Annotated in this window: 48 protein-coding genes and 1 rRNA gene (1 of these 49 cut by a window edge); 20 read left to right on the top strand and 29 right to left on the bottom strand. The window is 39.3% G+C overall.

The window, feature by feature from the left end; genetic code table 11:
• Positions 1–112: 112 nt before the first annotated feature.
• Positions 113–227 (top strand): 5S ribosomal RNA (rrf, locus tag AC5YD2_RS05765).
• 656 nt (positions 228–883) lie between these two features.
• Here rrf and AC5YD2_RS05760 read toward each other — a convergent pair.
• From AC5YD2_RS05760 to tssH, 6 genes are read right to left on the bottom strand one after another with little or no spacing between them, the layout of a single operon-like run.
• The gene (locus AC5YD2_RS05760) at positions 884–1,792 is read right to left on the bottom strand and encodes a M15 family metallopeptidase (protein WP_496125408.1); all 909 of its coding nucleotides are present in this window, start codon (positions 1,790–1,792) and stop codon (positions 884–886) included.
• A gap of 59 nt (positions 1,793–1,851) precedes the next feature.
• Positions 1,852–2,511 carry a hypothetical protein gene (locus tag AC5YD2_RS05755; RefSeq protein ID WP_496125405.1) on the bottom strand — a complete coding sequence of 220 codons (660 nt, stop codon included), beginning with the start codon at positions 2,509–2,511 and terminating at the stop codon, positions 1,852–1,854.
• Between the two features lie 12 nt (positions 2,512–2,523).
• Entirely contained in the window at positions 2,524–3,327 is an 804-nt protein-coding gene (gene icmH, locus AC5YD2_RS05750; protein ID WP_496125404.1) for a type IVB secretion system protein IcmH/DotU, read from the bottom strand.
• A gap of 14 nt (positions 3,328–3,341) precedes the next feature.
• A complete protein-coding gene (tssK, locus tag AC5YD2_RS05745; RefSeq protein ID WP_496125403.1) occupies positions 3,342–4,706 on the bottom strand; it encodes a type VI secretion system baseplate subunit TssK in 1,365 nt (454 codons plus the stop codon).
• Between the two features lie 6 nt (positions 4,707–4,712).
• On the bottom strand, positions 4,713–5,825 hold the full coding sequence (tssA, locus tag AC5YD2_RS05740; protein ID WP_496125402.1) for a type VI secretion system protein TssA: 1,113 nt from the start codon (positions 5,823–5,825) through the stop codon (positions 4,713–4,715).
• A 26-nt stretch (positions 5,826–5,851) separates the two neighbouring features.
• A complete protein-coding gene (tssH, locus tag AC5YD2_RS05735) occupies positions 5,852–8,539 on the bottom strand; it encodes a type VI secretion system ATPase TssH (protein ID WP_496125401.1) in 2,688 nt (895 codons plus the stop codon).
• A gap of 428 nt (positions 8,540–8,967) precedes the next feature.
• On the opposite strand from tssH, the gene AC5YD2_RS05730 reads away from it, so the two are divergent.
• The 13 genes from AC5YD2_RS05730 to AC5YD2_RS05670 all read left to right on the top strand — a co-directional run bounded on the left by AC5YD2_RS05730 (position 8,968) and on the right by AC5YD2_RS05670 (position 24,378).
• Positions 8,968–9,609 carry a hypothetical protein gene (locus AC5YD2_RS05730; RefSeq protein WP_496125400.1) on the top strand — a complete coding sequence of 214 codons (642 nt, stop codon included), beginning with the start codon at positions 8,968–8,970 and terminating at the stop codon, positions 9,607–9,609.
• 25 nt (positions 9,610–9,634) lie between these two features.
• Positions 9,635–10,147: a type VI secretion system contractile sheath small subunit gene (gene tssB, locus AC5YD2_RS05725; RefSeq protein ID WP_496125399.1), complete on the top strand. Its 513-nt coding sequence runs from the start codon at positions 9,635–9,637 to the stop codon at positions 10,145–10,147.
• Positions 10,140–11,621 (top strand): type VI secretion system contractile sheath large subunit, encoded by a 1,482-nt coding sequence (gene tssC, locus AC5YD2_RS05720; protein ID WP_496125398.1) that lies wholly within the window; start codon positions 10,140–10,142, stop codon positions 11,619–11,621. The genes tssB and tssC overlap by 8 nt, the downstream gene beginning before the upstream one ends.
• A 45-nt stretch (positions 11,622–11,666) precedes the next feature.
• Positions 11,667–12,176, top strand: coding sequence for an Hcp family type VI secretion system effector (locus AC5YD2_RS05715; protein WP_496125397.1), 510 nt, complete (start codon positions 11,667–11,669; stop codon positions 12,174–12,176).
• Positions 12,177–12,250: 74 nt separating this feature from the next.
• Positions 12,251–12,724: a type VI secretion system baseplate subunit TssE gene (tssE, locus tag AC5YD2_RS05710; protein ID WP_496125396.1), complete on the top strand. Its 474-nt coding sequence runs from the start codon at positions 12,251–12,253 to the stop codon at positions 12,722–12,724.
• Positions 12,725–12,737: 13 nt separating this feature from the next.
• On the top strand, positions 12,738–14,546 hold the full coding sequence (gene tssF / locus AC5YD2_RS05705) for a type VI secretion system baseplate subunit TssF (RefSeq protein WP_496125395.1): 1,809 nt from the start codon (positions 12,738–12,740) through the stop codon (positions 14,544–14,546).
• Entirely contained in the window at positions 14,510–15,502 is a 993-nt protein-coding gene (gene tssG / locus AC5YD2_RS05700) for a type VI secretion system baseplate subunit TssG (RefSeq protein ID WP_496125394.1), read from the top strand. Before tssF ends, tssG begins: the two co-directional genes overlap by 37 nt.
• Complete coding sequence (locus AC5YD2_RS05695) at positions 15,502–16,923, top strand: hypothetical protein (RefSeq protein WP_496125393.1); 1,422 nt, start codon at positions 15,502–15,504, stop codon at positions 16,921–16,923. The genes tssG and AC5YD2_RS05695 overlap by 1 nt, the downstream gene beginning before the upstream one ends.
• A 63-nt stretch (positions 16,924–16,986) precedes the next feature.
• The gene (gene tssM, locus AC5YD2_RS05690; protein ID WP_496125392.1) at positions 16,987–20,859 is read left to right on the top strand and encodes a type VI secretion system membrane subunit TssM; all 3,873 of its coding nucleotides are present in this window, start codon (positions 16,987–16,989) and stop codon (positions 20,857–20,859) included.
• A 34-nt stretch (positions 20,860–20,893) separates the two neighbouring features.
• Positions 20,894–21,853 (top strand): type VI secretion system-associated protein TagF, encoded by a 960-nt coding sequence (gene tagF / locus AC5YD2_RS05685; protein WP_496125391.1) that lies wholly within the window; start codon positions 20,894–20,896, stop codon positions 21,851–21,853.
• Between the two features lie 2 nt (positions 21,854–21,855).
• Positions 21,856–22,626 carry an OmpA family protein gene (locus AC5YD2_RS05680; protein WP_496125390.1) on the top strand — a complete coding sequence of 257 codons (771 nt, stop codon included), beginning with the start codon at positions 21,856–21,858 and terminating at the stop codon, positions 22,624–22,626.
• 33 nt (positions 22,627–22,659) lie between these two features.
• On the top strand, positions 22,660–22,926 hold the full coding sequence (locus AC5YD2_RS05675; protein ID WP_496125389.1) for a PAAR domain-containing protein: 267 nt from the start codon (positions 22,660–22,662) through the stop codon (positions 22,924–22,926).
• Between the two features lie 153 nt (positions 22,927–23,079).
• Positions 23,080–24,378, top strand: coding sequence for a M20/M25/M40 family metallo-hydrolase (locus AC5YD2_RS05670; RefSeq protein WP_496125388.1), 1,299 nt, complete (start codon positions 23,080–23,082; stop codon positions 24,376–24,378).
• Between the two features lie 300 nt (positions 24,379–24,678).
• On the opposite strand, the gene AC5YD2_RS05665 is transcribed toward AC5YD2_RS05670, so the two are convergent.
• The 5 genes from AC5YD2_RS05665 to ribF form a co-directional block, all read right to left on the bottom strand.
• Positions 24,679–25,221, bottom strand: a complete 543-nt coding sequence (locus AC5YD2_RS05665; protein WP_496125387.1) for an NADPH-dependent FMN reductase — start codon at positions 25,219–25,221, stop codon at positions 24,679–24,681.
• Between the two features lie 146 nt (positions 25,222–25,367).
• Positions 25,368–25,850: an FKBP-type peptidyl-prolyl cis-trans isomerase gene (locus AC5YD2_RS05660; protein WP_496125386.1), complete on the bottom strand. Its 483-nt coding sequence runs from the start codon at positions 25,848–25,850 to the stop codon at positions 25,368–25,370.
• The gene (lspA, locus tag AC5YD2_RS05655) at positions 25,843–26,385 is read right to left on the bottom strand and encodes a signal peptidase II (protein WP_496125385.1); all 543 of its coding nucleotides are present in this window, start codon (positions 26,383–26,385) and stop codon (positions 25,843–25,845) included. The genes AC5YD2_RS05660 and lspA overlap by 8 nt, the downstream gene beginning before the upstream one ends.
• Positions 26,378–29,224, bottom strand: a complete 2,847-nt coding sequence (gene ileS / locus AC5YD2_RS05650) for an isoleucine--tRNA ligase (RefSeq protein WP_496125384.1) — start codon at positions 29,222–29,224, stop codon at positions 26,378–26,380. Before ileS ends, lspA begins: the two co-directional genes overlap by 8 nt.
• 63 nt (positions 29,225–29,287) lie before the next feature.
• Positions 29,288–30,289 carry a riboflavin biosynthesis protein RibF gene (ribF, locus tag AC5YD2_RS05645; RefSeq protein ID WP_496125383.1) on the bottom strand — a complete coding sequence of 334 codons (1,002 nt, stop codon included), beginning with the start codon at positions 30,287–30,289 and terminating at the stop codon, positions 29,288–29,290.
• Between the two features lie 218 nt (positions 30,290–30,507).
• Here ribF and AC5YD2_RS05640 point away from each other — a divergent pair, with 218 nt between their 5' ends.
• Positions 30,508–31,068 carry a 5'-methylthioadenosine/S-adenosylhomocysteine nucleosidase family protein gene (locus tag AC5YD2_RS05640; RefSeq protein WP_496125382.1) on the top strand — a complete coding sequence of 187 codons (561 nt, stop codon included), beginning with the start codon at positions 30,508–30,510 and terminating at the stop codon, positions 31,066–31,068.
• A gap of 147 nt (positions 31,069–31,215) precedes the next feature.
• Here the strand turns inward: AC5YD2_RS05640 and AC5YD2_RS05635 are convergent, their stop codons facing one another.
• The 10 genes from AC5YD2_RS05635 to AC5YD2_RS05590 all read right to left on the bottom strand — a co-directional run bounded on the left by AC5YD2_RS05635 (position 31,216) and on the right by AC5YD2_RS05590 (position 40,514).
• Positions 31,216–31,836 (bottom strand): TetR/AcrR family transcriptional regulator, encoded by a 621-nt coding sequence (locus AC5YD2_RS05635; protein WP_496125407.1) that lies wholly within the window; start codon positions 31,834–31,836, stop codon positions 31,216–31,218.
• A 335-nt stretch (positions 31,837–32,171) separates the two neighbouring features.
• Complete coding sequence (locus AC5YD2_RS05630) at positions 32,172–33,020, bottom strand: ABC transporter ATP-binding protein (RefSeq protein ID WP_496125381.1); 849 nt, start codon at positions 33,018–33,020, stop codon at positions 32,172–32,174.
• Between the two features lie 9 nt (positions 33,021–33,029).
• Positions 33,030–33,884 (bottom strand): aliphatic sulfonate ABC transporter permease SsuC, encoded by an 855-nt coding sequence (gene ssuC, locus AC5YD2_RS05625; RefSeq protein ID WP_496125380.1) that lies wholly within the window; start codon positions 33,882–33,884, stop codon positions 33,030–33,032.
• The gene (ssuD, locus tag AC5YD2_RS05620) at positions 33,881–35,056 is read right to left on the bottom strand and encodes an FMNH2-dependent alkanesulfonate monooxygenase (protein ID WP_496125379.1); all 1,176 of its coding nucleotides are present in this window, start codon (positions 35,054–35,056) and stop codon (positions 33,881–33,883) included. Before ssuD ends, ssuC begins: the two co-directional genes overlap by 4 nt.
• A gap of 59 nt (positions 35,057–35,115) precedes the next feature.
• Complete coding sequence (locus AC5YD2_RS05615) at positions 35,116–36,114, bottom strand: aliphatic sulfonate ABC transporter substrate-binding protein (RefSeq protein WP_496125378.1); 999 nt, start codon at positions 36,112–36,114, stop codon at positions 35,116–35,118.
• Positions 36,115–36,128: 14 nt separating this feature from the next.
• Positions 36,129–37,103, bottom strand: a complete 975-nt coding sequence (locus AC5YD2_RS05610; protein WP_496125377.1) for a sulfonate ABC transporter substrate-binding protein — start codon at positions 37,101–37,103, stop codon at positions 36,129–36,131.
• A gap of 386 nt (positions 37,104–37,489) precedes the next feature.
• Positions 37,490–38,842, bottom strand: coding sequence for an amino-acid N-acetyltransferase (gene argA / locus AC5YD2_RS05605; protein WP_496125376.1), 1,353 nt, complete (start codon positions 38,840–38,842; stop codon positions 37,490–37,492).
• Positions 38,843–38,997: 155 nt separating this feature from the next.
• On the bottom strand, positions 38,998–39,375 hold the full coding sequence (locus tag AC5YD2_RS05600; protein ID WP_496125375.1) for an RcnB family protein: 378 nt from the start codon (positions 39,373–39,375) through the stop codon (positions 38,998–39,000).
• A 230-nt stretch (positions 39,376–39,605) separates the two neighbouring features.
• The gene (locus AC5YD2_RS05595) at positions 39,606–40,001 is read right to left on the bottom strand and encodes an RcnB family protein (RefSeq protein WP_496125374.1); all 396 of its coding nucleotides are present in this window, start codon (positions 39,999–40,001) and stop codon (positions 39,606–39,608) included.
• Between the two features lie 357 nt (positions 40,002–40,358).
• Positions 40,359–40,514 (bottom strand): hypothetical protein, encoded by a 156-nt coding sequence (locus tag AC5YD2_RS05590; protein WP_496125373.1) that lies wholly within the window; start codon positions 40,512–40,514, stop codon positions 40,359–40,361.
• Between the two features lie 236 nt (positions 40,515–40,750).
• On the opposite strand from AC5YD2_RS05590, the gene dapB reads away from it, so the two are divergent.
• Both dapB and AC5YD2_RS05580 read left to right on the top strand, forming a co-directional pair.
• A complete protein-coding gene (gene dapB / locus AC5YD2_RS05585) occupies positions 40,751–41,572 on the top strand; it encodes a 4-hydroxy-tetrahydrodipicolinate reductase (protein ID WP_496125372.1) in 822 nt (273 codons plus the stop codon).
• A gap of 115 nt (positions 41,573–41,687) precedes the next feature.
• Positions 41,688–42,368 (top strand): START domain-containing protein, encoded by a 681-nt coding sequence (locus tag AC5YD2_RS05580; RefSeq protein ID WP_496125370.1) that lies wholly within the window; start codon positions 41,688–41,690, stop codon positions 42,366–42,368.
• Between the two features lie 78 nt (positions 42,369–42,446).
• Here the strand turns inward: AC5YD2_RS05580 and AC5YD2_RS05575 are convergent, their stop codons facing one another.
• The gene (locus tag AC5YD2_RS05575) at positions 42,447–42,893 is read right to left on the bottom strand and encodes a hypothetical protein (protein WP_496125369.1); all 447 of its coding nucleotides are present in this window, start codon (positions 42,891–42,893) and stop codon (positions 42,447–42,449) included.
• 107 nt (positions 42,894–43,000) lie between these two features.
• On the opposite strand from AC5YD2_RS05575, the gene AC5YD2_RS05570 reads away from it, so the two are divergent.
• A complete protein-coding gene (locus tag AC5YD2_RS05570) occupies positions 43,001–44,449 on the top strand; it encodes an aminotransferase-like domain-containing protein (RefSeq protein ID WP_496125368.1) in 1,449 nt (482 codons plus the stop codon).
• Positions 44,450–44,486: 37 nt separating this feature from the next.
• On the opposite strand, the gene AC5YD2_RS05565 is transcribed toward AC5YD2_RS05570, so the two are convergent.
• The 7 genes from AC5YD2_RS05565 to AC5YD2_RS05535 form a co-directional block, all read right to left on the bottom strand.
• The gene (locus tag AC5YD2_RS05565) at positions 44,487–45,050 is read right to left on the bottom strand and encodes a DNA-3-methyladenine glycosylase I (RefSeq protein WP_496125367.1); all 564 of its coding nucleotides are present in this window, start codon (positions 45,048–45,050) and stop codon (positions 44,487–44,489) included.
• 61 nt (positions 45,051–45,111) lie between these two features.
• On the bottom strand, positions 45,112–45,357 hold the full coding sequence (locus AC5YD2_RS05560) for a hypothetical protein (protein ID WP_496125366.1): 246 nt from the start codon (positions 45,355–45,357) through the stop codon (positions 45,112–45,114).
• Positions 45,358–45,390: 33 nt separating this feature from the next.
• Entirely contained in the window at positions 45,391–45,921 is a 531-nt protein-coding gene (locus tag AC5YD2_RS05555; RefSeq protein WP_496125365.1) for a M23 family metallopeptidase, read from the bottom strand.
• Between the two features lie 55 nt (positions 45,922–45,976).
• A complete protein-coding gene (gene mutY / locus AC5YD2_RS05550) occupies positions 45,977–47,014 on the bottom strand; it encodes an A/G-specific adenine glycosylase (protein ID WP_496125364.1) in 1,038 nt (345 codons plus the stop codon).
• A gap of 122 nt (positions 47,015–47,136) precedes the next feature.
• Positions 47,137–47,502, bottom strand: a complete 366-nt coding sequence (locus tag AC5YD2_RS05545) for an HIT family protein (RefSeq protein ID WP_496125363.1) — start codon at positions 47,500–47,502, stop codon at positions 47,137–47,139.
• An 80-nt stretch (positions 47,503–47,582) separates the two neighbouring features.
• Positions 47,583–48,320 carry a dienelactone hydrolase family protein gene (locus AC5YD2_RS05540; protein ID WP_496125362.1) on the bottom strand — a complete coding sequence of 246 codons (738 nt, stop codon included), beginning with the start codon at positions 48,318–48,320 and terminating at the stop codon, positions 47,583–47,585.
• Positions 48,321–48,503: 183 nt separating this feature from the next.
• A complete protein-coding gene (locus AC5YD2_RS05535) occupies positions 48,504–48,662 on the bottom strand; it encodes a DUF1328 domain-containing protein (protein WP_496125361.1) in 159 nt (52 codons plus the stop codon).
• Positions 48,663–48,857: 195 nt separating this feature from the next.
• Between AC5YD2_RS05535 and AC5YD2_RS05530 the strand changes: the two genes are divergently transcribed.
• Positions 48,858–49,310 (top strand): YcgN family cysteine cluster protein, encoded by a 453-nt coding sequence (locus AC5YD2_RS05530; protein WP_496125360.1) that lies wholly within the window; start codon positions 48,858–48,860, stop codon positions 49,308–49,310.
• Positions 49,311–49,530: 220 nt separating this feature from the next.
• Positions 49,531–49,698 carry the beginning of a replication-associated recombination protein A gene (locus AC5YD2_RS05525; protein ID WP_496125359.1) on the top strand. 1,107 nt of this gene lie beyond the right edge of the window, so 168 of the gene's 1,275 nt are visible here — the first part of the coding sequence; the start codon lies at positions 49,531–49,533; its stop codon lies beyond the right edge, outside the window.

Genomic DNA, 49,698 nt, shown 5'->3' with positions numbered 1-49,698 from the left:
CCGTTAGTATCACAATATTCAACTCAGATATATCTGTTAATAACTTCTTTGACCAAGCAACGGCATACATCAAACGATGTGAATAAGACCCAAGCAAAGTCACAACAGTTGTGCTGGCGACAATAGCAAGAGTGAACCACCTGATCCCTTCCCGAACTCAGAAGTGAAACCTCTTTGCGCTGATGGTAGTGTGGGGTTACCCATGTGAGAGTAAGTCATCGCCAGCTCATTATTCCTAAAAACACCCCCTTCAAACGAAGGGGGTGTTTTTTTATGTTTAAAGCATTCTAAAAATTATGTGAAGTAACACTCAGAGCTGAAAGGTACTAAAAAGCTGTTTATAATATAATCAAAATTCATTATGTTTATATCTTTATTGAAGAATTTTTTTTATAAATCATTATTTACTGAGCTGATAGTTTGAGATTTCCATGGTTAACTTGAATCTTTAATTTTGCCTGTGCTATTTCAATGATCCTCAGCAGAGTTTTAAATCTTTAATGGCAAGCTAATACATAGAAAATTCCGAATTTATGTTTCTATTAAAAAGCATCAAGGCCTTAGAAAAAAGATTTACTAGATTACATTTTATAATTCTTGATCATTTTAATTTTCAAACTTATACAAACATCGATATTAACGAATTTCTTCGGTGATTTGTTCTCTATTATTTCTGAAGGCAGTACTTAAAGATTCAAAACTATTAGCTAAACCAGAGGCAATATACAGGTTCGTAAGAGAATACTTTTATCATTGTTGGGACATTGGATTAATTATTTTGATTCTAATTAATGGTAGTGCATGAATATGACGTGATAAGAATAATAAGTTATTGATATTAAAATATATAAATGTATTATTACACGTTGGTTTTTAGCACTACCTAATTAATATTGTTTGCCATTAAACCTTGATTCTGCGCTTCTGCAATCAATCGTTCAGCAGTTTCTCTAGATTTTTTTAAGCCTGGCATACGGAATTCTGTATGACCATAGTCATGAATACGTGTCCATCGTCCCCCCCAAGTCAATCCAACCTCTTCAGCAGTTACACCGTATAGTTGATATCCTTTCATTGCCCAAGGATCACGTTCACTAATTACTACTTTACCATCACGTTTGAAGGCTACATCTGCTGCAAGACCGAATTGATGATAGCTTTGATATGCTCTTGCCAGTGTGGTTGCTTTATTGCCAGATAAACGTGTTTGACGTTCTGGACTACGATATCCTTCAAGTAGAATCAATTCATAACCATGACGTTCTTTCATCAGCTTAAAGACCATCAACAAACGCTGTTTGTAACTAGGATGCATTTTATCCCATTTACGATCTATTTTTGTTGGCTCGTAAGCATGGCTCTTACCATCATTTTCCTCACCATTATACGTACCAGGGATTGGACTACTTTGAATTGTAGGTGATGCAATTTGATCTGCAAGTATCGCGGCTTCTACCAAGGCTTCTTCCACGGGAGGAGGAGGAGATAGTATGTCTCCATTCAAGAGATTGTAAATTTGTGGATCATTTGATTTCAAGTAATTTGCTTCTACTACTTTGGTTGGGTCAACTTGGGAAGTAAAAGCAAACATTAAAATGCTGGATAGCAAAAAAAAGCCAGCAATTAAAATCCACCACTGTTGTAAATGCCAATGTGATTGGGTTTGTTCGGCAGCAGCAGCGTAATTCATTTCTTGAGCAAAATTTTTAGCTGAAACCCATTTTTTTCTACTCTGAGGAATTAACCCTTTAAGTCTATCTATTGCTTTAGTTCTGAGTTCATATGACATCATCAATGTGAGGGCAATCGTCAGAACAATAAAACTAAGAACAATAAATATAATCACGGCAATTATTCTTTAACTGAGCGTGTAACTGATATCTGTACTGTAGCTTTAGGTAAATCTACGTCATTTTCATTTTGAACGCCCTTAGCTTTAGCTGGTAGCGCTTCTGACTTAGCTTGAATTTTAGGTTCTACTTTTTGAGGAGTAACTTTGTCAGACACTGGTTTTGCTTTAACTGTAGTTGCTACCACGATAGGTTTTTTCACAACAGTTTTTTCAGAGCTTAGTACCGGTTTAGTCGCTTCTTTTTGGCTTGTAGCATTGGCAAATGGATTGCGATTGGTTTGATCTGTGGTAATTTGTTTTTCTTGTTTAAAAGCATTCGGGATGTCTTTCAATTTGGTTTGTGGCTGATCATAATCATCCATACTATTGTGATCAAGTTCTTCCTTTTGATCATTTGCTACTGCCACTGTCGGACGAGATTTGCTTGAAACTATATTAGTTTGATCATGAGAAGAAGGTTGCTCATTCACTGTAGTATTATTATTTTGAGCAACGATCTGATTATTGTTAGACTCATCACCCAATACTGAAAAAATTAAAACAGAAGTTACAGCAATACCGAATGTCACACCCGCTATACCGTAGTATATCGGTGATAGATTCTTCTTTTTCTGTGAGGGTTTTAGTACCCGAATTACTTTTTGTTTTTCTTGAGTCATTTTTCTAATTCTTTAAGGTAAATGAATTGTAATATGCGCTTGTTCTGCTGGAGCACTGATCACATTCTGATACTTTGCCATCGCGGTATCTTCGTGTTTACCCAACATATAACGCAAACCTGAAAAAGCGAGTAGTGCGAAAAGGAGGAGGAAAAGAAGAATCCATGTGAATGGAAGTTCTTTATGAATAATATTTTTGATTTGATCTGGTAACCCTGCAAAAGGCGAAAATGCTGCTTTTTTACCTTTTAGATAATCAATTTCATCACCCACACGAGCAACAAGGTGATTGAGACTCTCGATAGATTCAATACGGTACTTACCCTGGAAACCCAGTAATAAACAATAATGGAAAACTTCAAGTGCAGACAGACGATCTTTACCACGTGCACGAATGTGTTCCAAAATATCAAAGAATCGATATCCTGCCAGTTGTGAACCAAATAAGCTGAGTTGTAATGGGCTAATGAGCCATGAGTTTTGAAGATTAAAAAAGCTCGGATCTTGCTGAGTCACAATAGTTTCATCAAGCAAAGCACAATAAGCATATTTTGCATCATGAATATCTTCGGCAGAAAATTGTAGTTTTTTGGCTTGATGTTCAAAACGGTTTAACTGATCCATGATTTTTTCACGGAACTGTTCTGCATTTTGTGGGACATATTGGTTTTTAATCATGAATACAATATAAAAACCATCATGCATCAAATCCACCAAGTTGGTGGTTTGAGTCATTTTATTTGCATGATTTGGTGTTGAGCCTACACCAATTTGACCATCATCGAAGAGGGAAGGAGCACCATTTGGATTATTCATTATTATTTTCCTTATTATCCATTCATCACAGCAATCAATTCAATCGTAATATCTTGGAAACCAGCAGGAACATAAATACAGATGGTTTCTGAGTCAAGCATACGTTGATAGAGTTCATGATGCGGCTCAACTTCAAAATAATTCACACCTGAACGTACAGGAATTGCCGTTGGAACTTGCATCAGATGATGAATTGGAATCACTGGTAATGCAGAAACTACGCGTTGTTCTACATCAACGGTTGTACCGACTTTGAATCGTAGAGGTACAATCTGAACTAGTTCATGCGTTTGCATCATTGTGCTAGAAACAGCGATGTATAAACGTGAATCACGTGTGATCTTGTCAGATTCAAGACTGCCGACCCAATAAGATGGGCGAATTTCTTTTAAGCCAATATTGATATAACGACTCGAAATAATAGTGTCGAGTAAATCACGCAAAATCACATCGAGCTGAGCAAAGCTTTCTTGGAGATTGTGATGTTTATATTGTGGTAAATGTTCAACTTCGTAAGCGGTTGAGAATGTAAGTAATGAACCCGTTAAACGCAATAATTCAAAGAATAAACGCTCTGGGTGAATTTGTGGATTGAGCATCAAGTGGCTTAAAGTTGCATGCGCTGTATTTAAAGCATTGACCAACCAAAATGAAACGATATCACCAGAGCGGAATTCGATGAGTTTTTGTTCATTTTCACGGTTGTTGGTTTGAATGGTTTTAATTTTTGCCTTAATGACATTCAATGTTCGTTTCAAATTACTGATTAAAGAATCACATGATTCAATATGTAAAATAGGCGGAATGAATTTATAATCAAGTTCGAAATTACCTGCACTATGTCGTTTGATCTTGCCGATGGGCAGATATAAAAAACCATCCATATCGTGGTTTGGATCGATTTGCGATTCCAATAGTTTTATTTCAGCACGTTTACGGACTAATGTAATTTCAGCAGGAACTGCATCCGTATAAAGATCATGTGTTTCATTGAGATACGAATGATAACGACTCGGCTGTTTGGCATCATCTAAGGCAACATTCTTTTTATTGGGTTGCAATATAGAGAGCGCAAGGAAAATCGTCATTTCACCGCGGAAGTTGAGATCATCCAACTGTACAGGCTCAGGCAATAAATCACGAGAGGGTGCAGAATAGATTTCACCATCTTGCCACATCATATCTACGCTTTCTAAAGCAAGGACATGTGTTCCAAGCTGAGTTTCATCGAATCGAATCGACTGAACACCATAAGCATAAGGAATCGTTGAACGAATGGTCTGATTTAACCTTTGCTCATGGTAGGTATCTTGGACCTGAAAGTGTTGAGGTCTTAAAAATAAACCTTCACCCCAAAGTATTTTTTCCGCTTTAAACATTAATTATTACCATTCATTCGATTCATGATTATTGTTGACGCCCAGTAATTCTTGAACAGCTTCAAGAGGGCTTTCAGTTTTAATAACTTGTGCTAACCATTCGTGTAAAGGCATCTGGCTCCACTTTATGGTCTTCTGCAACATATAGCTCACAGGACTATGCGGTTCATTGGTTTGGAAATAGTCAGCAATTTCTTGGAGCACCTTCATCGCTTGTTCACGGTTTTGTAAGTGACTTTGAGGTTGCGGTTGAAATGATTGGGTATTTTGGTTGTTCTGCATCATTTCAATGGATTGTGTTAGGTGTTCTGTAGGCTGACTAGTCGATGTTTCTGCAACTAAAGACTGAACTTGGTTGGTATTATGAAAAGCATCCGCCTTATATAATTTTCTAAGGGTCTTATTAATGGAGTCCAATTGCGAGTCGATACTTGCAAAGCTTGGTGCATCGAGCTCCATCAATTGATCAAGCACTTGTTTTAGCGTATTCCAATGATTCAGAATGTCTGTAAAGTGTTGATAATTCTGAATCTGAAAACTTTTAGATGTATTAAATAGCGCTTGTTCAAAACGATCGAATTCATCCGAAGCATTCACTTCATTTGAGTCATCGGGTTTTTTCAGTCGGTTATTTTGATCATGCAAAATTTTTTCATAATCAAATAAAGAATAAAAAGGCTGTCCTGTCACCAAAGGTATTTTCTTAATGATAGCAGGTACTTGAGTGGTTAAACCTTGAAGTAAACCCAAACGTTGGTCGAGATCATCGTCTTCAATTTCAGGATGAATATGTAACCAATACTCTTCCAAAATACGATGCGATAGCTCTAAACTTTTTGCTAGACCTTCAAGGCCGTATAAGTTACCCCAAGCTTCACTGAGCCAAGTCAGCAAGCGAATATCCTTGGTTTTATGCGTCAACAGCTCAATGGACTTATTACTCACAAAATTCCAATCAGCCTGTTTAGGCTCGGCAACCCATTCGCCTAATGCGAGTAGTGGGTCATCTTCTGTTTTCGCTTTTTTGATTTCATGGAAATCATTCGAAAATGACTGGTCATCGCCACATAAACGCTCTGCAGAGATGGGTTGTAATAATGCTTCGAGATCTAAATTCATTGTATTGTCTGTCTCTTATTTATTGCCTAAGCTTCGGTCGCTTTGGCTTTTTTAGGCGTACGCTTTTTAACGGGTTTTTCAACAGGATCTAAAAGATACTCAATTTCATTCTCTTTGCTGTCAATTTTGATCAGCTTAGGCAAGTTTTGATCTGCCAGTGCCATCAATATTTGAGTCGCCAATTCTGGAAGTACAGAAGAATTTAAAATGTTATCGACATTTCGAGCACCACTGTCTACTTCTGTACAACGACTGAGTAATAATTCAACCAAGTCGTCGGTATATTCAACACGAGTTTGATATTGTTTTTCAATACGTGCCGTAATCTTACCAATCTTATGATGAATGATACGAACCAATAAATCATCATGTAATGGGAAGTATGGAACAATACGCATACGACCTAAGAATGCAGGTTTAAACTGTTTATATAAACTTGGTTTAAGTTGATCCAGTAATTCTTCAGCCGTTGGCCATTCTTCAACTGGATGTGGTAAACACGCTTGCATAATTGCACTCGAGCCTGCATTTGAAGTCAGTAATATCGTAGTATTTTTAAAGTCGATGACACGACCTTCACCATCTTCAAGCGTACCTTTATCAAAGACTTGATAAAATAATTCTTGTACATCTGAATGGGCTTTTTCAATTTCATCTAACAGTACGACACTATAGGGATTACGACGTACAGCCTCAGTTAATACGCCACCTTGACCATATCCGACATAACCTGGAGGTGCACCTTTTAAAGAGGAAACCGTATGTGCTTCTTGGTATTCAGACATATTGATGGTGATTAAATGTGATTCACCACCATACAATTCATTGGCAAGTGCCAAGGCTGTTTCTGTTTTACCTACACCACTTGGTCCAACCAACATAAACACACCTTGTGGTTTATTTGGGTCTTCAAGCTTCGCTTTGGATGTTTTAATACCTTGAACCAGTTGATGAAGGGCATAATCTTGTCCCATCACGCGCTGTTCGAGTTTTTCTTCTAAACTTAAAATCTGCTTAATTTCATCATTGACCATCTTACCGACAGGGATTCCAGTCCAATCTGAAATGATTTCATTAATGATTTGTGCATTAACGCGTTCAAAAACCAGTGGAAATTGCCCTTGGAATTGAGTTAATTCATCACGAACTTTGGCAATGGCATCTGCTTCGAGTGCTTCACCATTCTCAGCTTTAATTTCAAGTTCTTTAAGCTGTTGAACCAGTTTCAGTTCATGTTGCCATCTTTGTTCTGTTTGTAGAATATCAGCTTCAAGCACTGTAATGGCATTTTTCAAATTTGCTAAGCGTTCTTGATGAATTGGAAAATGCTGATGTTCGTTTTCTAAAATTTTTAGTTCTAAATTGAGATTGTGTTGTTGAGCTTTGAGTTGATCTAGTTTAACGGGTTGCGCATTTTGAGTCAGTGCAACACGTGCAGCAGCAGTGTCTAAAACACTAATTGCTTTATCTGGAAGTTGGCGACCGGTAATATAACGATGTGATGAATGGACTGCTGTCACAATCGCTTCGTCATCAATTTTTAAATTGAAGTGATTTGCCATGACTGGAATCATCGCACGAAGCATATCAATAGCAACTTCCTCAGTAGGTTCTTCAACTTTAACCACTTGGAAGCGGCGACTTAATGCTGCATCCTTTTCGAAGTATTGCTTATATTCAGCCCAAGTTGTTGCTGCAATCGTGCGTAACTCACCACGAGCCAAAGCCGGTTTAAGTAAGTTAGCAGCATCATTTTGACCCGCTTGACCACCTGCACCGATCAAGGTATGTGCTTCATCAATAAAGATAATAATCGGATGTGCCGAACTTTGAACTTCTTTAATCACTTGCTTTAAGCGATTTTCAAACTCACCTTTTACACTTGCACCCGCTTGCAATAAACCCATATCCAATACATGTAAGTGCACATTCTTAAGTGCATCAGGTACTTCATTGTTGGCAATTTTAAGTGCTAAACCTTCAACAACTGCGGTTTTACCTACACCGGGTTCACCCGTCAAAATAGGGTTGTTCTGACGACGACGCATCAAAATATCCAGCATGAGACGGATTTCAAACTCACGACCAATCACTGGATCAATCCCGCCTTTAAGTGCTTTTTCAGTCAAATTGATTGTGTACTGATCTAATGCAGGCGTTTTTGGCGTAGCCGTTTCTGAATGATCATTAGACAATGACTGTTCATTATTTTGAGATTCAGTGTGGTCAGATTCAGATTGTTGTTCAGCACTTTTCACACAAATATCAAGAAACTTGTGTTTCATCGTGTCAATCGGGAATAGATCAAATAAACTTGAAGCACGAATAGCAATTTGATAAAGATCCGGTGCTGTAAGCAACGCAACAAGCAAATGCCCACTACGGATAACAGGATTCTTTTCAGCAGAAGCCAGTAGCCAAGCTTGCTCTAATAATCGTACGATTGATTTAGCAAAAATAGGCGTACGTGAATTGCCCTTTGGCAATTGAGAAATGGTTTCTTTAATATCGTCCAGTAAGCCATCTTTAGAAATTTTGTATTTTTCTAAGAGGATAATCAGATCATTTTTCTGATCTTGATTGAGCAATTCATACAATAAATGTTCAATTTCAATTTCGTAATTTTGTTGTGTAATACAAAAATTGGCAGACTTTTCTAAAGCTGTTCTTGTTGTTGTAGATAGTTTTGTAATTAAAATTTTCAAATTATTCATTTGAGGTCTCTGTGAAATTATAAATTTTTTAGATCAATTTTGCCTGTAAAATAGACAACAACATTTATGTTTAAATCTGTGTAAATGTATAAAAAACAACAAATTTTTGATACATATTTAATGGTTCTACTCGTTATTGTACATAATTTTTAATGAGATAAAAACATTATTTAGGTATCAAACTATATCGCAACTATATTGTTTTGTAACCAAAAATTGATAACTAATTCACTTTTATGGCACGATTGTTCTTGACGAGCACATAGTTTTTCTAGTTAAATTTCATACGGTTTAATAAAAAAGTCAAAACCTTACCAACAATAAAATTTATTTTAAATAAACTTTTAATAAACAATGGGGTCGTTAGAGCATGAGCAAAGTTGTACAAATTAAAACCTAAGAATTTAATACAGTGGCAGAGGTATATTTTGAAAAATGCAATATTATTTACAACGCTTTTAGTGGGTTCGTTGCTAACCAGTCCAGCATTTGCGAATGAGCTTAAAAGAGGTTGTTTAAAGGATAATCCTTTGGCTGTGGGTGAAACGGACCCAACATTGTTGCAAATTTATGCTCAAGCATGTGATAAGAAAAATAAAGATAATCTAAATGGATACCTTGCCCAAGCAGCGCAAAGATTTCAACAAATGGGTAAAAACTACAAAGCGCTTCAATTGGTGAATGAGCTTAATGCTAAACAAGTTCAGCATTCATCTTTAACGGATGTGAAATTTTTAGCGGGTGTTGCAATCGCGAATGAAGCTTTAACTCAGATTCGAGACAAAGAAGTGCGTTATCTTTCGGATGAGGGTTATGCGCCAGCAGTGGCTTTTTCAGAAGCAGTGAGAAGAGCAAAGCCTTTGGCTGTGATTGAAGATAAGAAGGAAGTGGCAGTATCTGAGTCCCGTCCTAGAATGCAATCTCCACGTACACAAAGTCGTCCTAAAGTACAGCCTAAGCGTACAACGACTCGGAAAGCACCGACTCAAGCTCCTGCGAAAGTAGCACCTAAATCTAAATCAACTGCACCTGCAAAAGCGTCAGGAAGTAGTCCATTTGCAAATTTATAAGATTCAATTATTAGGATAAAAAATTATGGCTAAGCGTGAAAGTGTACAAAAAAAATTACAACGCATTCGACCACCGCGTGTCCAGTTAACGTATGACGTTGAAGTCGGTGATGGTAAAGAAATTAAAGAATTGCCTTTTGTTGTTGGGGTGATGGGGGATTTTTCAGCGGCATCTGAACTCGAGAAAACCAAATTAAAAGACAAAAAGTTCATCAATGTTGATTTGGAAAATATCGATGAAGTGATGGAGTCCTTGGCTCCTCGAGCGGCTTTCCAAGTTGAAAATACGTTGACTGAAGAAGGTGGGCGTATGAACGTTGATCTAACGTTTAACTCAATGGAAGACTTCCGTCCTGAAAATGTCGTTCAAAAAGTTGATCCTTTGAAAAAGCTGGTTGAAGCGCGTGAGCGTTTGACAGATCTGCGTAATAAAATTTCAAATAGTGAGCGTTTAGAAGATCTTCTGGATGATGTATTGAAGAATACAGATCAAATTCGCAAGATGAGTGCTGAAGCTGGAGCAGATGATCATGAGTAATTTACAAGCTGCTCAAGCAAACAGTCAAACGACAGAAGATGTGGGTTTATTAGATTCAATCGTTGAACAAAGCCGTATCGCACGTAATGATGAAGAGCATGTGCGTGCAAAAAGCTTACTTGGTGACTTAGCAAAAGAAGTGATGGCTGGAACAATTACAGTTTCAGACAATATGACGCTTTCGATTGATAAGCGTATTGCTGAGATTGATGCCTTAATTTCAGCTCAGCTCAGTAAAATTATGCACAATGAACACTTTCAAAAAATTGAGTCGACGTGGCGTGGACTTTATTACTTCTGTCAGGAAACACCATCAAATCCTTTGATTAAAATTCGTATGTTGAATACGACGAAAAAAGAGTTGGTCAAGGATTTTCAAAGTGCGACAGATTTTGATCAAAGCACATTGTTTAAAAAAGTCTATGAAGAAGAGTATGGTTCATTCGGTGGTGCGCCTTATGCAACACTCATTGGTGATTTCGAGTTTGATCGTACACCTTCTGATATGTATCTTCTTGAGCAGATTTCTCATGTTGCCGCAGCGGCACATGCGCCGTTTATTTCAGCAGCGAGCCCATCGATTTTAGGTTTAGAATCATTTACAGAGATTGATCGTCCACGTGATGTATCAAAAGTATTTGAAACTGCTGAATATGTACAGTGGCGTTCATTCCGTGAAAGTGATGACTCACGTTATGTTGCACTGACTATGCCACGTGTCCTTGGTCGTTTACCTTACGATCCTAAAGAAGGTTGGGCAACTGAAGGCTTCAACTTCGTGGAAGATGTAAATGGTGATAACCATGACCAATACCTATGGATGAATGCTGCCTATGGTTTTGGTACTCGTTTAACCAATGCGTTTGACCAGCATGGTTGGTGTGCTGCTATTCGTGGTGTTGAAGGTGGTGGTCTGGTTGAAGGTTTGCCTGTTCACACGTTTAAAACAAATGATGGGGAAGTGGTCTTCAAATGTCCAACAGAAGTGGCAATTACAGATCGTCGTGAAAAAGAGCTCAGTGATCTAGGCTTTATTCCGCTGGTACATTGTAAAAATACCGATTACGCGGCGTTCTTTGGTGCTCAATCGACGCAAAAACCGAAGAAGTATGACAGTGATACAGCCAACGCAAACTCTGCGTTATCCAGCCAAATTCAATACATCATGGCAGTGTCTCGTATCGCCCACTATTTGAAAGCGATGATGCGTGACAAAATCGGAAGTTTCGCATCCGCAGGTAACGTGGAAGCTTTCTTAAATGAATGGTTGGCGCAATATATTTTATTAGATGATGGTGCTTCTCAAGAAGCGAAAGCACAGTACCCGCTTCGTGAAGCATCTGTAAAGGTTGTAGAAGATCCAGCAAATCCGGGTCACTACAAGTCGGTCGTTTTCTTAAGACCACACTTCCAGTTGGATGAGTTGTCAGTTTCTCTGCGACTTGTCACTGAGTTACCTCAGTCCTCTAACTAAAATAGGGCAACTTTATAATAATGTTAATATAATAGGAAATCTTCAATGAAAGATATATATCTTCAATTTCGAGGAAAATACAAGATTGATGGCGAATCGCGTGACAATGAGCACAAGAAATGGCTAGAAGTTAATTCTTGGTCTCATAACATTCGTCAGCCTAAATCAGCAACGTCTTCAAGCGTAGGTGGTCATACTGCTGAACGTGTTGAACACTCTGATATGCTTTTTGTTAAAGATTTGGATGCTACAAGTCCAAAACTTTGGGAAGCAAGTTCAGCGGGTTATACATTTGATGAAGTACAAATCGATTTTTACCGTGCAAATGGTGACAAGCGTATCAAGTACTTACAAATCAAATTAAAACACGTTTTGATTTCAAGTGTATCTCCAAGCGTAAGCGAAGAAGGTGTGCCACACGAATCATTTGGTCTTAAGTATGCTGCGGTTGAGTGGACTTATAACCAACAAGATATCTCTGGCGCTCAGCAAGGTGCGATTACTGGTAAGTGGTCACTTGCGAATAACGTTGCGCAATACACTGCTGCAAACTAATTGTAATTTAAGTGTTAAGACAAGGATCAATACTCTATTGGTCCTTGTTTCTCCCTTAAACATAGATATATAGAATGAAACTCGATCATTTATATCCTTTTGGATTTAGGTCAACATTGTTTGATCGTTTAATACCAGAACAAGAAGAACAACTCAGAGGTTTAACGATTAAGGAGTTGCGGGAATCTGTTGCTCATGATTTAGAAGACCTTTTAAATAGTCGAGTTGCAAAATTTGAAACCATTGATGATTTTCCCTTAGTTAAGAAATCTATTTTACAGTTTGGCATTATTGATTTTGTTGGACTGTCCACAGCAAATCCAATGGATCGAGACAAAATTTGTCAATCAATCGAAAGTTCGATTGCTGCGCAAGAATCACGGTTAACACAAATAAAAGTAGAAATGTTAATTGATGAACAAAATATGGGATCGCTTTGCTTAAGCATACAAGCATATTTAAATATTCATCCCTTATATGAACCTGTCATTTTTGATGCTTTATTAAAACCGACCACGCAACAATATGTAATTTCTGCACGATCTTAGACCCGGGGCTCCAGTGATAGAAGAACTTTTACCGTATTATGAGAAGCAGCTACAAGAATTTGGTCAGCAATCGCGGGAGTTTTCGCAGAAGTATCCAAAGATTGCACAACGCCTATCCTTAAACCAAGAGCAGATTGACGATCCTCATATTGAGCGTCTAATACAAGCATTCTCACTGATTGCTGCACGTGTCGATAAAAAGTTAGCTGACAGTTACGATATTTTTACTCGTGCATTGTTTGAGGTGATGTTTCCTCAGTATCTCCGTCATTTTCCAAGTTGTACGGTGGTAAGTTTTGAAGATGTCAATAAAGTGAAGCAGCTTACTGAAGCACATGTGATTCCTAAAAACACGATGTTGAAATCACGGAGTTTTAAAGGCGTGCAGTGTGAGTTTAACAGTACCCAGCAAGTTAAATTACTCCCCATTCTTCTCAATAAACTTGAGTTTAAAACTAATCCAAGTGCACATATTCATTTGAATCAAAATGCCACGATGGTCTTGGGTTTTGAATTGTTTAATGATGCGCATAAATGGATCGGTAATGAAAAGTTACCCATCTATTTGGATGCGATTTCAAATTTCCCACTTCAAGTTTTGGACAGTATTTTTAAAACGACCACAGGTTTTTCAGTCAAAATCGGTACTCAAAATTTCCCCATTCAAAATCCTTTTGATGTGATTGGATTTGATGAAGAGGAAAGTGTATTGCCGATTGATCAGCATACGCATCATGCATATCGCTTATTGATGGAATATTTTTGCTTTGCTGAAAAATATAATTTTCTCAACCTTAATTTAGGTTTCCTGAAAGGGCGGATTAAAGAACAGACCAGTTTTGAAATTCATATTCATTTTAAATTGAACTTGAATGATCAAGTGGTGATCCGAAATTATTCTGAGTTGAATGTTGCCAACTTTAAATTGTTTTGTACACCTGCGGTTAACCTATTTGAAAAAAGTGCAGAACCACAAAAAATAAACCATAAGAATATGGAGTATCCATTACTCACGGATACGCATCATCCAGAATTTTATCAAGTGTATTCAATACTCAGTATGAATATGGTGCGCGAGAAAAATAGTGATGATCAGGTTTTTTATCCGATCTTACCTTTCTTTGCGATGAGTCATTATAACGATGAAAAAGTGCAATTTTTTTATTCGCTAAATCCGACTCTGATGCATAGCAAATTTGTGGAAACAGGCTATTCCATCATCTCCAAGCAATTGAGTCCATTTGATACCAAATCTGATTTTATTAGTACTAAACTGCTGTGTTCAAATCGAAATTTGCCCCATGAAGCACTGAGTCAGTCGAATAATGTCCTGAATCTGAATGACAGTAGTTTGGCACGGCGTGCTTTGGTCTTGAAGCGTCCGACACTACCGAATCAATTTAAACAAAATCAGCAAGAGCAGTGGCGTATCATTTCGCATTTGTCCTTAAATACTTTAGCTTTGATGAAAGGGGATGCGGTGAGTCATGTTAAAGAATTATTAGAACTATATAACTTACCTAAAACCAAAGAAAATCATTTATTAATTGATGCGATCAAACAAGTTGATTTTGAATTGACCAATAAGTTGGTTGAAGCAAAACCCTTCCCAATGTTTGTTCGTGGTGTGAAAGTTCATCTGCATATCGATGCAAAAGTATTCCATGGACACAGTCTTTATATTTTTAGTCAATTACTGAGTCATGTGTTTAATTTAAAAGTTCAAATGAACAGTTTTGTTGATGTCATTATTTATGATGTGAACTCACAACAGGAGTTATACCAATGCGTTCAGAACGTTGGTGGCAAGAAGCTTCTGTAACTGATGAGTTGTTTAAAGCACCGACTTCCTTTGAGTTTATTCAAAGTATTCGACTGCTAAGGCATGTTCCTTATCAACAAAATTTAAAGTATTGGGCAAATGATTTTCGCTTTGAATCATCAGTTGAGTTGAACTTTCCCAAAACTGAAATTGAATCTTTACAATTGGTTGAAGAAAAGGTTGAGCTGACCAATCTAATGGTGGGTTTAACTGGTATGCAAGGTGCATTACCGTATAGCTATACCAATAAAGTGAAACTTGCTCCACGTAAAGCGAGAGAAGAAACGCGGAAGTTTCTAAGTTTATTTAACCATAAACTGACTGCGCAATATGCTGAGTCAAGTGTTGCCTATAATTTACCGATTCGTTATGAGATTGAAGAAGAAAATCATTATTTAAAGATTCTACATGCGCTAAATGGATATATCAGTGAGCATCATCAGCAAATTGAATTGGATGATTACTTTGCTGAATTTGCAGGTTTAATGCAGGGACAGAATAATAATGCCTATGCTCTAAAAACCATGTTGAGTAGCATTTTTAAAACTGATTTTCATATTGAAGAATTTGTGGAAGAAAAATTTAAATTAGCACCTGAACAGCGAACCAGTCTCGGTGGTACAAATCCGAGTTTGTTGGGTATCAATACTTTTTGCGGTGAAGTGGTCAAACAGATTGATGGGAAAATTGAAATTCAAATCGGTCCCTTAGATCGTAAGACTTACTTAGATTTTTTACCCCATAAAAAGCGCAGTCAAAAATTAAAGAGCATCATTCAGAGTTGGTGTAGTCCAACCTTAATGGTGGATGTGAGATTGATTTTAGATAAAAAAGAAATTCAACCGATTTGCTTATCATCAAATTTTGATATGGGCTTAAGTCAAGGGGCTTTTTTGATGCCTCAACAACCGGAACATAATAATGAAACCTGTTATGCACTACTTGGGGCTGCTTAATGATTAAAATGATTTTAGGTGTGTTTATCACTGTTTTTGTCATTGTAACGGCAGTTGTAGTGTTCTATTGGCGTGATATTAATCATGATCCTTCTACACAGGATATGTTGTTATTTTTTGGCTTATTGCCCTTTGCTTTATCAATGCTCTTTGTCATGCCATTTGTGATTCGAAAATGGTATCAAGAAAGTCAAGAAAAGAAGCAAAATGCACAACGTGCCAATGATGATCAAGATGAAGCAGAGCAAGAACGTCCACCTGAAAAAATCATGTGGACTGAATTGAATGTATTTTCGAGTAAATCTTTAAGCGCATTGGGCGAGGATGAGGCGATCTGGGAAGAATTAAAAAACTTTAAAAGCCCAGAACTTGATTCAAAACTTTTAAATGGTTATGGATTACCTATTTTGAGTTATCGCATTCCAGAAATTGACGATATGCTTGAATCAGAGGACGAAGATGAATTTGACCAAGGCAATAAACGTCAAAAACGTATTGAAGCTTTGATTAAACACCAACTTGAACAGAATACGGAAACACTGTGGGCGATTGCAGAGCATCTAAAACAGTCTGCGTTGTTCTATGAAGGGCAGTTGGTACATGAATATCGTATGCATCCTGCATGGATTGACCCGAGTGCAGACTATGAAAATGAAGAGAGTACCGAGCGTAAGATTGAACAGGTTTCAAAATTAAATCGTTTAGATGTTCATTTGGTTTTGGCAGAAGATTTACTTCATGTTTGGGATGAAGACGCGACGAAAGAGTTAATAGCTGATTTCTTTACTGCGCTCGGTATTATTCCGCAAAAGTTCCACGTGGAACTTCATTATTGGGGTAAAGAAACATCGTATAAAGAATGGATGAATTTGTTACAGCAAGTCCAGAAATTAGAAGATATTGTGAGTTTTGTTGTCGTTGCAGATTCAGAAATTGATCAAGACACAGTCGATGAAAAAACATGGATGTCTGAACAGTATCTTCCGTCGGAATTTGTGGGAAGTTGTTGTATCGCCAAAAATTCAGTGCTAATAAATCATTTGCAACCCGTAAAAACGATTAAAATTGCATTAAACGAAAGTAAGTTATTGAACACTTTAGAACAACTCAATATTCATCAACTCCAACAATATCAGCATGAACAACCTTTTGTCATGCAGCTTGATGATGTTACTGATTTAAAAGTGGTGAAAGGCCTAAATCATAATTTTTCCGAAACGCCAATTGAACAACATCACTATGTGTATATGAAATCAAGTGTAGGGCAAACAGAGCATGTGGCGAAGGTGTTTGGATTTATCTTAGGCATGCAAGCATCAGATGAATTGACGTCAATGGTGTATTGCTGTGACTTGCCACAAACGCAGAGCTTTATTCAAGCCATAAGTGAACAAGAACAATCGAATGAGCGAGCTGTTTAGCCTTTAGTTGGATAAGCAAATCTGCATGAACGAATTTGAATTAAAGAATAGAACGAGAAAAAAATGTACATTATTTTAGGCTACTTGTGGCAATACGTTACAAATCCAAAGGCAATCATCGCATTGTCTATATTTGTTTCACTTATGGCGTTGAAAAATACCATTCCGAGTAAATTCTTTTGGCCTTTACTTGGCGCATATTTTGTCGGTTTAATTATTTATGGGATCTATTATTTATTCCAACGTCGAAAGCATGCGCAGCAAGGTGAAGAGCTAGCTGAAGCAATAGAAAAAGATACTGAAGCCGAGTATGGCAAAAAGAAAGATAAAGAAGAGCTTGAACTCGTTAGCCAGCAGATGAAAGAATCAATTCAATTGATTCGTAAGTCAAAATTGGGTGATAAAAAAGGTAATGCTGCTTTATATGAATTACCTTGGTATATGGTGATTGGTAACCCAGCAGCAGGTAAGAGTTCTGCTATTTATAACTCAGGTTTAAAGTTTCCATTTGAAGAAACGCATAAAAGTGCAGTGTCTTCAGGCTTAAGCGGTACGCGTAACTGTGACTGGTTCTTCTCAACAGAAGGGGTGCTGTTGGATACTGCTGGTCGTTATTCTGTCTATTCAGAAGATCACTCAGAATGGGTCGGTTTTTTAGATTTATTGAAAAAGAACCGATCTAAAGCACCGATTAATGGCTTGATTGTTACGGTCAGTATTGCTGAATTGGTCAGTCAAAGTCCTGAAAAATCTTTAAAATTAGCAAAAAATTTACGTGCACGTATTCAAGATTTAACAGAACGTTTAGAAATCTTTGCACCTGTATATTTGGTCTTTTCAAAAATGGACTTGATTGCTGGTTTTACTGAATTTTTTGATTGTTATGAGCAGGAAGAGTTTGATCAGGTTTGGGGGGCGACATTGCCATATGAGCCTGATTCGTCAAATAATGCGGTCGATTTGTTCGAGCAACACTATAATATTTTATATGATGGATTGAAGAGCGTCAGTACCACGCATTTAAGCCGCCGTCATTCTCAAAATATTTCTCCAAGTGTGATGACTTTCCCACTTGAGTTTAAAACGCTTAAACCTGCGTTGAAGACCTTTATTGGTACGTTATTCGAAGAAAATCCATATCAGTTTAAGCCTGTGTTCCGTGGTTTTTATTTTACTAGTGCGTTACAAGAAGGTGTGATTGAAAGTCCGATGACAGAGCAAATTGCTCAAGACTTCCGATTAACAAAAATTCCGAACAGTGAGCATGGTATTCCTAAAACTTCGGTTTCTCAAAACCATGGTTATTTCTTAAAAGGTCTATTTTCAAATGTGATCTTGAAAGATAAAGACCTAGTGAAGCAGCATATTAATCCAGCCAAAAAGCGTCAGCGTTATTTAACCTTTATCGCAGCTTTGTTGGGTATGTCGATTATTTTAGGTCTATGGGTTTGGTCATATCGTAATAACCAACAATTGATTGCAGATGTTCAGGCAGACTTAAATAAAGTTGTGCAAATGGAACAGACCTCTGGACAAGCACTTTCAACACAGTTAGATGCACTTTTAGTATTACAACAACGCTTACAACAACTGGATGATTTTGATGAAAATCGCCCATTAAAATTTGGCTTTGGGATGTACCAAGGCAATGAGCTTCGTGAAAAGCTGAAAGTTGAATATCTCAAAGGCGTGAAGCAAATTGTTTTAGAACCATCACAACAGAATATTTCGCAATTTTTACAACGTGTAAAAGCCAATGAAGCAACGTTGAAAGCGAATCATGTCAATGTAGAAATTCAACAAGCCTCTGGTCGATCACAGCAGAATTTAGAACCCAGTGATACCAGTCCACAAGATGCCTACAACGCCCTCAAAGCCTACTTAATGATGAGTAATCCACAGTATATGGAAGCCAGTCATTTAAGTGATCAGGTGACTCGTTTTTGGCGTTCATGGTTAGATGCCAATCGTGGTCAAATGCCGCGTGGTGAAATGATTCAGCGTGCAGAACAAATTTTGACTTACAGCATGACATTGGCGAATGATCCAAAGTTCCCAACCTTATCTGCAGATGCACAATTGGTCGATCAAAGCCGTAATGTGTTGCTTTCAGTGATGAAAGGTATGCCTGCACGTGATCGCGTTTACAACGAAATTAAGATGCGAGGTGCAGCGCGTTTTCCTGCAGTGACTACAGCTCAAATCGTCGGTGAAGCAAACCGTTCAGTGGTCTTGGGTTCATATGCATTGCCGGGTGTATTCACACAGAAAGCATGGAGCGAATATATTGAGAAAGCGATTGATGATGCAGCGAATAGCCCGACAGAATCTAGAGATTGGGTACTTAATGCAAATCAGTCTGATGATTTAACCTTTAGTGGTAGTCCAGATCAAATTCGTAGACAGTTAACGGAACTCTATAAAAAAGAATATATCGCGGAATGGCGTAAATTCTTAGGTTCTGTTTACTATGCGAAAACTTCTGATTTTGAACAACAGCGTAAAGCCATTGATTTATTAGGTGAGCCACAAAACTCTCCGATTCGTACATTGGTCGAACGTACAGCCAAAGAAACCAGTTGGGATAACCCGGTGGTTCAAGCTGAACTCGCTGCGCCGCAAAAAGGTTTTGTAGCATGGTTTAAACGTAAAGTATTACGTCAAGATACCTCGAATGCTGTTGAGCGTGCTGCAAGCCAAACTCAAGGCATTATCTCGAAAGAGTTTAATGTGTTCTATCAATTGGTGCGTAAGCGTGACGATCAGCAGAACAAATCATTACTAGATGAGTACTTAGAAAGTCTAAGTCAAGTCCGTAGTAAAATGAATGATCTGAGAAATGCAGGTGACATTGGCCCGAATTCAATGGCACTGGTGAAGCAAACCATCAATGAACAAACTTCTGTGCTAAACGTTACGCAAAAGTTAGTCGATGAAAAACTGTCAGTGGGTCTAAATGACCTAGACAATAAGATTGTGCAAAAGCTATTTATTAGTCCTTTAACGCAATCGTTTGAAAGTTTAATTGTGCCCACACAGGAAGAGATTAATAAGCTGTGGATGATGCAGGCGTATCAACCGTTCAATCAAAACTTAAGTAAAAAAGTACCATTCAACTCTTCAGCATCACTTCAAGCGACCAGTGGAGAGATTGGTCAGATCTTTGGTGAAGCCGGTAGTATTGCCAACTTTGTGAAAGAAACGTTAGATCCATTTGTGGTTCGTCGTGGTTATACTTTGACGTCTAAAACGTGGAAAGACCAAGGGATTATTTTAAATCCTCAATTTGTGATGAACTTCCAGCGTTATGTCGCACCGTTAAATGGTGTGGCAACTGGATTATCTGCGGGTGCAGCTGCGCCAGCACCAGCTGCAGCAAACCAGTCAAACTTCCAGTTCTATCCATTACCAAACCAACAATTATTGTCTTATACCATCGACATTGATGGTCAGCGTTTGATTTTTGAAAATGGCATTCAACAGTGGGTGAACTTTGTGTGGCCAAATGCTGGAGCTATTCCAGGTGCACGTATTACTGCAGTGGATTTGGAAGGTAAAACACACACTGTATTTGATGCACCAGGTGAGTACGGTATCAATAAGCTGATCGATTCATCACAACGTGTAGAGCAAAATGGTGTGGTTCAAATGACTTGGTCTAACCCACAAAATCCTCAAGTGGCAGTTAAAGTGAACTTCCGTTTAATTAGTGGAAACTCAGGTCAAGGGGGGAATCCAAGCGTCGGTTCGAATCGTGATTTCAACGGCTTGCAACTGGTTGATAAAGTCACAACCAATAAGACGGCTGTACGTGTGATTTCTGCGCAAGCTGCACCTGTCGCACCTTCAACCGGTGCTGCTAATCCTGCGACTGCAACAGCACTCCAAAATGCAACAAGTGCCAATACTCCTGCATCAGGAGGTGCAACACCATGATGAATCAAGGAAAGATCAGACAGGGAGATCAACCATGCAAATCGTAAAGTCTACGCCGTTGTATTACGGTAAGAGCCCTGCAAGAGGGGATTTTCTCAAGAGCAAAGGACAGTATTCGCTGATTCAAGTGATTGATCAATGGATCACCGAAGCCCTTGATTTGGCCATGAAAAAGCCGAATTTTAATGAAACTTATCAAACCTTGGCCTCTTTAGATTTCTTTATTGCGAATCCTAAAGAAAATATGTTTTTGGCTGCGAACCTGATTACCAGTGAAGATAGCTCTGGTCGTCAGTTTCCGATGGTACTGAGTCACTTATTAGAAGTAGATTCGCCTTTCCAAAACTTGTTATATGCACCGTATAGCTATAAACCTGTACTGATTGATCTGTTCCAACGTAACCGTGTAATTCGCACGGTACGAGATCCAGATATTTTGTTAGATAAACTCGCTAAGTTATCGGATGAGATTCAAATTTTAGATCCATCTGAAACCAGTCGTTTTTTTGACAATCATACAATGCATTCATTTGCACAATTGATGAAAGTCAGTGTCTATGAACTTGCTCAGAGTATGATTGGTCTTGGATTACTTCTTCAGCCGGTATTAAAAAGTGGTACCGCAAAGATGAATAAGATTCTCATTTTGCCGATTAACAATCCAGCCTATTGCTATGAGATTGCGGCATTTTGGGTGAGTTTGATTTCCAGATTCTTATCTAAAAGTAACACTGAAGTCCTAATCGGGATTCTGCATTCAGATAATCCTGTCCTTTTATTCGGATTCCAAGGTGCAGATATTGAAGCATTGAGCGATATTTTTACCCAAAATATGCAAACAGAGCATTGGGTATCACTCATTGAAGCCAGTTGGATTGACGCTTATTTGGAACAGAATGCGGGGCTTGCGACGCTAGAACAAAACTTATGCGAAAGACAACTCAGCCTGAATCAAGGTATGAAAATCTTCCGTCAGACTTTTATAGATGAATAATTATGAATATAAAAAACAAGATTACGAATGCATTTCAATTGAGTTGTTTGTGTATTGGTCTAGGGATCAGTGGCATTGGTTTTGCGAAAGATATTATCGTTGAGGGTGTTGTTCCAAACGAGCAGTCAAAACAAGCCATTTTAGCAAAAACTCGAACAATTTACCCTCAAGATCAGGTGATTGATAAAATCCAAGTGCGTCCAGTTTCAGCACCCAATGGTTGGAGTGAATCTGTCACCAATGTGATTACACCTGATTTGAAAAAAGTTTCGCAAGGAAAATTATCTGTTCGCGGAACACAGGTCGATTTATCGGGTAAGATTTTAAACCCAGATGAAATTCAGTCGATAACAGCCACTTTTCAGTCATTGATTCAGGCACCTTATCGTTTTAGCGCCCAATTGGGAGTAAACCATGCTGAACAGGCTGTAATTGATAATGCACTCAAAAATCGTATCATTGAGTTTGAATCTGGCAGTGCAGTGTTATTACCTGTAGGGATACAAATCCTTGATGAGATGGTCATTGCACTGAATAAAGTTCAGGGTAAAAATGTCAAAATCATTGGACATACTGACAGTCAAGGTAATCCAGTAGCGAATAAAGCATTAAGTCAACAGCGTGCTGAAGCAGTAAAACAATACCTCATTTCAAAAAATATTGTTCCTACACGTTTAAGTACCGAAGGTCTTGGCGCGGATAAACCTGTTGCAGACAATGCAACAGCTGAAGGTCGTAAGAAAAACCGCCGTATTGAGTTTGAAGTTTTATAAGGTCTACTCAATATCTATAACAAGGAGAACAAAATGGCTTTTCCCTATATTACGATTGGTTCACCAACGACAGGCGGTGGCAAAGTAATTTCTGCGAATACCGCTTTTCTTATTGAGGGTAAGGCAGTCGCATGTGTCGGAGATAAAGCGACATGTCCTAAGCACAATACTGTGACTACGATTGTTGCAGGGGATAATAAGATGGTGGTGATGGGTAAACCAGCCGCACAGCATAATTCACCATTAGCCTGTGGCTGTAAATGCATAGGCAATCAAAATTTAACAGTAGGTCAAAATTAATCACTGAATCATCAGAATAATTATTCTGATGGTTCTAATCATTCCCCTGAGTCGCTTTAAATTTTGATTACATTTAAATGTGATTATTTTGTTGATCATTCCTGATTTTTATATGACATTGAAAAATCAAAAAGAAAACATGGAATGATTCTAATGAAAAAAATATTGAAAAACCCACACCTGAAAATTTCAACTGCACTCAAATATTCAATGCTTTTATCGGGCTTATCTGTCTCCGCAACACTCTATGCAGCTACACCTGAACAAATTAAAACCGCTGTGCAGGCAGAAGAAAAGGCTTATTTAGACACATTAAAAACGTTGGTCAACATTGAATCTGGTAGCAAAGATATCGAAGGGCTGAATCAAATCGCTAAAGTTGTTGCTGATCAATTGAAAACGGTGGGTGCTGAAGTCAGCATTATTGACAGCACAGACATTTATCGGATGGATGATACCCCTGAAAAAATGGGGCCTATAGTCAAAGCTGTGCTGAAGGGGCAGGGTAAAAGCAAGATCATGATGATTGCGCACATGGATACCGTTTATCAACGAGGTATGCTGAAAAACCAACCCTTTAAAGTCGACGGTGACAAAGTCTACGGGTTAGGTATTATTGATGATAAACAAGGTGTTGCTTCAATTCTACATGTGTTAAATACCTTAAAAAAATTAAATTATAAAGACTACGGCACAATTACTGTTTTAATGAATTCTGACGAGGAAATCAGTTCACCTGCATCTCGTAAACTGATTACTGAGACTGCCCAAGATCAAGATGTTGTTTTCTCATTTGAAGGCGGTGGCAAGGATGGAAATCTACGTTTAGCCACCAGTGGCATCGGTGCTGCATATTTAGACATTAAAGGAAAATCTTCACATGCAGGTGTAAAGCCTGAAGCTGGCGTAAATGCACTCACAGAACTTTCACACCAGATTGCTCAATTACAAAATTTATCTGATCCAAAAACGGGTTTAAAACTCAATTGGACAGTTGCTGAAGCGGGAAAGACGCGTAATGTCATTCCGGATCAGGCGACTGCGCAAGCAGATGTACGTGCATTACGTGTGCAAGATTTTGAAGCAGTTGAAAAGACTCTGAATGAAAAAATCAAAAATAAAAAACTGTCCGATAGTCAAGTGAGTGTGAAATTTGAAGTTCGTCGCCCACCTTTAGCCGCAAATGATGCCTCTAAAAAGTTGGCTGAGCAAGCACAAGCGATTTATAAAAATGAGTTAAATATTCCACTTACAGTTTCTGTCACACCTACTGGTGGTGGCACAGATGCCGCATTTGCTGGTGTCAAATCTAAAGCAGCAATTATTGAAGGTATGGGACTGTCAGGAGATGGTGCTCATTCGAGTCATGCTGAATATATTTTAAAAGATACCATCGTCCCGCGCTTGTATTTAGCGACACGATTGATTGTAGAACTCTCTAAAGCTAAATAATCTTTGAGCTTAATGCACATCCTGCCTATTGGAGGTAGGATGTCTTACTCTTATTTTCACGCACTATTTCATGAGTACAAAATAAAAAAGCCCCAACATCCTGTTGAGGCTTTTTCGTATATTGCTCAGATTCAACTCCTGTCAAATCTATCGCTTCCTGCATTGAATGTTGTTTTTATTTTCTGAGACATCCTGTCTCTGTATAAGTTAAATATAAAGTGAATAGCTCAATCAGCATAGAGGTCATAGACGGATTCTCATGTAAGCATTTGCGTACACGGAGGCTGACCAAAGATTGATTTAAGCACTTACATATTGAACGAGTTTATCGAACACTGATTTTAAAGCTTGAGCATCAAACTCGTTGCCTTCAAAAGTTTCACTACGGTTCCGCGCGAAGATATCACGAATTTCTACGACTGCATTTGAGTCAATCAGGCCCAATTGTGTTGCCACTTGACGGATTTGATCAATAGAGCGCGAACCATTGCTGCCCCCATAACTGACGTAACCAGCAGGTTTACCTTGCCATTCTTTACCTAAGTAATCCAAAGCATTTTTCAACACAGGGCTATAGCCATGGTTGTATTCAGGACTGATAAAAATAAAGGCATCGCCTTGCGCAATTTTATCTGCCCAGTCTTGTTGCTTTGGCTGATCATAAATACCCGTTAAAGGGGGATTTGCACCTGCAAAGAAAGGTAAATCCCATTCTTTTAAATCGATAATTTCTGTCTTTACTGTACTGAACTCATAAGATTGAATTGTTTTTTGAATCCAGTCTGCAACTTTAATTGCAGTACGACCTTCACGCACACTACCCACAACAATAAAAATATTCATGTATTATCCTTTTTGAGTTTATATCTCTGAGATTAAAACGTTTATCGGTATAAAAATATTCGATTATTGTATTTAAATGCAGGACAAATACAATTGAATAAAAAAAAGCTCCCGAAGAAGCTTTAAACAATATAGGTCAGAATGACTTACATAATTTTAATGCCTTGCTGACCTGCAGGGGTCACTTTAAAGATTTCTACTTCAAACGTAATGTTCTTACCAGCAAGAGGATGGTTAAAATCCACTTCAGTGATGTCATCACCAATGGTTTTCACCACGCCAAATAAGCTTTGTTTTGCTTTATCTTCAAACTCGATCATTTCGCCTTCAACAGGACGTTGTTCGAACTTGATAGTATCGAACTTTTGCACGTTTTCAGGATTCCAAGGACCAAATGCATCTTCAGGAGGGAGACTCACTGTACGACGGTCACCTGCACGTAAACCAAACAATGCTTTTTCAAAACCAGGGAGTAAACTACCGTCACCCATGACTAAGCTCACAGGCTCTTCACGGCTACGGGTATTGTCAATTTCTACGCCATTTTCAATCGCGACAGAAAAGTGTAAATCGACTTTAGAACCCGCTTCAATGCGAGTATCTTCATTTGGATTGATAAAATCAGTCATTTTTTTGCGCTTCCGCAGCTTGAATACGATGCTTTTCTAAAAAGAAAGTATCGATAAGGAGCAAGATTGTGCCTAAGGTAATGGCACTATCCGCAATATTAAATGCAGGGAAATGGCTGTTATTGTAATAAACGTGAATGAAATCGACCACATAGCCTAAAGCAACACGGTCAATTAAATTACCGACAGCACCGCTTAAAATCAGGGCGATCGCCAAAGGTAAAATCGTCACGCTCTTCGGCATACGAACCAGCCAAAATACAAAAATAACCGACACAATCCCTGCAAGAGAAGTAAAGAAATAGCGTTGCCATCCACCGGCATCGGACAAGAAACTAAAGGCGGCACCGTAGTTATGCAGTAATGTCCAATTTAAAAAGGGCAGTACAGGGACAGGATCTGCATAGTTCAGATGTGTCGTTGCAATCCATTTGGTCCATTGATCGAGAATAATCGCGATTATAGACAAAGCTACCCACCACAAATTGTGGGGGTAGAACTGGAATAAGCCCTTTTTATTGTGCGGATTAGGCATACTTTCTCTCTTCACCTTGACCTGTTGGGAGGTTAATAATACAACGAGAACAAAGACCTGGATGTGCATGATGTGTATTCACATCAGGAAGAACATGCCAGCAACGTGCACATTTCTCGCCATCTGCAGCAGACACTTGTACACGTAAACCCTCTAGATCAGATGCTTCACCTTGTGTCTCATTAAAAGAATTTACATTCACTTGCGATGTAATAAGGACGAAACGTAATTCATCCCCTAAACGATCAAGTACTGCTTTTAATTCGTCATTTGCCCAAAGATCAACTTTAGCAGACAAGTTTGAACCGACTGTTTTTGCAGTACGTGCAGCTTCAATGAACTTATTCACCGCTGATTTTACAGAAATGAGTGTTTGCCATTCAGCTTCAGATACGACGTTAGCATTTGATGCAGTAGGGATGTCATACCATTCAGTGGTGAATACGTATTTCTCAGTTTGACCTGGAATCAGTGGCCAAGCTTCTTGAGCAGTAAAGGTCAAGATTGGTGCCATCCAACGAACAAAGGCTTGAACCAGATGGTACAACGCAGTTTGCGCAGAACGACGTGCTTGAGAATCCGCTTTGGTCGTGTACTGACGGTCTTTGATGATATCTAAGTAGAAACCACCCAAATCGTTGATACAGAAGTTTGTTAAAGCATTGGTGACGATATGGAAGTTCATATCTTCATAGGCTTGTTGAATGGTTTTCTGTACTTCAGTCGCACGTTGCAAGATATATTGATCAAGAGCAATCAAGTCATCAATCGCTAAGCAATCGGTTGCAGGTTGGAAACCATTCAGATTCGCAAGCAAGAAGCGAAGGGTGTTACGAATACGGCGATAACCGTCTGATGCACGGCTAAAGATTTCTGTACCTGCGGTCATTTCATAGCGGTAATCTGCTGATGCAATCCAGAAGCGCAAACCATCTGCACCCATGTCTTTAATGATATCTTGCGGGGTAATGATGTTACCCAACGATTTAGACATCTTGCGGCCTTTTTCATCCACCACAAAACCGTGAGTCAATAAGCCTTTATAAGGTGCACGTTCATTGATGGCAATCGAAGTTAACAATGAAGACTGGAACCAGCCCCGGTGTTGGTCTGAACCTTCAAGGTAGAGATCAGCAGGATCTGTCAATTCTTCACGTTCACGAAGGACTGCAAAGTGAGTTGTGCCTGAGTCGAACCATACGTCTAACGTGTCACGAACAGCGTTATAGCAGTCAGCATCATCACCGATGAATTCGCGTGCATCACGGTTATACCAACCATCAATCCCTTCTTTTTCAATTAACTGAGCAACTTCTTCAATCAATTCAGGTGTACGAGGGTGGAGCTCATTGGTATCTTTATGCACGAAGAATGGAATTGGCACACCCCAAGTACGTTGACGTGAGATACACCAGTCAGGGCGCCCTTCAATCATTGCCTGAATACGGTTTTTACCCCAATCAGGTACAAAGCTGATGTCATTTTCAATGGCATTCAATGCTTTTTGACGTAAACCTTTTGCATCCATGCTGATAAACCATTGCGGTGTCGCACGGAAAATAATCGGTGTTTTATGACGCCAGCAATGCGGGTAGCTATGTTTAATCGCAACATGCGCCCAAAGTTTGCCACCTTCACTTAATGCCGTGATGATTTTTGGATTGGCTTTATAAATGTGTTCGCCCGGGAAGATGGGTGAAGTCGGTAAGTAAACACCGTTGCCACCCACAGGATTGTCAACTTTTAAGTTATAGAGTAAACCGACTTTATAGTCGTCCACACCATGACCTGGGGCGGTATGTACTGCACCTGTACCACTGGTTGCAATGACATGCTCACCTAAAATCACAGGCACTTGGCGTTCAGTAATCAAAGGATGTTGGAGTTGAAGTAACTCAAGCTTGGCACCCTTAAAATCAGCAATAACTTCAAAACTTTCGAAACCGTAACGCTCAGTTGCAGATTGAACTAAATCTTTGGCAAGAATAAGGTTTTGAGCAACTTTATTTTCACCGACAGCTTTCACCAACTGATATTCAATATCGGCATGGAGTGAAACGGCTTGGTTCGCAGGCATGGTCCAAGGTGTAGTTGTCCAAATCACGATGTCTGTAGGATCGGTAACGGTTACACCTAGGCGAGCAGAAAGATCAGCTAAATCAACAACAGTGAAGCCGACATCAATTGCATCTGACTTTTTATCTTCGTATTCAACTTCAGCTTCAGCCAACGATGAACCACAGTCTAAACACCAGTTGACGGGTTTAAGACCGGGCTCAATGTGACCTGCTTTCGCGATTTCACCCACAGAGCGAACGATATCTGCTTCTTGTTTGAAGTTCATCGTTAAATAAGGTTTGTCCCAATCACCGAACACACCCATACGCACGAAATCTTTCTTTTGAAGTTCGATTTGAGTGTAAGCATATTCACGGCATGCTTTACGGAAGGTAGGTGCATCGACTTTAACACCGACTTTACCGACTTTTTCTTCGACTTTAAGTTCGATCGGTAGACCGTGGCAGTCCCAACCTGGCACATACGGTGCGTCGAAACCATCCATTACACGGCTTTTGATGATGATGTCTTTGAGGACTTTGTTGACCGCATGACCTAAATGGATTTGACCATTGGCATACGGAGGGCCATCATGAAGCACATATTTTTTCTTGCCAATACGCGATGCACGAATCTGCTGATAAATGTCGTCGGCATACCACTCTTCTAACCATTTTGCTTCACGTACTGCGAGATTTGCTTTCATCGCAAATTCAGTACCTGGGAGGTTTAGTGTGGCTTTATAATCCACAGCATTTTCAGGAGTTTGCTTATCGCTCATGCAAGTTGTCTTCCAAATTTATCAGTGATTAGACTGACGCGTTTTACAATAAAAAATAGGGATTTAAAATGGGAAATGGGGATGATTTTGACGAAACTCAAGGAGCTTCTCTACATCATCATCAATTCCAGATTTTAAGGCTTCAAGCGAAGGATAATTCTTTTCGCCATGTAAATAGTTCAAGAATGTCACCCGCATAAGCAGGCCATACAGATTAGCAGAAACATTGGGGAAATGTACTTCTAATCGCCATTCAGGATGATCTTGTTTGATCGCAGGTCGAGTACCGACATGACCCGCACCAAATAGGGAGGATTCGGTATAACCCGAAACTCCAACTTTATTGGAATTGTCTGAAATCACTTTATCTTTTAAAGATTGTGTTTCGCAAATCACATCAACGCCATAAATGCCATTTAGACATGGACGATGTCGATTTAAGCGGACATTAATCGTAGGAAAGTCAATCGTTCGACCAATTTGATCGCCGTATTGGACACGCCCAGTGATGCTATAGGGGCGACCAAGGAGTTTGGCTGCACGTTCTAAATCACCTGTAGCTAAAGTTTGGCGTACCAAGGTTGAGCTGACGCGTTCACCATCGACTTCGACGTTTTGAAGATCGGTCACATGAAAACCGTAGTCACGTAAAAATTGGCTATTGCCTTGACGGTTTTTACCGAAATGATGGTCTTCACCTAAAACGAGGCTTTGGGTATTTAGTTTATCTTTTAATATGTCGGCAAATTCTTCTGCACTCAGATTACGGAAGGCATCATCAAATTTTGCCACCGCAATGTAGTCCACGCCCAATTCAGTTAAATATTCTACTTTTTCACGCAGTGACGTAATGCGAGGTGGAGCATCATAGGCTTTGAAGTATTCAAGCGGCTGTGGCTCAAAAATCATCACCACTGTTTTTAGATTTTGTTGCTCGGCAATATCTTTGAGCTGGCTCACCATCGCCTGATGCCCCAAATGCACACCGTCAAAATTGCCGATGGTCACGGCAGTTTCGGGCAATTTAAAATTTGGCGCTAAAGCATTCAGACGGAGCAGCTTCATGGGCGATTAAGTGACTAATATGAATTTGGGCTATATATTGCCATATTCTGACAGTTTCGTCTTGTTGTTGTGTTTTTACCCAGCTTTTTTTCTGTGAAAATAATTTTTTGCTGTTTATTCTTGAGTTTATACATTTGAATTTCAAATAGATTGAATTGCGACAAATGCTTTTTTGATTTCTAATACGCGCTTTAAAATCACATGCAATGAGTGAGTAAATGTCTGATTTAGCTTTAATCATGGCCTTGCCCAATGAATCAAAAGGTTTGTTTGAACAAGCTGGTATCGAGGTGCATTACAGCGGTATCGGTAAGGTTAATGCGGCATTTAAAGCCTTTGAAATCATTCAAAAAACAGGCTGTAAAACCCTCATTAACTTAGGAAGTGCAGGCAGTTCCGTCTTTGATGCACATGCTTTGATTGAAGTCACTCAGTTCGTACAACGTGATATGGACGTTTCACCGCTTGGTTTTCCTGTGGGTGTTACGCCTATGGATCATGATCATCCTGCGGAAATTGATTTGGAAGACTTTTTTGTAGATTTGCCTAAAGGTATCTGTGGAACAGGAGATAGCTTTGAAACAGGTCAACCGAAAGTGCCTTGCAACTTAGTTGATATGGAAGGCTATGCCATCGCGAAAGTGTGCAAGAAACTCGGCGTTCGATTCATCTCTGTCAAATATATTACCGACGGAGCCAACGATACGGCTCATCTCGATTGGGAAGAAAATTTATTATTGGGCGCTCAGAAATTATTATCGTTATATAAAAGCATTTAATATTTGTTGATCAGCATTTCAAATTTTAAATCAGAGCGTATCTCTGAGTTTGGCGACCATAGAGCGCTATGGTCGTGTGCCAAATCAATATATGCATACAGATATTGATACGAATGATGAATGAAAATCTAGGATCGTGAGGAAGGATTAACGAGGCATAATACCGTATAACATCATATGAACTGTATGTTCAATAGTCCGTTGATACATGCTGCGGTTGCTTAAAGTTTTACCCGTCACCATTTCGATTTGGGTACTGAAATCAGCATAGTTCTGCGTAATTCCCCACAAGTTTAAAATCAAAACTTCAGCATCAATTTTGTCAGAAATTTTGCCTTGCTCTTGCCAGTTTAAAATCACTTTAGATTTGCGTTTAAACAGCTTTCTTAAAGGACCTTTTAAAATCGGCAAAATATGTGGCGCACCTTGAATGATTTCAAGCGCGAATAATTTAGATGCTTTCGGCTGAGTGCGAGACACTTCAATCTTTTGCATCAAATACTGTGTGATGGCTTCTGCAGGTTCAAGATCAGGCTCTAGCACTTGTAAAGGCGCAAGCCATTTTTGCATCACCGTGGTGAGTACTTCAACGTACAATGCTTCCTTATTTTCGTAGTAATAGAAAATATTCGATTTATGCATATCAGCGCGTTGTGCAATTTCATCTAAGCTTGCACCGCTGAATCCATAAAGAGAAAACACATCAAGTGCTGCGGATAAAAGTTGTTGGCGTTTTTGCGTACTTTTTTTCTGTTCCATCTCATCTATAGCTAAAAAAAGGGATTTGCAAATTGTACGGTAAAATGTCTGATTTGTGCACAAGCGAAATCGCATTTCAAAATGATTATGAGAATTAATTGTGAAGAATAGTTATCAAATTGATATTTAGTGATCAATCTAAACTTTTTAATAAACAATAACTAATGAAATACTAAAAATAGTATTAGGGATTAAATATTTAAATTTATTAAAAAAGCGATAGCCTATATAGATTAATCCCATCAAAAAATCCGACAAAAAAAGTATGAATTAAAAAGATCGAGGTGATGAGTTCGTATTATTTTTTATGCTCGTCTGAGTTAAACGAGCATTGATCAATGAATTTAAGTAGATAATACAGCGTTTAAAACTTGTTGCTCTAGCTCAGCAAAACGTGCATTTTTTTGACGTGGACGAGGGAGATCGACTGTGAATTGATGTGCAATATGTCCTTTGTCCAAAAGAATAATTCGATCTGCCAGTTGTACAGCTTCACTGACATCATGGGTCACTAAAATGGTGGTAAAGCCTTGTTCCAACCACAACCGTTCAATCAGGCTTTGCATATCTAAACGCGTGAGCGCATCTAGAGCACCCAAGGGTTCATCCAGCAATAGGATACGCGGTGTGTGCGATAAAGCACGTGCTAGAGCTGCACGTTGGCGTTGCCCTCCTGAAAGCTGAGCAGGCCACAGATCCGCTTTCTCATCTAAGCCGACTTTTTTCAATAACTCATGGGCTTTGCTATGTTGTGATTGATCGACCCCCAATTGCACATTTTTGAGAATGCTTTTCCAAGGAAGAAGACGTGGGTCTTGAAACATCACGCGGATGTCATCTGAGGTAATGCCTTCACGAAAATTCAGTGCAGATTTAAACTTAATTTCACCATAACTTGGTTGCTCTAAATCAGCGATCAGTCGAAGAAGTGTGCTTTTACCACAACCGCTACGCCCCACAATCGCAACAAATTCACCCGGCGCAATATGTAAGTCTAAATCCTCAAGCACAGTGACCTTGCCATAAAATTTATGCAGTTGTTCAATATGAATTTCTGCCCCAATGGTTTGGGCATCTTTCACCGAGGTCGCTGCATTCTGAGAAGGATTTGGGTTTGGATTCGGATTTTGGTTTTGCGCATGGTTTTTTGCGTCATGGTTTTTTGCATAGTGTTGAACACTTAAATCAGTCATGAGCCACTCCTATTTTTGATAGCCGGGATGCCAGCGCAATAGATATTTTTCTAAACCAACAGCAAGTACATCGGCCAGTTTACCGAGCAAGGCATACAGTAGGATTCCTACAAGGACAACATCTGTCTGTAAAAATTCACGTGCATTCATGGTCATATAGCCGATACCTGCTTGAGCTGAGATGGTTTCAGCAACAATGAGCAGTACCCACACTAAGCCCAGTGCAAAACGGAGACCGACTAAAATAGAGGCTAAAGCACCAGGTAAAATAATTTCTTTATATAACTGCCATTGGGTGAGGCCGTAGCTTTTACCCATTTCAATCAGTTGTGGATCAACGGATCGTATCCCGTGGTAGGTGTTGATATAAATCGGAAAGAACACGCCAATCGCCACTAAAAATAATTTGGCACTTTCATCAATCCCAAACCAAAGAATCACTAAAGGAATTAAAGCAAGTGCAGGAATATTCCGAATCATCTGTAAAGTGGTGTCGAGAAGAGTTGATGCGATTTTAGAAGAACCGTTGAGCAGTCCTAACAATAAACCCAGTCCACCACCAATTAATAAACCAATGATTGCTCGTCCTGCACTGACTTGAACATGTTTCCAGAGTTCGCCACTGACCAAAAGTCCCCAAAATGCAGAAACGACAGCGGTGGGTGCAGGTAGGACACGACTTTCGAGTAAGCCAGTCATGGACGCCACTTGCCAAATACCAATTAAGAAGATAGGAACTAACCATGGCAATAAACGTTGTCCAAGGTGTCTTGAGCCACGAGTGATCAAACCTTGAGGTTTGATCACCTTGGTTTTATTCAACACAATCGTGTTGCTTTGAGATTTCTCTGTGAGCGCGGTCATGCTAGCTCCTGAGTTTTGACCTCTTTCTTAGCATCATCAGCAACGTAGTTATTTGCTACGATTTCACCAAATGGGCCAGTCAAGTTCGGTTGAGCTAATTTTTGACGTGTTTCAAGCGGAAGAAGAGGGAAGACCAATTCTGCAAAACGGATCGACTCTTCTAAATGCGGATAACCCGAGAAGATAAAAGTATCAATGCCTAAATCAGCATATTCTTGGATACGATCAGCAACGGTTTGTGGATCACCGACAAGTGCAGTACCTGCACCGCCACGAACTAAACCAACACCTGCCCATAGGTTTGGAGAAACTTCAAGTTTAGTACGATCGCCATTATGAAGCTCTGCCATGCGACGTTGACCAATCGAATCCATGGTTTTGAATTTGGCTTGTGCAGCGGCAATCGTTGCATCATCAACATATTGAATCAGTTCTTCCGCTGCTGCCCACGCTTGTTCATTGGTTTCACGTACAATCACATGTAAACGAATACCGTAATTTAATGTACGACCTTTGGCTGCTGCTTTAACGCGAACATTTTTAAGTTTTTGTTTCACTGCTGCGGGTGGTTCACCCCAAGTTAAGTAGGTATCCACTTGTTCAGTTGCAAGTTCCACGGCATCGTCGGAAGAGCCACCGAACCAAAGTGGTGGGTATGGTTTTTGAATCGGTGGATAGAGTAATTTTGCATCTTCAACTTGTAAGCGCTCACCATTGAATGAGAAGCTTTCACCTGAGTGCGAACGCGTTAAAATTTCACGCCAAATTTTGGTGTATTCGGTTGCTGTTTTATAGCGCGTTGAATGATCTTCATAAACGCCATCACCTTTTAACTCTTGTTCATCACCACCTGTGACAAGGTTTAACAGCACACGACCATTGGATAAACGGTCAAATGTGGCAGCCATACGTGCAGCTAAAGCAGGTGTCGTTACGCCCGGACGTAAAGCCACAAGGAATTTAAGGTTTTTGGTTGCATCGATTAGGCTTGCTGCTGTGATCCAAGGATCTTCGCAAGAACGACCAGTCGGAATCAGGACACCTTCATAACCAAGGTTGTCTACTGCAACAGCAATCTGTTTCATGTAAGCGTGATCAACTTGGCGAGCACCTTTGCTTGTACCTAAGTATCGACTGTCACCGTGAGTCGGAATAAACCAAAAAATTTTCATGTCATATGTCCTTGCTGAATCTGTTCGAGATCAATGTGTCTAAAATGAATAGGTCAAAGTTAAGGGTTAACAATTGCCGTTTTAACGACATCTTGAATATTGATTTGCTTCGGTATCAATTTTTCTGCATAAAACAAGTCTGCAATTTTTTGCTGTGATGCAATGTTTTCCGCTGTTAAAGGGCGAATTGGAGAAGGCTTTAAACGGCGATCAAGAGCCGATTGAGCGACTTCTTTGCTTAAGCCAGTACTGGTCGAATACAGGTCAATTGCTAATGTTTGGTTATTCAAAATCCAAGTGTCTGCTTCGTTTAAGCTTTTCAACACTTTGTCGACAGCATGAGGGTGTGCCGTTGTGAATTTTGGATTGGCAATGTAATACGAATAGGTCTTCGGGAAGTCTGTGCCATCAATGAGCACATCGACTTTTCCAGTCAATTCAACTGCAGAGAGATAAGGATCCCAAATGGACCATGCATCAATTGAACCTTTATCAAGCGCTGCGCGTGCATCTGCAGGCGGTAACCAAATCGGTTCAATGTCTTGCCATGACAATCCGGCTTTCTCTAGAACCTTGGCTAAAAGTTCGTGTGCACTTGAGCCTTTTTGTACAGCAATGCGCTTGCCCTTTAAGTCTTCAATTTTTTGAATCGCAGAGTTTTTGGGTAAAACCACACCTAAAGCATTGGCTGGATAAACTTCATAGCCCACATAGCTCAGATCTTTATCTGCAGCTTGAGCAAAGATAGGTGGTGTGTTTCCAACGTAACCCACATCCACAGCACCGACAGCGAGCGCTTCAAGCATTTGTGGGCCAGCAGGAAACTCACGCCACTCGATTTTTGCACCTGGAAATTCTTTCTCGAGAAGCTTTTGTTCACGGGTAACCAATAGGTTTAAAGCTGATTTTTGAAAACCAATTGAAATGTTTTCTATGGGTTGGTCCGCGCTTTCTTTCGTCGTTTTTTCAGCTGGTTGTGACTCAGTTTTTTGGCATGCACTTAAACCCAATGTCAGTGTAGTTAAACCTGTGATCGCCACAATTTTATAAGTGTTCATATTGAATACTCTCATTATTTTGCACTGGCTGTACTGAGGATTGCAGCCTGAATATTGATGTGATTTGGAATCAATTTTTGTTGATAAAAGGCATCGGCAACATATTGTTGTTCTTTCGCGACACGTGTAGAAATGGGTGTGACACCAAAACCCATGCGTGAAATCGAAGATTTCAATACATCAAAAGATAAGCCTGTTGGTTTTTCTAAGAGTTTGCTGGCTTCGTCTTGATTGGCAGAAACCCATTGCGTGGTTGAGTTAAGTTCATTCACCACAGTGTTGAGAACATTCGGATTTTGTTCTGCAAATTTACGATCAGCGAGATAGAACTGATGGTTACTGACAAGGTTGTCACCTGTGGCGATCACACGCGCACCAATCTGATGTTCAGCTGCGGCAAAGAACGGATCCCAAATCACCCAAGCATCGACCGCACCGCGTTCGAACGCAGCTCGTGCATCCGAAGGGGGAAGGTACACCACTTCAATATCTTCAAGTTTAAGTTGGTTGGCTTCTAAAACTTTGAGTAGAAGGTAATGAACATTTGAACCTTTATTCAGGGCAACGCGTTTTCCTTTTAAGTCTTGTACAGTTTTAATTCCTGAATCTTTTTGTACGATCAGCGCTTCAGCTTTTGGTGCTGCGGGCTGATTGGCGATATACACTAAATTGGAATTGGCTGCTTGAGCAAAAATAGGCGGTGCTTCGCCCGCTTCACCAAAAGACACACTGCCCACATTGAGACCTTCAAGAAGTTGAGGCCCTGCAGGAAACTCAACCCAACGGATATTGACGCCTTGTGCTTTAAGCGCTGTTTCAAGTGTGCCTCGTTCTTTTACAATCGGCAAAATACCGTATTTTTGATAACCAATATTCAGCGTTAAGTTTTCCGCTTCTTTTTTACCGCAGCCTGAAAGCATCATGACACCCGCAACCACCGAAGAAAGAATCAGTGTTTTTTTGAAGCGTTTTGAATTGGCTGTAGTCATGAGCAGTAGCATCCCTAAATAAAAAGTTGTAAAAACTAAAAATTTGAATGGCTAGAAAAGTTTGAACAACTTTAATAACTAATTTAATAAGTAAGATGCATAAGCTAATGAATTTTCTATTGCGAAAAAAATAACAAATCAGGAATTCCTAATGAATAAAAAAGATAAAATCAAAAGTGCAAAACTTATTCAAAAATGTGCAAAATAGTTCAATGTTTTAATAAGATTTATTGTTTATAGGTTGCTGAAATAATTAATATTTTTATGAAATCCATTTCGTAGATGTCTTTAGATGAAATTGTACTAAGTCTATTAGCTCAAAAGGTGGACGCATTTTGGATAAGCTTATGCAAAATAGAGATATGACAGACATAAAAAAACCACTTTTAAAGTGGCTTTTTACAAACGATTGAATTTCTTTGAAAGTTATAAAGGGCTTGTCGAGCTTGGGGCAGATCATCTACCGAAGCATTTTCAAAACCCTGTTCCAAAAACCAATGTGCGGTTCGTGTGGTAAGAATAAAAAGTTGCTGAATGCCTAAATCTTTGGCTTTTTCTTCAAGGTAATGCAAGATTTGACTACCACGGTTTGATTTACGATAGCTTGGATGAACCGCAACACACGCAATCTCAGCCGATTTCAACTCATCTTCAGCGCTTGGAATAGGATAAAGTGCGGCACAGGCTAAAATCATGCCATCACGTTCAATCACTGCAAATTGCTCAATTTCATTTTCTAAGCGTTCACGCGAACGATAAACCAAAATTCCTTCTTCTTCCAAAGGTCTTAATAGACCAATTAAGCCACCGACATCTTTGATATTAGCAGTACGGACTTCTTCATAATGCGCATCGGTGATCATGGTGCCATGACCATCACGGGTAAAAAGTTCCTCAAGCAATGCGCCATCATGTGCATAAGAGAGCAGATGGACACGCTGTACACCTTTGAGTGATGCTTCTTTGGCTTTATCTAAATGCAATGCAATTTCAAAATTTGAGTCTACATATTTGGCAATGTGTTGATCCAACTGTTGTGGTGTCACTTCTCGCATCAACTTGCCAAACTCATCCATGACCCCTTGTTGGCTCCCTAGAAATATCAATTTATCCGCTTGTAAATGGATTGCGGTTTTAGTCGCGACTTCTTCAGCCAATAAATTATAAACTTCACCTGTGGTGGAGTAACCTGTTGGCCCAAGTAAGACAATATTATGATTATCCAGTTGTTTTAAAATCGCTTCACTGTCAATGGAACGAACTTCACCTGAGAGTTGATAGTCCACGCCATCACGAATGCCATAGGGTTTTGCTGTAACAAAATTACCTGAAACTACATCAATTCTCGCGCCGTACATCGGTGAATTGGCGAGCCCCATTGAAAGTAGGGCTTCAATTTCCAAACGAATTGAACCGACTGCATTCATTACCGCACTCAAAGATTCGCGGGGGGTGATACGACGATTTTTATGAAATGGGCTTTTTAGATTCTTTTCTTTTAAATTTTCACTGATTTGTGGACGTGCACCGTGCACCAAGATCAAACGAATCCCTAGAGAGTGTAGTAGGGCAATATCGTGAATAATATGCTGAAAATTATCAGACAGTAAAGCTTCTCCTCCAAACATCAGCACAAAGGTCTTATTGCGATGAGCATTGATATACGGTGCAGAGTTTCGAAACCAATGCACATATTGTTGCGCTGTGCCTTGTACTGTTTCTGATGAATCTGGATGCATAGTCATACCAATAGGAATAAGGTTATTTTTAGATTCTAAACAAAAAAAACCAATTCCACACCTTAGATCGAATTTGGAGCATAAAAAAGCCCAAATCAGATTTGGGCTGGAGGAGGAAAGTGATGTTTAAGCGATTAAAAAATAAAGATTCGATATTATCCAATGATTTTTAAAATACGGTCATTACGTTCATTTACAAGTACGTAGTCACCGTTGATTTTTAACCACTGTTGGTTATGTCCAGCTTTTGGTAAACGACGTAATTCATTTTTGTTGACTTCATATCGAGATGAAGCGAATTGACGAGGAAGTTCTTGACCTGTACGCCATTGACGACTTGGATTTAATGATGAACTATGTGCTTTTTTATCAAAACGATGATCATTAGCACGAGAATCACGATGGTCTTTATTCCATTGTGGATTTGCTTTCGGGTGATGACGGTCATCGCGATGATCATTTGGTGCAGCCATTGCTGTGGTCGCCATCAATGCACTCATAGAAATTGCGATTGCAGTTAATACTTTTTTCATTTCAGTTACCTCAACATTGTTCTATCTGTATTTGATGGTTCTAAGTTAAAACATCATGTGAGATAAACCGTGGAGAAATTTAGTTAAATTGTGAAATGTATGAAGACATCGTGGAGGTTGCTATATCAGGCTTTGACTGTCGGGTATTGATAAATCATCAGTTTAAAGGCAAATAAAAAAAGCCCAACCAATGTTGAGCTTTGAATTTTTATTTGTGCTTATATTGAAGATTAATCTTCTTGGATTTTCAAAATACTGTTGTTGTCTGAGTCCACCAAGATGAAATCATTATTGATCTTGTACCATTGCTGGTTACGAGAGGGTTTTGGCAGATTATTATCTTTATAATCTGTCTTATAACTGTTTCCACGATAATGCTGTGGCATGACATAACCCGTTTGCCATTTATGCTGTTTTAAGCGTTTAACACCACGTTCTTCACGGACTTTGCGATGATCTTGAAAATCTTGATCATCCTCCGCATCTCGATAACCTCGCTTTTCAAATCCTTTGCTACGATCCGGTCCATTGTCACGAAACTCTTGAGAATGAGGAGATGCAGGTACAACTGTTGAAACCAACAGCGTACTGAAAGATATTGCCAAAGCTGTCAAAATCTTTTTCATATTGCGACCTCATTTACCCTGAATGGCTTATTATTCGACTACTGTACTGAAAAATTGCAGAGAAACTGTGAAGATTAAATGTATATTCGATTAAAAAAGCAAAGATAATAAGAACATAATTTCATAAAATAGAAAAAAAGCCATTGAAATAGCGCTGTTATAAGCACCTTATAAGCTGTTTAGTCTTTGATCGTGATTACAATTGAATATGTAAGATTTTATAAAAATTTTAATAAGATTGTTGTGGCATCTAATTTTTTAAATCACTTTTTTGAAAAACTTTAAGCAGAAAATTGAATAGATAAGATTAAACGAATAGGAAGATAAATATTTAAAAGGACTGAGCTCGATCTGAACTCAGTACCATTTTTTGCTAAATGGCATTAATATTTCTATAGCTTCAACGATTTGCTGTGCATCATGTGCGTTGTCTAAAGATGAAATCAGCGTGTTTGATAATTGAAGATTTTCAATGCGATGAATCGTTGCAGTTTTGCGTACTTGGTCAGTCATATTTAGTCCTTTTCGATTCTGGGCTTATATGCAGTGATCTTAGAATGGATCTTTTGATTTGAAAAACCGAATAAAATTATAATTTTAATCAGATATAGCGATTGTTTGATTGTTGAGCATTATTAAAAGCGTCAATACCTGTGATTATTTTTAGAGTATTTTAAGTCGGAAACTTAGCGTCTTTGTTGAGTTTTGCTATAGTAAGAGCAATTTTGAATCAACATTAGGAATATGTTATGTCAGCAGCTCCACGCATTGGTGTACTTGGTGCAGGCGGTCGTATGGGACGCATCCTTATTCAAGCTGTTAAAGAAGCTGGCTTCCAGTTGGCAGCCGCAGTTGAACGTCCTGAAAGTAGCTTGATTGGCGCTGATGCAGGTGAACTTGCGGGTATTGGTGCTGTTGGTGTCAAAGTTGTTGGAAGCTTAGAACAAGTTTTAAAAGATTGTGATGTGGTGATTGATTTCACTGCGCCTGCTGCCACTCAACAGCATTTAAAGCTGTGCCGTGAAGCTGGTGTTGCGATCGTGATTGGTACAACAGGAATGAATGACGAACAGAAAGCATTCCTTGAAGAATCTGCAACTCAAGCCCCTGTGGTGTATGCAGCAAATTATTCAGTTGGCGTGAACGTATCGATTAAACTGTTAGAACTTGCATCTAAAGTCTTTGGCGATACAGTTGATATCGAAGTGATTGAAGCACATCACCGTCATAAAGTTGATGCACCATCAGGTACGGCATTGATGATGGGTGAGGCGATTGCTGGTGCTTTAGGTCGTGACCTAAAAGAAGATGCTGTCTATCACCGTGAAGGACATACAGGGCCACGGGAACGTAAGAGCATTGGTTTCCAAACCATTCGCGGTGGCGATATTGTGGGTGAACATACGGCGATGTTTATCGGTGAAGGTGAGCGTGTTGAAATTACCCATAAAGCAACCAATCGCATGAACTTTGCGTCGGGTGCTGTCCGTGCTGCGGCTTGGGTTGTCGGTAAAGAACCGAAAAAATATGACATGCATGATGTATTAGGCTTTAACGAAATTAAAGTTTAATTCTGAGCTACAAGCTTCTGAGCGATAAGCTGTTTGAAGTGTAAGCAGAATAAACAGTGAAAGCACGATGCACATTAAGTGCGATTTAAAATAATTAAAATTGAAGCATTGAGAAATGAAAAATATAAAAATCAAAACAGGACGCTGTCCTAAACTTTTCATGATGATGTGTGTTGTCAGTGCAAGTTGCCTGACAACACCTGTTTTTTCGGCTGAAACAGCGAAACTCAGCATCAATAAAAAAAACGTTAAAGTATGGACGATTCAAAGTCCCAATAATCCAATCATTTCATATAAAGCCGAAACCACGTTAAATACCACTTTAGAACGTGCAGTAGGTCTTGTTTTGGATGTAGAAAATGCCAAAGCATGGATTCCAAATGTGGCATCGACCCAAGTACTTTCTCAAGACTTAAATAAAGGCGAATTCAAGCTGTATATGGTTTTGGATTTTCCATTTCCCTTGAAAGATCGGGATTTGGTTATCCAAGGGAAAATGCAAAAAGATGCCAATGGGACGATTCAAATTAAGAACAAAGCCATTCAGCAAGGCAAAGCAATCAATCCCAATTATATTCGATTAAAAAAATATGAAGGGGATTGGACTTTTAATCAGTTGGGTGATGGAAAAGTCAGTGTTGTTACGACGGGTTATGCTGATCCTGAAGGTGTGATTCCACAAAGTGTGACCAATATGTTTGTACAACAACAGCCCTATCAAATGCTACAAAAAATGAAAGCAGAATTGGCCAAGCCCAATCTTAAACTTCCAAATTTGCCGAATATTTTAAAGTAAGTCATTTTAAATTACTCGATTTTAAAAGTGTTAGACAAAAGCCTGCTATGGAGCAGGCTTTTGTTTTTTACTTTATTTTCAGTTTTGATTTAAAGCGTATGCGGTCAATTTCTTGATTTGTTGCTGAGGCGGTAAATCAATACTCATTAAGGCGGATAATCGCTGTTGAGATGGATCAAAGAGTTCCACACTAAATCGTTGTTCAGTGGGTTGGTTACAGATAAATTTCAACTCATTTTGTTTGGGTATATTCAATCTAAAGCTTTGATCACTACGAATGTTATAAATATAGTGACGTTGTGGTGAGACTTGATCCAAGCTTGGAGAAACTTCGCTGATTTCGTATTGTCCCAATTGTTGAGTTTTTAAAAACCCATCGATCAGTGATTTACAAATATAGTTTTGCTGTTGTGCTAGAACATTCGGTTGCTGTGTTTCACAGCCCGTCATGAGGGTTGCAAGTCCAATCAAGCTGAGTTGAAACACTTTATTTTTATTGGCTTGAAAGTTCATTGTTGTCTTCATCATGGTCTCCATTGCATTCAGTGTTGATTGTTCTAAGCACTGAGAAGAGCATAAATCTGCTATGCTGATAGTTACAGATACAACAATGAATAAAAAATAGGTACAGAATGGCTTTTCAATATCAAATCCTTGCTGAGCAACTGGCTCAAAAAATCCAGCAAGGCGAATTGGCTTTGGGTCAGCGGTTAAATTCACTTCGACATTTTGCAAAACTCAATGACATTAGTCTGAATACCGCAAAGAGTTGCTATGAATTATTAGAAGCACAAGGATTGATTTATGTGAAGCCTAAAGCAGGCTATTTTGTCCAAGAACAATTGTCTAAAACGGTCAAAGTGCCTGTTCCTCATCATCCTGATTTTGTGTCGATTCCGCGTGAAGTGACGAATTTACAATTACAAATGGAGATTCAAGAAGCTTCGATTAACAGTCAATTGATTCATCTTGGCGCGATTCAATTATCACCCAATTTAGTCCCAGTGGATGCAATGCGTCGCTCCCTACAACGGGCGCTCAAACACAGTAAACCGGAAGACTTTTTGTATAGTGATCGCCAAGGGCATCGTTTATTGAGAGAGGCTTTATCTGCACATTGGGCAGAGGATGGTTTTCACATTTCCCAAGAAGATATTTATATTACCAATGGTTGTATGCCTGCATTGTCAGTGGTCTTACAAAGTATCAGTCATGTGGGAGACAGCATCATTGTCCCGACGCCAAATTTCAACGGGCAATTACAATTGTTGGCGGTGTTAAAACGAAAAATTATTGAAATTCCAGCCAGTACCGAAGGTTTTGATATCGATCGTCTAGAACAAGCTATGCAAAATCCAGCAGCCAAAGCATGTCTATTGACCTCCAATTATCAAAATCCTTTGGGCTTTTGTTTGAGCAATGCTGAAAAAGAAAAAATTGTGCAACTGGCAGCTAAATATCAGTGCTACATCATTGAAGATGATATCTATGCCGAATGTAGCTTTGATCTCAATCGACCTTTGCCGATGAAGAATTGGGATAAAGAAGGCTATGTGATTTATTGTAGTTCGATCTCTAAATCACTATCGAGTTCCTATCGAGTCGGCTGGTTCTGTGTACCTGAACGCTTAAAACATTTGCGTTATAAATTTATTCATAAAAATGTGGTGGTGAATACGCCGTTGCAATTGGGCTTAGCTGATCTCATTTATAGCCGTGCTTATCGTCAGCATTTAAAGAAACTCAGACCAATTTTAAAACAGCAAGTGGAGCAGTATCGTCAATTTATTATTCAAGCCTTTCATGGTGTAGAACTGAGTATCAATCAGCCTGAAGGCAGTTATTGCTTATGGCTACAGTTCCCTGAGCACATTGACAGTTTGGCGATGTATTACTTTGCTCAAGAGCAGGGGATCAATATCGTACCGGGCAAAGTTTTTGGTGAAGATCAGCGTTATAACAATTGTATTCGCTTAAATGCAGGACATGAGTTGTCATCAACGATTCAAGATGCAATCCATCTCTTAGCCGATTGGACACGTAGAGAATTAGCGAGGGGCATGCAGGATTCTGTGGCTTGAAGCAGACAAATCAAAGCTGTACCTGTAATGATCTGAATTACGGTTGAGATTTGGAAAAACAGTCGTTTTCATGATCATCGACCATGCCAACTGCCTGCATAAAGGCATAGATGGTGGTTGGACCGACAAATTTAAAACCGTTTTTCTTTAAAGTTTTAGAAAGCTGTAGGCTTAAGGCTGTTTGTGCAGGTGCTGTCTTATAGTTTTCAACATCATTGATCATGGTTTTCTGCTCGACAAAGTCCCACAGCCATTTCACCATATCGGTTCCTTGGCCTTTCATCTGTTCCCATGCGATGGCATTGTCACGAATGGCTTTGAGTTTTCCGATATGGCGAATCAATCCCGCATCTAAGCATTTTTCTTGAAGTTCTTCATCCGTAAACTGAGCAATCTGCGCAATTGAATGTTGAAAAAACTGCTGGCGATAGCTTTCTCGTTTTTTCAGTACCGTAATCCAAGACAATCCCGCCTGTTGACCTTCCAAGCAGAGCATTTCAAATAAATGTGGTTCATCGAATTGCGGTTTTCCCCATTCGTGATCATGGTAAGCGATATAGAGAGGATTATTGGAGCACCAACCGCAACGTTGTTGATTCATATTGAGGTGCTCCTAAAGGTGTTTATTTTTATTATTTGATGTTGAGTGCTGAATTAAAAAATTAGATCTTAAATTCAACCCAAAGATCATTTTTGTTGTCCCAAAAATAAAGTTCGGCTTGGGTCAAATCTTCAAATTTCAGCCATGCATCATGACCCGATTTTTCTGCAAATCCTGTACTAATCATCAGAGCTTCATCGCTGATTTCCATGATCCAGCCTTGATGGGTTACGCCATTCAGTACAATCCTTTGCTGATTGCCTGATTCTGCAAATTCAACGAGACGATTGATCAAAGCTTCTGACATGAAAATTTCCTAAAACTAAAATAAATGAATACATTAACGTAAATATGGATAGGGATTGACTGCACCGCGTCCGCGACCAGACAAATACAATCCATAGTGTAGATGTGGAGCAGTATGACGTGCATTTCCAGTATTGCCAACATAGCCAATGTGTTGACCTTTGCGTACCACATCACCTTGTTTTAGACCGCGCTTGTGGTCATCGAGATGTGCATAATAATGCCAAGAGTTGCTTGGACCTAAAATCCAAATGACTTTACCACCCAGATTATTGTTCCTCATACTTCCGACCACGCCATCGGTTGTACTATAAACCTTTGTGCCTTTGGGTGCCAAAATATCAATCCCTTCATGGGTACGTCCACTGCTCCGTGATGCGCCCCAAGTATCTTTTAAATGTTGAGTTTTTACATTTTCAACTGGAATAGGAAGCTTCGAGGGCAATGGCATGCTTTTTAAGCGTTGGGTAATGTTGGGATCTAAGGGCTGAGGCTTTTTGGGTGCAGTGCTACATGCCGAGATCAAAAGTACAAAAAAACTGATGAAACAAAAGCGAAATAACATAGTCAGCACTTAATCCTTAAATGAGATGAGAGAGAAAATTTCTCACTTGAATATGTCACAGTTCAACGGCTGAGATCAATTTTTTCATCGCAGTCGGAACCCCCATTTCTATTGCTTTTTGTGGTGTGAGCCATTCACCACGCATTTCAGCCTGTAAAAACTCAAGCTGATCCTCTGCAACTTGGAAAATATGTGTATCTAACCTCCACGTAAAATGGGTAAAGCTATGTGAAATTTGTACCACTTCATGCTTGGAGATCAATTGGTACTGCTGAGTAAGTTGGTTGAAAGTATGTTCATCTTCAATAATCGGGAGTGACCACAAACCACCCCACAAACCAGAGTGTGGGCGTTGCATCCATAACCATTCATTCGTAGATGAACATAGTAAAAGCACCTGAGCATTTTTGATTGGGACAGCTTTCTTCGGTTTTTTAAACGGTAACTCTGTTTCTAAACCTTGCTGATGGGCTTTGCAATGTTGTTGCATCGGGCAATACAAACACAAAGGCTTTTTGGGTGTACAAATGGTTGCGCCCAAATCCATAATGGCTTGGGTATAGTCATGATTTCGTTCAACTGGGCAGAGTTGTTCAGCCAATTGCCACATGGCACGCTCATGGACAGGTTTAGTTAAGTCATCTTCAATCGCAAAAAAACGAGCTAAAACGCGTTTCACATTGCCATCCATAATCACGCCGTATTGACGTAAACCGAGGGACATCAATGCACCACCTGTAGATGGACCAATGCCGGGTAATTCAATCCATTCAGCCAGCGTGGTTGGGAAATATCCTTGCTGATGCACGATAGCGGCTGCTTTGTGCAAATTACGCGCACGAGCGTAATAACCTAAGCCAGCCCAATAAGGTGCAACCTCATCCCAAGTCGCTGTACCCAAATCATGGACGGTGGGAAAGCGCTCAATAAACGGCTCAAAATAATTCAGTACCGTTTTCACTTGGGTCTGTTGCAACATAATTTCAGAGACCCAAACTTTGTAGGGATCATCTGTAACTTGCCAAGGCAGATCATGGCGTCCATGGAGATCGAACCAAGACAGGAGAGCATCTGAAAATGAAAATTGCGACATAGAGAACGTAATAAAAACGTATAGAGGGACAGCAGACTAGTATACCCAAATGTAATGTCCGACATGGGAAAAGGTGCCGAAGCACCTTTTATTTTTTTGAGTTATTTCAGATTGGATTTCGCTTATTCAGCGATAACGCCCCAACGATTATCTAATTTTAAAGGCTGGTTCTTATAACGTGGAATAATATGAATATGTAGATGATCCGATTCTTCCTCACCAAACACATGACCGTCATTAAATGCAATATGAAAGCCTTCAGGCTGATGGCGCATTTTCAGTTCATTACGTGCAAGTTCAAGTAACGATTGTAAGCTTTTACGCTCTTTATCGGTGATCTCAAAAAAAGAGCTAACATGGCGTAAAGGAATAATCACGGAATGCCCTTTGGTCAAAGGCGTATGTTCGGGCAGAATCACGCCAAAATCATTTTTATCAATCACATCATACTCATCATGATTGCAATAGCTACATTCGTGTTGTGTCATCGCCATATCCTCTTTTATTATACATATTACTTTTAAATTGAGTCTCTAAACCTTACGGATATACTTAATAGTTCAACCCATTAGCTGAGTTGACGTGCAAGTAAGGCATACATTTCTGCTAAACTTTTTTGTTCTGCCTCAGCGTTATACCCTAAATCAACACCGTTTACTTTGGCACGTTCGTCCGCAAGTGGGTTACTAAAACCATGTTTGGCATCTTCATAAATGATCACTTCATGGTTTACTTGAGCTGCAAACATTTCTTCTTTGAATTTAGCAACATCATCTAAGGTGACCATGCTGTCCTCTTCACCATGAAAAACCATAATCTCAGCGTTTACCTGACCTTCTTGGGCAGGTACTTTTGGTGTCAAAGTTGCATGGAACGTTGCAACTGCTTTGAGATCTGCACCTGAACGAGCCAAATCTAAAACGACTTTACCACCGTAGCAAAAACCAATGGCTGCCAGTTTATCTGCATTGACTTCAGTTTGTTGTGCCAATGTCGCTAAAGCAGCAGACGCACGAGTCACGATGGTATCGGGATCTTCAAAGGTCTGCATCATCCATTCATAGGCTTGCTTTGCATCTGTGGTGACTTTTTTGTCCCCATACATATCGATAGCAAGTGCAGCATAGCCATGTTCAGCCAATTCACGAGCGCGTTGTTCGGTGTATTCATTTCTTCCCCACCATTCTGGCGCAACGATAACCCCTGCAATTGCTTGTGAATGTTCAGGTGCAGCATAGTAGCCAATCAGTGTTGAACCATCGGTTGCCGTATATTGAATTTCACGTGTTTGAATTGCATTTGTCATCTTGGAAGTCCTTTTGATCAATGGGAACGATCCAAGATTAAAGCACAAAATAATTGAATGGTAATGAAAATTAGGAGATAAACTCAGTTGAAATGTGAGAAATTATGAATAGAAAATAATGATGTTAGAATGCAAAAAAGAAGGACGAATCCTTCTTTTGAGTAACTTTATGACAACGAAACTTTAGACTTTGCCGCGCGAGATAAATCCAATAATGGCCAAAATAACAGCAATGACCAAAAGGATAATAGCGAAGTCTTTAGATAAGCCTGCAACCCCACCAAATCCGAGTAAACTTGCGATCAGCGCGATTACTGCAAAGATAATAGCCCAACGAAACATTATGATTCTCCATGTGTTTTTATAAGTGTTTCATCAGTATAGGAAATAAATCTGATTAAATTGTATTCAAAACGTATGCGTGGGTTAGTATTTTTGAAGATTAGGTTAATATTCTGTAACATATTCAATCGCAGTGCTAACAATTCTAATAATGCTATGATGGCATCCCATTTTCCGCTGACTAAAATATTGACTATGAGCCTGCAATTACGCCCTGAATTTTGGAAACACTATTCTCTTGCTGAGATGACTCAAAATGAGTGGGAAGCAGTGTGTGATGGTTGTGGCTTATGTTGTCTCATTAAGTTGGAAGATGAAGACACACATGAAGTGTGCTACACCAAAGTGTCTTGCAAACTATTGGATTGTAAAACAGCACAATGTTCTGATTATCCCAATCGTAAAACCCATGTACCTGACTGTATTCAGTTGACTCATGAAAGCTTACAAGAGATCGGTTGGTTACCTTCAACATGTGGTTATCGACGCCTGAATGAAGGTAAAAAGTTGCCCTCTTGGCACTATCTCAATACAGGAACACGTGAAAGCGTAATTCGAGCAAAAAAATCTGCAGCAGGTCGTTGTATCTCTGAATCAGATATTCATGCAGATGATATTGATGAATATATCGTGCGCTGGGTTCGCTAAGCTTATCGGTAATGAGTATGTTTTAAACGTAGGCAGCTTTGAAGAGCAATTCGATTTTTCTAAGTGACTAAAACTAAGCCACTAAAATCCGAGTCGATAAAATCCGAGTCACAAAAATCTAAGTCACTCAAAATAATTCTGATCCTCTCTCAGGAACAAATATGGAAATTGAGTATTCCATAGTAGACTAGGTTCGAGCACTTTTAGATTCAATAAGAATATGTCCGACACTCAAATTCCACTTCCTGAACGCATTCGTCCACGTGATTTGTCTGAGATTATTGGGCAGGATCATCTTTTAGGAGAACAAGCACCCTTACGCCAAATGATTGATCAGGGACATTTGCCTTCGGTCATTTTTTGGGGACCTCCTGGAGTTGGTAAAACC

Source organism: Acinetobacter sp. CY73 (assembly GCF_059515865.1).
Note: the sequence above shows the minus strand (reverse complement) of the source record. Positions and strands in the feature narration are given on the sequence as shown.

What these genes read in the sequence shown, in the direction of transcription:
- dapB (WP_496125372.1), top strand. Translation starts at nt 40,751, where the DNA reads ATGTCAGCAGCTCCACGCATTGGTGTACTTGGTGCAGGCGGTCGTATG.
- ssuC (WP_496125380.1), bottom strand. Translation starts at nt 33,884, where the DNA reads ATGACCGCGCTCACAGAGAAATCTCAAAGCAACACGATTGTGTTGAAT.
- mutY (WP_496125364.1), bottom strand. Translation starts at nt 47,014, where the DNA reads ATGTCGCAATTTTCATTTTCAGATGCTCTCCTGTCTTGGTTCGATCTC.
- argA (WP_496125376.1), bottom strand. Translation starts at nt 38,842, where the DNA reads ATGCATCCAGATTCATCAGAAACAGTACAAGGCACAGCGCAACAATAT.
- tssC (WP_496125398.1), top strand. Translation starts at nt 10,140, where the DNA reads ATGAGTAATTTACAAGCTGCTCAAGCAAACAGTCAAACGACAGAAGAT.
- tssH (WP_496125401.1), bottom strand. Translation starts at nt 8,539, where the DNA reads ATGAATAATTTGAAAATTTTAATTACAAAACTATCTACAACAACAAGA.
- AC5YD2_RS05530 (WP_496125360.1), top strand. Translation starts at nt 48,858, where the DNA reads ATGAGCCTGCAATTACGCCCTGAATTTTGGAAACACTATTCTCTTGCT.
- ileS (WP_496125384.1), bottom strand. Translation starts at nt 29,224, where the DNA reads ATGAGCGATAAGCAAACTCCTGAAAATGCTGTGGATTATAAAGCCACA.
- AC5YD2_RS05570 (WP_496125368.1), top strand. Translation starts at nt 43,001, where the DNA reads ATGGCTTTTCAATATCAAATCCTTGCTGAGCAACTGGCTCAAAAAATC.
- AC5YD2_RS05670 (WP_496125388.1), top strand. Translation starts at nt 23,080, where the DNA reads ATGAAAAAAATATTGAAAAACCCACACCTGAAAATTTCAACTGCACTC.
- tssA (WP_496125402.1), bottom strand. Translation starts at nt 5,825, where the DNA reads ATGAATTTAGATCTCGAAGCATTATTACAACCCATCTCTGCAGAGCGT.
- AC5YD2_RS05555 (WP_496125365.1), bottom strand. Translation starts at nt 45,921, where the DNA reads ATGTTATTTCGCTTTTGTTTCATCAGTTTTTTTGTACTTTTGATCTCG.
- ribF (WP_496125383.1), bottom strand. Translation starts at nt 30,289, where the DNA reads ATGAAGCTGCTCCGTCTGAATGCTTTAGCGCCAAATTTTAAATTGCCC.
- tagF (WP_496125391.1), top strand. Translation starts at nt 20,894, where the DNA reads ATGCAAATCGTAAAGTCTACGCCGTTGTATTACGGTAAGAGCCCTGCA.
- AC5YD2_RS05595 (WP_496125374.1), bottom strand. Translation starts at nt 40,001, where the DNA reads ATGAAAAAGATTTTGACAGCTTTGGCAATATCTTTCAGTACGCTGTTG.
- AC5YD2_RS05610 (WP_496125377.1), bottom strand. Translation starts at nt 37,103, where the DNA reads ATGACTACAGCCAATTCAAAACGCTTCAAAAAAACACTGATTCTTTCT.
- AC5YD2_RS05545 (WP_496125363.1), bottom strand. Translation starts at nt 47,502, where the DNA reads ATGACACAACACGAATGTAGCTATTGCAATCATGATGAGTATGATGTG.
- AC5YD2_RS05615 (WP_496125378.1), bottom strand. Translation starts at nt 36,114, where the DNA reads ATGAACACTTATAAAATTGTGGCGATCACAGGTTTAACTACACTGACA.
- AC5YD2_RS05695 (WP_496125393.1), top strand. Translation starts at nt 15,502, where the DNA reads ATGATTAAAATGATTTTAGGTGTGTTTATCACTGTTTTTGTCATTGTA.
- AC5YD2_RS05575 (WP_496125369.1), bottom strand. Translation starts at nt 42,893, where the DNA reads ATGAAGACAACAATGAACTTTCAAGCCAATAAAAATAAAGTGTTTCAA.
- AC5YD2_RS05760 (WP_496125408.1), bottom strand. Translation starts at nt 1,792, where the DNA reads ATGATGTCATATGAACTCAGAACTAAAGCAATAGATAGACTTAAAGGG.
- AC5YD2_RS05590 (WP_496125373.1), bottom strand. Translation starts at nt 40,514, where the DNA reads ATGACTGACCAAGTACGCAAAACTGCAACGATTCATCGCATTGAAAAT.
- AC5YD2_RS05535 (WP_496125361.1), bottom strand. Translation starts at nt 48,662, where the DNA reads ATGTTTCGTTGGGCTATTATCTTTGCAGTAATCGCGCTGATCGCAAGT.
- AC5YD2_RS05680 (WP_496125390.1), top strand. Translation starts at nt 21,856, where the DNA reads ATGAATATAAAAAACAAGATTACGAATGCATTTCAATTGAGTTGTTTG.
- AC5YD2_RS05665 (WP_496125387.1), bottom strand. Translation starts at nt 25,221, where the DNA reads ATGAATATTTTTATTGTTGTGGGTAGTGTGCGTGAAGGTCGTACTGCA.
- AC5YD2_RS05580 (WP_496125370.1), top strand. Translation starts at nt 41,688, where the DNA reads ATGAAAAATATAAAAATCAAAACAGGACGCTGTCCTAAACTTTTCATG.
- tssE (WP_496125396.1), top strand. Translation starts at nt 12,251, where the DNA reads ATGAAACTCGATCATTTATATCCTTTTGGATTTAGGTCAACATTGTTT.
- AC5YD2_RS05640 (WP_496125382.1), top strand. Translation starts at nt 30,508, where the DNA reads ATGTCTGATTTAGCTTTAATCATGGCCTTGCCCAATGAATCAAAAGGT.
- tssM (WP_496125392.1), top strand. Translation starts at nt 16,987, where the DNA reads ATGTACATTATTTTAGGCTACTTGTGGCAATACGTTACAAATCCAAAG.
- ssuD (WP_496125379.1), bottom strand. Translation starts at nt 35,056, where the DNA reads ATGAAAATTTTTTGGTTTATTCCGACTCACGGTGACAGTCGATACTTA.
- AC5YD2_RS05600 (WP_496125375.1), bottom strand. Translation starts at nt 39,375, where the DNA reads ATGAAAAAAGTATTAACTGCAATCGCAATTTCTATGAGTGCATTGATG.
- lspA (WP_496125385.1), bottom strand. Translation starts at nt 26,385, where the DNA reads ATGCCTAATCCGCACAATAAAAAGGGCTTATTCCAGTTCTACCCCCAC.
- AC5YD2_RS05560 (WP_496125366.1), bottom strand. Translation starts at nt 45,357, where the DNA reads ATGTCAGAAGCTTTGATCAATCGTCTCGTTGAATTTGCAGAATCAGGC.
- AC5YD2_RS05540 (WP_496125362.1), bottom strand. Translation starts at nt 48,320, where the DNA reads ATGACAAATGCAATTCAAACACGTGAAATTCAATATACGGCAACCGAT.
- tssB (WP_496125399.1), top strand. Translation starts at nt 9,635, where the DNA reads ATGGCTAAGCGTGAAAGTGTACAAAAAAAATTACAACGCATTCGACCA.
- AC5YD2_RS05565 (WP_496125367.1), bottom strand. Translation starts at nt 45,050, where the DNA reads ATGAATCAACAACGTTGCGGTTGGTGCTCCAATAATCCTCTCTATATC.
- tssK (WP_496125403.1), bottom strand. Translation starts at nt 4,706, where the DNA reads ATGTTTAAAGCGGAAAAAATACTTTGGGGTGAAGGTTTATTTTTAAGA.
- AC5YD2_RS05675 (WP_496125389.1), top strand. Translation starts at nt 22,660, where the DNA reads ATGGCTTTTCCCTATATTACGATTGGTTCACCAACGACAGGCGGTGGC.
- tssG (WP_496125394.1), top strand. Translation starts at nt 14,510, where the DNA reads ATGCGTTCAGAACGTTGGTGGCAAGAAGCTTCTGTAACTGATGAGTTG.
- AC5YD2_RS05715 (WP_496125397.1), top strand. Translation starts at nt 11,667, where the DNA reads ATGAAAGATATATATCTTCAATTTCGAGGAAAATACAAGATTGATGGC.
- AC5YD2_RS05755 (WP_496125405.1), bottom strand. Translation starts at nt 2,511, where the DNA reads ATGACTCAAGAAAAACAAAAAGTAATTCGGGTACTAAAACCCTCACAG.
- AC5YD2_RS05660 (WP_496125386.1), bottom strand. Translation starts at nt 25,850, where the DNA reads ATGACTGATTTTATCAATCCAAATGAAGATACTCGCATTGAAGCGGGT.
- AC5YD2_RS05630 (WP_496125381.1), bottom strand. Translation starts at nt 33,020, where the DNA reads ATGACTGATTTAAGTGTTCAACACTATGCAAAAAACCATGACGCAAAA.
- icmH (WP_496125404.1), bottom strand. Translation starts at nt 3,327, where the DNA reads ATGAATAATCCAAATGGTGCTCCTTCCCTCTTCGATGATGGTCAAATT.